A 57,671-nucleotide genomic window follows, 5' to 3' on the forward strand; every position below is an offset into this window, starting at 1 on the left:
ACCAGACGCACCGCATCTCGCTTAAACTCATCGCTGTACGTCGGCCGCTGTTGCTTCGCTTGTATGTCCATCTATCGGACCTCCTTCGAGAACCATTATTCCGGCTCCCGCCACTGTCCGAAAGTCCTGGGCTATCGCACCTGGAAGTCCATTCGCGCTCAAGATATTAATGCTGGCAGCGTCAGTATTTCTGATAGTAATATTTTTGGAAGCCAACTGACCCTTGGGAATTGTGACCTCTCCAATATCCACATATTCATCACGTGAAATTTTTCTAGTTAAAGAATATTGAATTGTTGTTTTTGAATCGCTTGGTTTGGATATACGGGCGGTGAAACAGCGAGCATTCTCGTTGCCAAAAACTCCAACAGTAGCCGTGTCCGAGTCTCCAATAAATACGATTGCCTCAGATTCTTGGCCAGAATTTCTTGTATTAGTCGTAGTTGGTTGTGACACATGAACCTTAAATTCGATTTCCTCACGCATTTCAACAACTTCATCATCAATGGCTCGAATTTCGATTCTTTTTGAAGATTGATTGGAGGGTATTGTAATACTAAAACTTTGACCAATTAGATTTTGCCCTGGCAAGAGGTAGTCCAAACCATGAGTCGCCGTACCTGACACGCGAATAGATATGTGAGTATCAGATATAGCCGGTGGATCAATCTTTATGTCTAAATAGCAGGGGCGTGAATTGCTCTCACTCCCATGTTGTACAGATATCGCCAAGCTTGGTTTTTGTGATTGTTGTGGCCTATCTCGGCTCAACCAAAGAATCCCAAAACCGGCAATTGCCAAGGTAAACGTCAACAAATACCAGCCCAGCACAAGATTACTTGCTGGGCGTTTCGATGAGCGATATTTGATCGAGGAAAACTCGGCATCGACTTTGATGTCGAGCGAACGTTTTTGGTCCGTTGATGAAACTAGAGGAGAAGGCTGACGCAGTTCCGGCTGTTTAGCAATGGGGACCGCCTTTGTCTTTACAGGCGCCGCATCCATTGTCGCGACTTGCTCGCTGGAGGTGGTTTGCGCGAGCAATCGAGCATCATAAGCGGCTTTTTTCTGCGCGTTGAGCAGGCATAGCTTGGCCTTCGCCAATTCCGCGAGCAGCGATTGTGATTCGCGGCTGTACCTCCCCACGGCAAAGGTCTTCACATGGGCCATTTGCCGGTCCGCGGCGGTCGCGATGACCTCCCGGTCGTCTTCAAAAAGTTTGAGCCCTAACAAGCAATAGTGATCCGGGGGCTGCAACTCCGGCGGAATGCTCAGCCATTTGTAATAGGGATCGAACTCAGTATCTGACGTTGCCATGCTCGTGATTATTTTCCCGGGCCTCTAGCCAATCCATGCCAACCATTCGGGCAAATATTCAACCAAGTTAGGGTTCATCCGGCAGACGATGAAGAGCCCTAACAAAATCCCCAGGATTGAGAACAGAATATGGCCGACCAGATTTGACCAAGGCTTTTGACGGCTGGAAACGTGCCGCGTGGCCGTTGGTAGGATGCGTTTTTCTTGAAGGTTGGATTTAAGCACCTCGGACGCCGCCAAAGGAGCCCCTTCGTTGATCACGGGGTCAAGCTTGTTATTCTTTGGAGCCTGAGTCTGGACGGCAAGGATCTCGTTTTCGAGTTCCTCTGGGGTATTGTCGATCAGAGCCGCATCGATAATTTGGGCGATCCCTTCGAACTGAGAGTAGCCACCATCCTGGCAAATCACTTTTTTCCATTGTTGCAGTCTCGCACTGGGGAGGGTGCGAACTCGTTGCAATTCCATTTTGGCTTCGCGCCCCACGCCGGGGATCTGCGCTTCAACCGAGAGCCTTCCACTGCGGTCAAAATTGTAAACGACTTCGACCTTGGTTCCTTTGACCAGCCCGACTGGGAGATTGTTAATGCGGGCCCGGCCTAGTTCTTGGCAATGATCGGGCTGTTTACTTTCACCCTCCAAAAGCCGCACCAACACATTGCGCTGGTTGTCTTCCTTGGTGACGAACTCGCGTTTCACCGTCGCGGGGAGTGGGCTGTTTTTGGGAATTAACGTGATATTTTCTTTGCGGAGCGTTCGCTCGTCGATTCCTTCAATACCCAAGCTGTGAGCGGCCACGTCGGTCACGCGCAGGCCGAACGTGTCGCTTGCCGGTGAAGCCTCTTTTTGCCTGAGAAAGGCGCTTACGGCGGCACCGCGGGCCACTGCTTCATCGGGATGGATGGCGTCGTCGGGCGTTTTACCCGAAACGTCTCTGAGCATGTGGTGGACCATCGGCATTCGCGTTGAACCTCCGACCAAGAGAATGCGGTCGATGTCGGACCATGTCAGGCCTGCATCGCGAATCGTTTGCCGCGAAGTGAAGGCTGTGCGCTCTAATAGGTCAGCGGTCAAATCTTCAAATAGTTCGCGCGTGATAGTGAGGTTCAATATCCTACCAAGGTGGCTGAGTCGCACTTCCACCGCGGGCGTATCTGACAATTGATGTTTCACCAACTCCATTTGACGGCGGAGAATAAAGTTGGCCTGCTCGTCGAAAGGAGGCAGATCGGGGTACGCTTCGATGAGCGCTTCCTTGGCATGCTCGACAAGACGGAGGTCCCAGTCATAGCCTCCGAGGCAAACATCGCCATCGGTGGCCAAGGTTTTGATCTCGCTCCCTTTGAGTTCGATGACCGTGACGTCGAATGTGCCGCCGCCCAAGTCGTAGACTAGAACGCGCATCCGCCGGCGAGCTTGGCCACTTGTATTGAGGTATCCGAGGCTTTGGCCGAACGAAAGGGCCGCGGCGGTGGGTTCGTTGACGATATCGATAACATTCAAACCGCTGATTTGGCCAGCATCGAACGTCGCTTGGCGTCGGCCTTCGTCAAAATACGCGGGGACTGTGATCACGACGTCACATTCATCAGTAAGCTTCGACGCAATATCGCGATGAAGCTTACGCAAGATAAAACCTTGGATGGCCTCGGGAGGGATCATTCGCCCGCCGATAGCGCGATGATAGTGTGCCGAACCCATGTCACGCTTGGCACACTCGGCGGTACGGTCGAGGAAATCAGCCCCGGCCTCACGGGCAGCTTTGCCTACGATCACTCGATCGTCGTTGAAGAGAGCCACACTGGGGGTAAGCGTCTCCCCTTCCGAGTTGGGTAGAACTTTGGTTTCTCCCTCGGGCGTGAGATAGGCGACCACGGAATTGGAGGTGCCCAGATCGATACCTACAGCGATATTGCGAGCCACGCAAGTGCTCCTGCGACGATTGGCGTTCTTGCCAACCCAAATAATTGTGCCCGGCAAATCTGTTCCTGAACGATTGAGTGTAATCCAACGGTCAGGGTGTTTCTAGGGTGAAAGAAAGGCGGGAATTGTGGAGCGCTAAGCCGCCAGCGGCTATTTTGTCGAGAACTTGAAAACGGTTTGGCTTTCGTAGTTTTCACCTGGGTTCAAAATCGTGTCGGGGAAACCGGGTTGGTTGGGGCTGTCGGGGTAGTGTTGGGTTTCAAGGCACAACCCGCCGCGGTGGACGTAAGTTTTGCCGCTTTTGCCTTTCAAGTTGCCGCTGAGGAAGTTGCCGCAATAAAACTGCACGCCGGGCTCGGTGGTGGTGATTTCCAAGAGCCGGCCCGATGTGGGTTCGTAAAGAGTCGCAGCGAGTTCAAGTTCGCCGCCGCGCTTCACGCGCTTGAGCGCCCAGTTGTGGTCGTAGCCGCCGCCGAATTCGAGTTGCTCGTTGTCTTGCTCGATGTCGCGGCCAATGGCTTTCGCTTCACGAAAATCAAACGGGGTCCCTTCGACCTCCGCAATCTCGCCGGTGGGGATCATTGTTGCATCGACGGGGGTGTACTTGTCGGCATTGATCATCAATTCGTGATCGAGGATCGTGCCCTCGCCTTCACCCTTGAGGTTGAAATACGCGTGCTGCGTGACGTTGACCGGCGTGGCTTTGTCGGTCGTGGCGGCGTAGTCGACGACGATTTCGTTGTCGTCGGTCAGAGTGTATTTCACGGTGACTTTGAGATTGCCGGGATAACCTTGCTCGCCATCTTTCGCCAGGTAAGAGAGTTTCACACCGTTGTCACCCACGACTTCCGCATCCCACACGACTTTGTCGAAGCCAATCGTGCCGCCATGTAGGCTGTTGGGGGGATTGTTGATCGGAAGCTCGTACTCTTCGTCGCCGATGGAAAATTTGCCTTTGGCAATGCGGTTGCCGTAGCGACCGACAACGGCGCCGAAATAAGGCTTGTCGACCGCGTTGATGTAATCGGCCACATTGTCGTAACCGAGTGTGACGTCGGCGAACTTGCCATCGCGGTCCGGAACCTTAATTGAGGTAATAATCGCACCAAAGTTTGTGACACCGACCTCCATTCCCGCAGAGTTCTTCAGAGTGAATAACTCGATTTTGTCAAAGTCCTCGACCGTGACTTCGGCTTGGGTGAAACCGGAGAGTGAAACCAACAGTGTCAAAGCGAAAAGGAAACGTACCACGGCAACTCCTAATAACTCAGCGAGCTTAGATCAGACATTGGAAGAGATCGAAAAAAGCGTGACTTGAATTTAACGGTCGGCCGCCGCGTTGGCAACAATCGTCAAAGTTTCATGAAAAGCGCATCGGTGGTGACTTCGGTTGCAGGGACCATTTTTTGCGCCGGATATTGGCTTCCGTTCGCTCGATTGTCATTAGATAATGAGAATTCGCGATTTTCGTGCCGCGCGTTAGTAGGAAATGATTGAAGGACTCGTTGAAGTTCTTTGTCAACTTGTCACGCAATTCGGATTATCAATTTTCAGAGGCCACGGATCAGCCATGAAACAATATGCCATCGGAGTCGACTACGGAACCAACAGCGTGCGGGCGCTGGTCGTTGACATTGCCACGGGCGAGGAAGTTGCTTCGGCGGTTTATGATTACCCCAGCGGCGAAGCAGGGATCTTGTTGGATCCAAGCGACCCGAACCTCGCGCGGCAAAATCCTGCCGACTATATCGAGGGCTTTTTTCAATCGGTGGGCCAAGCCGTAAAGGAGGCGGGTGCGAAGTCAGGGTTTAGTTCCAATCAGGTTGTGGGGATCGGCGTCGACACGACAGGCTCCACGCCGATTCCTGTTGATAAAAGTGGCAAGGCGCTGGCGATGCTCGACAAGTTCAAGAATGAGCTCGCCGCGCATGCTTGGCTGTGGAAAGATCATACCTCGCACGCCGAGGCGGATGAAATCACGCGCAAGGCGAGCGAAGGCAACTATCCCTACTTGGCCAAGTGTGGGGGCACCTATTCTTCGGAATGGTATTGGTCGAAAATTTTGCATTGCCTGCGAACCGCGCCGCACGTGGCGGAAGCGACTTATTCATGGGTCGAGCTAGCCGACTTTGTTCCAGCTTATGTGACCGGTAACACCGATCCCGACAAGCTCGAACGCGGAATCTGCGCGGCCGGGCATAAGGCGATGTACCACGAAGAGTGGGAAGGTTTGCCGAGTGCCAAGTTTTTGGATTCGCTCGAGCCAGGTCTGTCGCGTTTCCGTTACTCGACCAAAGCTGTTGCTTCGAATCACAAGGCGGGAAAACTGACTGCTGAAGTCGCTATGAAAGTTGGTCTGCCGACGGGGATTCCTGTTGCCGTGGGTGCGTTCGATGCCCACATGGGTGCGGTGGGGTCCGGTTGCGGCAAAGGAACGCTCGTGAAGATCATGGGCACCAGCACTTGCGATTGCATGCCCGCGCCGATGACCGAGAAACTTCCCGATGTACCCGGGCTGTGTGGCATCGTGCCCGAATCGATTATGCCGGGAATGTATGGCCTCGAAGCAGGACAATCAGCGGTCGGCGACATCTTCAATTGGTTTGTGAAGCGTCTCACGCCGGCCTCTTATGGCAGCGAGGCGGAAGCTCACGTGAAGCTGACCGAAGCAGCCGCGAAGTTAAAGCCGGGGGAATCCGGCTTGGTCGCGCTCGATTGGAACAACGGCAATCGGACGGTGTTGGTTGATCCGTTGCTCACGGGACTACTCATTGGACAAACTTTGCACACGACTGCGGCGGAAGTTTATCGCGCGCTGGTGGAGGCCACGGCGTTTGGCGCGCTGACGATCATCAATCGCTTTGAAGAATATGGCGTGACGGTCGAGCAGGTGATCAACTGCGGTGGCATTGCCGAGAAGAATCCGCTGGTGATGCAAATTTACGCCGACGTCTGTGCCCGGCCGATGAAGATCAGTCGCTCGGCACAAACGTGTGCCTTGGGGGCGGCGATCTTTGGGGCCGTGGCGGCGGGGGCGCATCCTTCCGTGGAAGCCGCACAAGCCGCCATGACGGGGGTGAAGGAAACGGTTTACGAACCAATTGCCGCGAACGTGGCCGTCTATTGCGAACTCTACAAAATCTACAAGACGCTGCACGATGCGTTTGGCACGAAGGAATTCACGGGCTCGCTCGCTGGCGTGATGAAAGATTTGATTCGTATCCGCGAGCGCGCACGCAAGGGAGCTGGTCATGCTTGAGGCACTCAAAGAACAAGTTTGTCAGGCGAATCTCGATCTCGTGGCCCAAGGTTTGGTGACGCTCACTTGGGGCAACGTCAGCGGGTTGAGCGAGGATCGTCAGTATGTCGTGATCAAAGCGAGCGGCGTGGCTTACAGCCAGATGCGGCCCGAGCACATGGTCGTCGTTGATTTGGACGGCAAAGTTGTGCAAGGGGAATTACGACCGTCCAGCGATACGCCCACACACGTGCTGCTTTACAAAGCTTTTCCGCGTGTGGGGGGAATCACGCATACGCATAGCCGTTATGCTACGATGTTCGCGCAAGCTCGATTGGAAATTCCTTGCTTGGGGACAACCCACGCCGATCATTTTTATGGTGCCGTGCCGGTGACGCGACCTCTGACCGAACAAGAAGTCGCTGACGCCTATGAAGCCAACACGGGGCATGTGATTGTCGAGCGGTTTGAGAAGCTCAATCCTAACGCGATGCCGGGTGTTCTGGTGGCGGGCCACGCGCCATTCGCTTGGGGAACGTCAGCAGCGAAATCGGTGGAGAATGCCGTCGCGCTCGAAGCGGTGGCCGAGATGGCATGGGGGACGCGCATGTTGGTGAATCCTCCGCCTGAACTCGAACCTTATGTTTTGGAAAAACATTATCAACGCAAACATGGGCCGGATGCTTATTACGGCCAGCGCAAGCGATAAGACTTTAGAAAGCAAATATGATTGATCTCAAGGAATATGAAGTTTGGTTTGTCACCGGCAGCCAGCACTTGTATGGCGTGGAAACACTCAAGCAAGTCGATCAGCACTCGCACACAATTGCCAAAGCACTTAATGAGTCGAGCGATATCCCGGTACGGGTGGTGTTCAAGCCTGTGCTGACAACGCCCGATGCGATTCTCGAAATTTGCCAGGAAGCCAACAGCGCGAACAAGTGCATCGGGCTGATTACGTGGATGCATACCTTCTCGCCGGCGAAGATGTGGATCGGCGGGCTGAGCGTGCTCAACAAACCGTTCGTGCATTTGCATACGCAGTTCAACAATGAAATTCCTTGGGCGACGATCGACATGGATTTCATGAATTTGAACCAATCGGCCCACGGCGGCCGTGAGTTTGGTTTTATGTGCAGTCGGATGCGTTTGCCGCGGAAAGTCGTGGTTGGGCATCGGCAAGAAGATCGCGTGCATCGCGAATTGGGAATTTGGACCCGCGCAGCGTCGGCTAGGGCTGATGCACGTACCGCGAAGATTGCCCGCATCGGCGACAACATGCGTGAAGTGGCGGTCACGGAAGGTGACAAAGTCGCCGCGCAATTGCAGTTCGGCTATGCGGTCAATGGTTATGGGCTGGGGGACCTCGTTGAGCATGTGAACGGCATGAGCGATGGCTCCGTCGATGCATTGTGCGATGAATATGACGCGACGTATCAAATGGCCCCTGCCCTGTTGGCCAAGGGGGAACGGCGGCAATCGCTGCGCGACGCGGCGCGCATTGAGTTGGGATTACGTTCGTTTCTCACCTCGGGCGGCTTCGTGGGATTTACCGACACGTTTGAAAATTTGCACGGCCTGAAACAACTTCCCGGCTTGCCGACGCAACGATTGATGGCCGACGGCTATGGCTTCGGCGCGGAAGGTGATTGGAAGGGCGCGGCGTTGGTGCGAAGCGCGAAAGTCATGGCGGCGGGGCTCAAAGGGGGCACGTCGTTTATGGAAGACTACACCTATCACTTAATCGGCGATGAATCTTTGTGCTTGGGCTCGCACATGCTCGAGATTTGCCCAACGATCGCCGACGGTAAACCAACGTGCGAGATTCATCCGCTGGGGATTGGTGGCAAGGAAGATCCCGTGCGGTTGGTATTCAACACGCCAACCGGACCCGCCGTGAATGCGGCGTTCGTCGACATGGGGAATCGCTTTCGCATGGTGCTGAGCGAAGTCGACGTTGTGGCCCCCGAAAAGCCTCTCGAAAAATTGCCCGTGGCACGAGCGGTATGGAAACCACGGCCAGATCTGAAGACCGCCGCGGCGGCGTGGATTCATGCCGGCGGCTCGCATCATCCCGTGTTTAGTCAGGCACTCACCACGGAACACTTCGAGGACTTTGCCGAAATGTGCGGCGTGGAGTTTTTGGTGATCGACGCCGACACGCGGATTCGAGAGTTCAAGAACGTCATTCGTTGGAACGATGCCAGCGGTGTTTATGATCGGAAGTTTTGAGGCTGACAACTGCGCATGATCGAAATCAATAATGAATTACGGGCTGCCGATCTGTTGCCACGACTAGAAGTTTTCTGGTCGGCATCGGCGAATTGTATTCGCTCGATTGAAAAGAGTTGCCCGCCTGGTTCGGCTTCACCTGTATTCACTGTCGCGGGCAAGTACACGGCCAAAGGTTGGACAGAGTGGACGCAAGGGTTTCAATATGGCTCGGCGGTTCTGCAATTCGATGCCACGGGCGATGAAGAGTTTTTGGAACTTGGTCGGCGGCGAACCGTGGAGGTGATGGCTCCCCATTTGACTCACGTCGGGGTACACGATCACGGTTTTAATAATGTTAGCACCTATGGAAATCTCTGGCGGCTGATGAATGAAGGCCGCTTGCCAGAGGATGCGTGGGAACGCGATTTTTATGAACTCGCGCTCAAGGTCACCGGAGCCGTGCAGGCTGCGCGGTGGTCGAACACGTCACCGGCGGCGGGGGGCATTGGCTATATCTATTCGTTCAACGGTCCGCAATCGTTGTTTGTCGATACGATTCGCTCGTGCCGGGCGCTGGCGGTCTCGCATCAGTTGGGTCACGCGTTGATGGGCGAACGTGACCAGAAGATCAGTTTACTGCAACGATTGGTGGAACACGCAGCGAATACAGCGAAGTACAACGTATGGTACGGCGAAGCTCGCGATGCGTATGACATTCGCGGCAGAACGGCGCACGAGTCGGTGTTCAACACTAATAACGGCGACTATCGTTGCCCTTCGACGCAGCAAGGCTACTCGGCGTTCAGCACTTGGACGCGCGGCTTGGCTTGGGCGATGGTTGGCTTTGCCGAAGAATTGGAATGGCTCGCAACCCGCACGGATGCTGAACTCGAATCCGTGGGAGGCCGCGCTGGTGTCGAAGCAATTTTCTTAAAAGCGGCGCGGGCGACGTGTGATTTTTATCTGGAGTACACGCCGATCTGCGGTGTCCCTTATTGGGACACCGGGGCACCGGGTCTTGCGCATATGGGGGGTTATCTCGCTCGACCGGCGGAGCCATTTAATGACTTTGAACCGGTGGATAGCTCGGCGGCGGCGATTGGCGCGCAGGGCTTGTTGCGGCTGGGCAACTATCTCATCGCTCGCGGCGAAAACGCTAGCGGGAATCAATACCGGCAGGCGGGGTTGACCGTTGCTAACACTCTGCTTTCTGATTTGTATCTTTCCAGTGAGGTGAAGCACGAAGGCTTGCTGTTGCACTCGGTTTATCATCGGCCCAATGGCTGGGATTACATTCCACCGGGACAGAAGATACCTTGCGGCGAGGCGTGCATGTGGGGCGACTATCATGCGCGCGAGCTGGCGCTGATGATTCAGCGTGAAGCCACGGGCCAACCGTATTACACGTTCTTTGGACCAACGAAGTAACATTTGCCATGGCTGTATCAACGAAAAAAGTGGCCCTCGTGACTGGTGGAACGCGGGGGATCGGTCTTGGTATCTCGCAACAACTCGCGCGTGATGGTTTTAGCTTGGCCGTAAATGGCCGCCGTGCAGAGGCTGATGTTGCGGAAGCGGTTGATGCACTTAAGAAACTAGGTGCTGAGGTGCTTTACTGCCTAGCCGATGTTGCTGATGCGGCGGAGCGAGAACACATGGTGACGGCGATTCGCAATAAATTCGGGCGACTCGACGTCCTGGTGAACAACGCCGGCGTGGCTCCCGACGTGCGGGCTGACTTGCTGGATGCCACGCAGGAGAGTTTTGATCGGTTGATCAGTATCAATCTCCGCGGGCCGTATTTCCTCACACAGCTTGTGGCGCAGTGGATGATCGAGCAGCATCAAGCCGACGGCAAGTTTGCTGGCGTGATTGTCAATGTGTCCTCGGTCAGCGCGACCGTGGCTTCGGTCAACCGCGGCGATTACTGCATCAGCAAAGCGGGGGTTGCCATGGCCACACAGTTGTGGGCCGCGCGGCTTGCGGAGTATGGGATTCAAGTTTACGAAGTCCGCCCCGGCGTGATTCGCACGGACATGACGAGTGGCGTCGTCGAGAAATACGACAAGCTGATTGCCGAGGGTCTGACGGTCGATCCTCGCTGGGGAACGCCGGAAGATGTCGGCCGCGCGGTGGGTGTGCTCGCACGCGGCGAGTTGGCCTACGCCACGGGGAACGTGATTATGGTCGACGGTGGTTTGACTTTGCCGCGGTTGTGAGATTTTACAGGAGAAAGCAGAGGGAGCAGAGGTAAATTACGTCATCCTGAGGGAGCCTAAGCGACTGAAGGACCTAGTTTGTAGTGTCAGCACGGTTGGAATTCTCGGAATGACAAAACAGTTGTTAAACATTTTCTTGAGCCTTCTCGTGCTAGGTGCACCATCCGTGTACGCCGCCGACGTTGAACTCTCAGCCGGTGACACAACTCACCCCGTCGGGACGATCTTCGAAATCCCCGCGCCGCCGGAAGTCGATGCGAAAATCAAGACAGTCACGCTCATCAACGAAGAGGGTGCGCGACTGATCGTGCAGCGTGATCCGTCGAATCCGTCGCGGATGCTGGGGATACTCGACAAGGTGCTGCCTGCACATGAAATACGCAAGTATCAGATAACAATCGACGCGACGCTCGAGGCGTCCACCCCCCAGGTGGAATGTTTGCCCAAAGGCAAAGATTACGAAATCACCGTGCACGGCAAGCCGGTACTGCTTTATAACGCTGCGCTGAAAGAGTGTCTTGTCGAAGGCTTCGCGGAGTGTCGACGAAGCGGGTTTATTCATCCTGTATATGCGCCGGATGGCACGATTGTGAGCGACGATTTCCCGCCCGAGCATCCGCATCAACATGGCATCATGCTCGCCTGGGTCGATAGCGTCTTTCGTGGTAAGCCAATCGATTTCTGGAACTCGATGAAGCAGCAAGGCGTCGTCGAGCATTTTGCCGTGGTGGATATGCTCAACGGCCCCGTCTTTGGGGAGCTCAATGTTGAACTTAAACATTCGCAAATTATTGCGGATGGCAAAAGCGATCCCATCCTCGACGAAGCGTGGCGAATTCGCGTGTTTAATTCGGTCGATCCGCACGTGATTGAAGTGCGATCGACCCTCAAATGTGCGACGGATGATCTGCTGCATCTCAATGAATATCACTACGGCGGGATGGCCTTCCGTGGCGCGCGGAGTTGGTCGTTCGGCAAGGCCGAGTTTCTCACGAGCGAAGGTAAGGACCGCGAAAGTGGCAACCACACGCGGCCGCTCTGGACGGCGATCACGGGCGATGTCGACGACAAGAGCTACACCGTGGCGGGGATGGAGTCGGCGAAGAATTTTCGCTTTCCCCAGCCCGTGCGGTTGCATCCTGACATGCCGTACTTTTGTTGGTCGCCGTCGGTATTGGGCGAGTTTGAGATTGTTCCCGAAAAGCCGTTTGTTTCTGAATATCGCTTCTTCGTGTTCAACGGTGGCGCGGATAAGGGACGGCTTGATGAATTGCAGCGCGAGATGGCGGCGCCGTTGGTCGGGACTTTGGTGGAGTAGTAGATCAACGCGTGTACGGCAGCGGGACGCTGCCGGCTAACGTTTGGTTTCAAGTTGTTGTCCGAGCCACGCGAACGCTTCGTCTTGCATTTCCACATTGAACACGTGCGGCACGTCCCAAAGTTTGGTTTCCAGTCTTTCGCTCGCGTTTTGTGATTCCCAGACGGCTCGCATTTTTTGAAATGCTGTTTCGACGGCGGGGACGGGGTAGATCGTGTCTTGGCGGCCGTTATAAAACAGCATCGGTTTGGGGCAGGCGATGCTCGCGACGTCGGGCGTGTCGAGCGAAAGCGACAACCCGGGATGCAGCATTGTGAATGACGATTGACCTTGTGTGATGTTGGTGCCGGGAACCATCAGCTCGGGCAAACTTGCCATCGAACAGAGGCAGAGACCCGCCGTAATGCGATCCGACATCGCGGCGAGATGCCATGCGCGATTCGATCCCATCGAGAAGCCAAGTGCTGCGATTCGTATAGGATCGACTTCGGGAAGTGAAGCCAGGAATTCAGCGGCTTGGAGATCTTCTTGCGATATTAGGCCTGCATAGCTGATCCCCATTTGCATGAGATTCGACGCGAGGGCTTGCTGGTTTTCATAGCCTCCTCCGCCGCGGCCGGACCAATTGAGTGCATCGGTCGCCAGACAAACATAGCCACGCCGGGCGAGTTCATCGCCAACAAAACGACCGCCGTAGCATTTGTCGGCCCATTCTTCCGCCAGCGAGACTTTTTCTTTAGGCACCTCCCACGGCCGTACCATTTTTTCCTTGCCAATTCGGAACTCAGCACCATGGTCGTGAAGCAATAGTACGGCCGGAAATGGCCCTTCTCCTGCCGGGACCAGCAAGTAAGCGAGCGCCCGGCTATCGCGCGAGATGTTAAAAGCAACTTTGTGCGACGTGTAGCCATCGCACTTTTTGCTGGCGAGGATTTGTGGATCAAAGTCTCGTACAGGCAATGTGGACAACCAACTTGAGCGGACCTTTTTTTGTGCTTCAAGGTGCCAGACGTCAAATGATTTGCCATGCTGTTGGGGCCAAGCCAACGGAAAATCAAGCCGATTGGTCATGGATTCGTAAAAAATGGGGAGCTTGTCAACGACACCCACGGTTTGGTAAGCGGACTGAGCCAATACTGGCATGGTCAGCAGTGATGACAGCAGTAGGACATGGAGATTCATTCGAAATATCTAGCTCTTGATGTGAATTCGGGCATTGAACGAGGTCAGTTATCTTGAATGTAAGTAACTTTCCGCCTGTGGCAATCATGGTAAACTGACTGTACGGATTCCTTTTCTTCGCTGTGCCAAACGTACTCTACGATATGAAGCACTTTGTTTGGCTCTTAATGCTATGTTTTGCGCTAGGTCTAGTCCGCCATGCTTCAGCTGAAGGTGTGGCATGGCCAAAGATCACACAAACGGCCAAGCCGTGGACGCGGTGGTGGTGGCATGGGTCGGCGGTGGATCGCGAAAATATTACGCTGTGCTTGGAGGAATACGCTGCCGCGGGGTTGGGGGGCGTGGAGATCACCTGCATCTATGGCGTGAAAGGGACCGACGGTCGGCAGCTTTCTTATCTTTCGCCTGAATGGCTGGACGCGGTGACCTTTGCTGTTGAAGAGGCTAAGCGGTTGGGGATGGGTGTGGATTTGCCGTCGGGTTCCGGGTGGCGGATGGGAGGCCCGGATGTAATGCTTGCTGAGAGTGATGCTGTGTGGGAGAGCACTAAGCCGCGAGCGGCTGGGAGATTGTTGGGTGAAAAAGTGAAACGGCCTGCGCCTGGGGGTGAGGGTTATACGATCAATCCGTTTTCGCGGGATTCGGTCGAGCACTATCTCAACGACTGGGGGAAGAAAACTGCATCACTTCCCAACGATTTGATTCGGGCGTCGTTTCAAGATTCGTTTGAATACGACGGCGATTGGAGTGATCAACTCCTCTCGAAATTCGCTCAAGCGCGCGGGTATCGATTGGAAGATCATTGGCAGGAACTTGCCGGCGAAGGCGATCCCGAGACGGTCGCGCGGGTGAAAGGCGATTACCGCGAGACGCTCAGCGATTTGGTGCTTGAGGAATTGATCGTGCCGTGGGTGGAGTGGTCGCATGGGCGGGGGCAGGTTGCGCGGAATCAGGCGCATGGTTCGCCGGGGAATTGGCTCGACTTATACGCGGAGAGCGATATTCCCGAGACGGAATCGTTTGGCCGGTTGGAGGATGACGACGCTGATCCATTGATTCAGAAGTTTGCAAGTTCCGCGGCGCATGTTGCGGGTAAGAATTTGGTGGCCGCGGAAACGGGGACTTGGCTCGACGAGCATTTCCATGTGACGTTGGCCGAGTTGAAAGAGCGAATCGATCAGCAGATGCTCGCGGGAGTGAATCACGTGATTTATCACGGCACGGCGTATTCCCCCGCCGAAGCTGTGTGGCCTGGTTGGTTGTTTTACGCGTCGACGCAACTGAATCCACAGAATCCGATCTGGCGGGATTTTCCAGCGCTCAACGCCTATGTTGCTCGCTGTCAGGCGATGCTACAAGCCGGCGAGCCATCAAACGATTTGCTGGTGTATTGGCCGATTCACGACGTGTGGCACGATGCGAAGGGCTTGCGGAAGGATTTTCGTGTTCACAATTCCAAGGATTGGTTTTTCAATCAGCCGATTGGTGAAGCGGCTGAGTACCTGGATAACATGAGAATCAGCTTTGATTACATCTCTGATCGTCAGCTTCAAAAGTGTGAAGCTGTTGGCGATCAGATCAAAACTCAAGGATCCAGTTATCAAGCGATTTTGATTCCCGATGCAAAGTACTTGCCAACGGCAACACTGATAAAACTTAAGGAGCTGGCAAAAGCAGGAGGCCGTGTTCTGTTTTGGAGAGAGTTGCCGGCGAGCCCACCGGGGCTGTTGAACGAGGAAAAGAAGCGTGAGTTCGCCGCGGCGATAGCAGATATGGGCGATTATGCTTTAGTAAACAGGGATCTATGGGGACTTATCAAGGCGGGTAATATCAATTCCGATACTGATGCCGACGGACAGGTATTGAAAACTATTCGACGTAGAATGCCGGATGGTTGGTGTTATTTTTTGAAAAATGTTTGGGAGCATAACTGTGACATTCGATTTGCAGCGCCGTTTGTGTGGGAAAGTGCGGTGTTGATGAACCCTATGACCGGCGAGATCGGCGAGCCAGCACTCAAAGATGGTTTTATTCGCGTGCAGCTTGCCCCGAAAGAAACCGTTTTTGTGCGGACGTTCGATCATGAGGTGAGCGCCGAGCCGTGGCAGTATCAGGAGATCGATGGCAAGCCCTTGGTGGTTGATGGTGAATGGGACGTGAGGTTTGTTGCTGATGGACCGGAGTTGCCGGAAGCGTTTCAAACCAGCCGGTTAGCAACGTGGACGCAACTGGCGGGGGAAGCAGGATCGAAGTTTGCTGGGACCGCCGCGTACACAATATCCTTGCCGCGTTTAAGGTCCGGAAGATATTTGCTCGATTTAGGTCGAGTGGCCGACAGTGCCCGGGTATTTCTAAGTGGGAAGGAATTGGGCGTGTTGTTTGCCCAGCCGTTTCAAATTCCCATTGAAATTACTGAAGCTAACAACACGTTAACGGTGGAAGTGACCAATGTCGCGGCGAATCGGATTCGCGATTTGGATCGCCGCGGTGTTGAGTGGCGAATCTTTGAGGATATCAACTTCGTGGGGATCGATTACAAGCCATTTGATGCGACGAACTGGCCCGTGCGCGAGGCGGGGCTGCTGGGGCCGGTGACGCTTAGCAAGCTGAAGGATTGATTTCTCGGCCTTTGACTGATAGAGGCTAGATTCTTCAGTCGCTAAGGCTTCTTCAGAATGACAGACGGATTATTTCGCCCAATCGGCAGAGTGTGGCGCAATTGTGCTGTGTATCGCGTGACAAATTCTAATCTCGCGCAAATGAAAACATACGCTGCGTTTTCGAGGGTATTTTTCTCGGCCGTGCGTCTGGAATTGCGCTAGTCGCCCTATTACAGTGGTGAATTACGAATCACCCGCCAAGTTAGCTGGCGGTGCTTGTCTTATTCTTCTCTGAATCGACGGAAAGGTCATTCATGGAATCGCTTGATTGGATCGTGATTGCTTGTTACTTCGCGCTGTTGTTGGGGGTTGCCTGGTGGGTGATCAGCAAGAGCAAGAATACATCTGCTGACTTTTTCCTGGCCGAGAAGAGCCTGGGCTGGTTCGTTGTGGGAGCATCGATCTTTGCCTCGAACATCGGCTCGGAGCATTTGGTCGGCTTGGCTGGCTCGGGTGCCACCGACGGCGTGGCCTTGGCTCATTACGAGTTGCACGCTTGGTGTTTGTTGGTCCTGGGTTGGGTCATGGTGCCGTTCTATGCCCGGTCTAAAGTCTTCACGATGCCGGAGTTTTTGGAACGACGTTTTTCACCTGCCTCGCGGTATGTGCTTTCGATCATTTCGCTCGTGGCTTATGTGGTCACGAAAATTGCCGTCGGAATTTTTGCCGGTGGTGTTGTGTTTGCGGTGTTGCTGCCGGAAATGCGACTGGGGCCACTGGATAGCTTTTGGCTGGGTTCGATTTTGGTGCTGGCTTTCACCGGTATTTACACCACGCTCGGTGGGTTTCGGGCCGTGGCTTATACCGAAGCGTTGCAAACGTTTATTCTGATTCTTGGCTCGGCGATGGTGACCTACTATGGCCTAGAAAAAGTTGGCGGGTGGGGTGAGCTACGCGAAACGGTTGGCAGCGAGATGTTCAATCTCTGGAAGCCGATTGTCCCCGAAGGTTTACCGGTCGAATGGTCGCCGGTTGAAACCCACAACGATCAAGGGGAGTTGACGAGCCAAGCGTGGTACTTCAACGGCAACTATCCGTGGCTGGGAATGTTGTTGTGCGCGCCGATTATCGGTTTGTGGTATTGGTGTACCGATCAATATATCGTGCAGCGAACTCTGGGAGCGCCCAACGAAACCGAGGCACGACGCGGCAGCATTTTTGCCGGCTACTTAAAGCTTTTGCCGGTATTTATCTTTATCGTGCCGGGGTTGATTTGCTGGGCACTGATTCTGAAATCAAGCACGGGCGAAGTTCAGGACATGAACTTCGCCGAAATGTTGGTGCCCGAGGAATCGATCAAGATCGCCGAAAGCGGTAAGGCGTTTCCGATGATGGTCAAGAACGTTTTGCCGGTGGGAATGCGCGGATTGGTCGTGGCCGGTTTATTGGCGGCACTCATGAGTTCGTTGGCCGGCGTGTTCAATGCTTGCTCGACGTTGTTCACGATGGACTTGTACAAAAAAAGGTATCCCCAAGCGTCCGAGCAACAGCTGGTGCGTGTCGGGCGTATAGCAACTGTCGTGATGGTGCTTGTCGGATTTGCTTGGATCCCGATTATCCAAGGCTCGAAAGGCCTGTACGACTACTTGCAATCCGTGCAGGGCTATCTGGCCCCGCCGATTTTTGTGGTGTTCTTTTTGGGTATCTTCTGGAAGCGGCTCAACGCCAAAGGTTGTTTGGCGGCGCTGGTCGTGGGGTTTGCGCTCGGCGTTTTTAGCTTGGCGGTGGATACGCCTCCCAAGATTTGGGCTGACTTCCAGTACACGGAAGGTTCGCTGCTGTGGATTGTTAACAAGATTTACTTTCAGTATTTCAGCTTGCTGATCTTTCTGGTGAGCGCTGCCGCGATGATCATCGTGAGCATGTTGACGCAAAAACCCGATTACGAACGCATCTCGGGTTTAACCTTTGGTACGCTCTCCGAAGCGGATCGAAACAAAACCCGCGAAAGCTGGTCGGGGCTCGACTTGGCAACTTCGGTGGGTTTGCTCGTCATTATCTTGGCAGCTTATGTGTATTTTACAGGGTGAGAATTGTTCATTGTCAGGAGGTCTTGATGGCTTGTCCTCGAGTATGGCTTTTTGGCTTGATCGTAATCGCACTCACAACGATATCTTCAAAAGCTCAACCTGAAGAGAAGCCGGCGCCAGGGCCAACGCTCACTTTCGAGCAGATCCCCTACGAGCCTTCAGCTGAAAATCTGGCCGCCCGGGAGGAATTCCGCGACGACGAGTTTGGCATCTTCATTCACTGGGGCGTCTACAGCGTGCTGGGGCGTGGCGAATGGGTGATGAACAACGAAAAAATTCCGGCGGCGGAGTATGAGAAGCTCGCCAAGGAATTCAATCCCACGAAGTTCAATGCGGCGGAGTGGGTTTCGCTCTTCAAGAATGCGGGGGCGAAGTACATCGTCATCACGTCGAAGCATCACGATGGCTTTGCGATGTTTGATGCCGAAACCGGGGATTGGGACATTGGCGATCGGACCGAATTTGGCCGCGATCCGTTGAAAGAACTTGCCGAGGAATGCGCCAAACAGGACATGAAGTTGTTCTTTTATCATTCGCATTTGGATTGGCGTCATCCCGAGTACTATCCCCGTGGCATGACGGGCCACGGATCGAAGAGGCCTGACGGCGGCGACTTTGAAAAGTACTTGGAATACATGGACGGTCAACTCGCCGAGTTGTTGGGCGGTCGGTATGGCGAGATCGGCGGCATCTGGTTCGATGGCTGGTGGGATCAGCAATCGAAAAGATTTGACGGCACGAAGGACGCCGACCCCAAGGCGACGCGGCTCGATTGGCAATTGCGGCGAACTTACGATTTGATTCACAAATTGCAGCCGGCCTGCCTCATTGGCAACAACCATCACGTCGCGCCGTTTGCGGGCGAAGATTTTCAGATGTTCGAGCGTGACTTGCCTGGCCAGAACAAAGGGGGCCACAGCCCCGATGCAGTGATTGGCAAGTTGCCGCTTGAAACCTGCGACACGATCAATGGAGCGTGGGGCTACAACGCCGACGATAAGAACTTCAAATCGCCGAAGGAATTGATTCACTATCTCGTGCGGGCGGCGGGAAATAATGCGAACTTCTTGCTGAACGTCGGCCCCAAGCCGGATGGCACGATTGATGAAGAATCGAGCCAGCGACTATTGGCGATTGGCGAGTGGATGAAGAAGAATGCCGCGTCTGTGCGACCCACGCGCGGCGGACCAGTGAAACCGCAAGCGTGGGGTGCCAGCACACGGCATGGCGACACGATCTATTTGCACATTCTTGAGACGAATGGTGCAGTGGATGGTTGGCTCAAACTAACGGGAACCGAGGGAATGGAGGTTGATGAACTTTCGCACTTCCCTGATGGCAGTGCAGTACAAATTCGTCGAAACAGCAGGGGAGAGCTAGAAGTGAAACTCCCCGTTCAACGAGATGATATAGACATCATTCTGACGGGTAAAAGTCCGGCCTAATCCCTGGTTTGTAAACAACCAGAGGTGATGCTTAGCGTTCAATGATTGGACGATCTCAGTCCAATCCATGGTCAGTCTACATTAGTAGTTTCGCAACTGGCTTTATTTGAACCAGCAATTGGCAGTCAGATGGTTGCACAAAATTCGAGCTTACACAGTACTTACGCATAGTTTTGTACGGTAATTGGACAGTTCAGCCAACTCGGTGCGAATTTCCATCTTTTTCCAATAATCGGCTCAGCATTTGCCAATCCAAACGGTGCGCGAGTGTCGTATCTCTCGTAGTGCGTTTGAGGGGCAAGTATCTTTCTGCGCTCAGCAATGGTCGCTTCTTGACCATTTAATCTTAAGAATTTCATCAGTGAGGGTGTCTACTGACATGAAGAGAACATTATTTACGCTACTTAGCGTAGGCTTGTTAAGCCTATCAACATCTGCGTACGCCGTGACGATTTACGGCGTGTCTGAAATTGGCGGCCAAACACTCGTGAGTTGGGATTCTGCTAACCCGACCGCTCTTCTTAATGGCTATAACATCAGCGGCTTGCAAAACAACGAGACAATCAAGGGAATCGATTTTCGTCCCTCGACCGGTGTCTTGTATGCTTTGGGAAGCACCAGTCGGCTTTATACTGTTGACGTGAACAGCGGTATGGCCACGGAAGTGCCACCCCCTGGCGTATTCACACCGACCTTGAATGGCTCGAATTTCGGCTTCGATTTCAATCCCGTGATTGATCGCATTCGCACGGTGTCGAACACGCGCAAGAATTATGTGCTGAATCCCAACGATGGCTCAGCAACCGGCGTCACGGATTTGTTCTACCCTGCCGGTGATCCTAATTTTGGTGTTTTCCCGAACGTCGAGTTCTCGGCCTATACAAACAGCTTCAATCCTGCTCCGATGACGACGCAGCTTTACGGTATCGACTCGAACCTCAACATCCTGGTTACCCAAGCCAATTCGGCGGGAACTTTGGGAACTGTTGGTCCACTGGGCGTCGACGTCACAGCCGTAGGTGGATTTGATCTTACGGGAGCAAATGTCGCTTACGCAGCACTGCTGCCCGCCGGTGCGTCTCAGTCACGGTTCTACAGTATCAATCTGCTGACTGGTGCCGCCACGGATTTGGGTGTTATCGATGGTGGTTTGATCATTGGCTCGATGGCGGTTGGCCCTGACGGGCTTGTCCCGTTCGTGCCCGAGCCAACCTCAGTTGTTTTGCTAGGTATCGCATTGGTCGCTTCCTGCGGACGCCGGCGTGCCTAAGTAACAAATTCTTAGGGCATTTTAAACGGGCTCGACATTGCGTCGGGCCCGTTTTGTTTTGATAATCTCAAAAAATGTTGAGCTTGGAGCATCCGTTGTGGTTTGAGGTTCGTAGTCCCACGGGGGTGTTCCGTAAGTTGCGTTAAGGGTTAATCTTTTTCGTTCGCAGGTCGTCACATCTATGTCAGATGCGAACACTACTACCCTTGATACCGAGAGCCGTGGCGGATTGTTCGTCGTGGCGGTGGTTTTCTTGAGCTTGGCGTTCTTGGTGACGCTGGGGATTCAATTCGCTTGGTCGCGATTTGGGCCTGTCCCCTCAGCCAGAAATCTGGCAGCGGTCAGTTCCGAACAAATCGTGCAGCCTAAGCCCGACTTGAGTCCCGACCAAGTCGTGGAGCTTCAGCTCAAGGGATTGGGTGAGTCCAACCCGGCACCGGGGATCATGCAATGCTTTGCGTTTGCCTCGCCGGAGAATAAGCAATCGACGGGGCCGCTCACGCGCTTTGCGATGATGATGGAACGTCCCCCGTACGACGTTTTCTTGCACCGTCATTTGTTGCTGGTTGGCAAACCGGCGATTACGGGTGAGGAAGCCACGGTGATGGTCACGTTGCTCGACGAGCATGATGAAATCCGAGTGTTTCATTTTCATCTCACCAAGCAACATGGCGAGGCGATCGAAGGCTGCTGGATGACGGATGCCGTGTATCCCTTGCAGCAAATCACGACGCCAGCCGTAGGACAAGAGCCCACTGTGTGGCGAGCCCCTCAACATGACGGAACGCGCTGCGGATGGTGGGCCCACTATGGATAAGCCCGATCCCACCTCGAAGGCCGGTGAGGTGCATCTCACGGGATCTTTGCCGACAGACGACAAGTGCCAGCAAGACATTGCCTGGATGTCGGCTCTGCGGCATGGGGACGAAGCCGCGTTCTTGGAACTCTATCATGCCTACGGCGACCGCGTGTTAGCCGTGTGCTTGCGCGTGTTGCACGATCGACAACTTGCCGAGGATGTGCTATCAGAAGTTTTTTGGGAAATTTGGCGGCATCCTGACCGCTATGAAGCATCGAGAAGCACTCCGCAGACGTATCTCTTAATGGTAGCGCGCAGTCGGTCGATCGACCGACTGAGGGAAATCGCGCGCAGGGCACGTGTGTTAAACGCGGCGACCGAATCGGCGCGGGACGGCGACGGAATATTCCCAGACATTCCGCCCGAAACTGGCTTAGTACGCCAAGAGCAAAATCACTTGGTGCGCACGGCGCTTGATCATCTCGAGGACAATCAGCGGCAGGTTTTGGAGTTAGCATTTTTTGGAGGCTTAAGTCATCAACAGATTGCCAAGCATTTGGACTCACCGTTGGGAACGGTCAAGAGTCGCATACGGCAAGGCTTGATTCATTTGCGCGCTAAACTTTCATCCACCTTTCCAGAGCGGTTTCGACCATGAATTGCCAAGACAGCAGGGAATTGCTGATTGAGTATTCGCTGGGTCAACTCGATCCGGCGCGAACGAGTGAGGTGCGTGCGCATCTCGCGAAAGGATGTCCTGTGTGTGCTGAACAATTAGCTGAGATTCAAAACTCGTGGGCGAGCTTGGCGGCCGGCTTGGAACCGGTGTCTCCTTCTCCCGGGGTCGAGAAGAAATTGTTGGCGATGATTCGCGGAGAAATCGCGCCACCGGTTGAGCTCACGAATCGGCAAGAGCATCGCGAACGATCGCGGTTGTTGGCTTATATGTTGGCGGCATCACTTGTCGGTATTGCCGCGGGGGTCGTGGTTTGGAATTTCACACCGTTGGGAACTCAGTTCGGGAGTCGTGAAGTCGCCGTTGCCCCAGCAGATGCTTGGGGAGTGCCAGACGGGAGTGCTGATAAACCAGGTTTTCAAACCGTGGCGCTCGAGCCCATAGCCGAGCAAAAGGGTGTTCAGGTGGCAATTGTCATGAACCAAGCCACCCGGCAATGGCATGTGATTGGCTCCGGACTTCCGGAAGTTGTCACGGGTGAGCATTATCAGCTTTGGTTGGAAACTAAGTCCAAGCAATTCTTGCCCGTCGAGCAACTCACGGTCGATCACAAGGGCCACGGCGGCGTGATCATTGATTTGCCGAAGGAGCACGCGAATCAGTTGGCGGGGGTGTGGCTGACAGTCGAGAAAGTCGAAGAACCAGCGCAACCCTCGCAGCAAGTGTTATTTCACGCCGCGATCAAATAAAGATGTGACTCGTCTGGTCGCCAGCCGGGGACTACACTTGGGGCATGCCTGAACCCAGTTACTGCCGCCCGCTTGCCTTTCATCGTTTTGTCTCTGCGCTGCCTCAGATCGACACGGCGGAGGGACTATTTCGCGCGGCCTTTGCAATCTCACTGCATGAGCGCCCCGAGGCCGAATTCGGGGAAGCGGAATCAATTGTCAACCAACTTAGCGAAGCAGTGCGGCAGCGGGTGCGATCCGCTAATCCCCAGGCGCTCTTAGCGCATTTGCATGACGTGCTCTTTGAAGTCTTCGGCTTGCGCGGCAACACGCGCGATTATTACAACCCCGCCAACAGTTATCTGGGAGACGTACTGAGAAGCCGGCAGGGCCTGCCTATCGTCTTGGTATTGATCTATAAGCGAGTGGCAGAGCCGCTAGGGCTCGTTGTGCATGGCATCAATTCGCCCGGGCATTTTCTCGCGGAAGTGTCGACCGAACGGCCCAATGAAAAATCGATGTTCGTCGATCCATTTTTTGGCGGTGGAATTTTGACCGCTGAAGAAGTTTTTGAGCGAATAAGTCAAGCCACCGGGCAAGCGGTGATTCCCTCCCCTGCCCTACTGTCTCGTGCGACCCCCGAACAATGGCTGGCGCGAATGCTGGCCAACCTGCAAGCGGCCTTTTCCGCGGCGGGACAGGAACGCAACGTGTATGCCATGCAGGAGCTTTTTGCGCTGATTGAGCAGTGATTCGCTCGAAATACGAATGCAGGGTAAAATGCAAAGACTCACCGCTGCCCCCTTCGACGGAACTTTTCTTTGACGGAACTTTTGATCGTGCCTTGTGTCCGCCGGCTTATCATTTGTGTCGTGCTCTTGCTGGCGGGATGGTTGAGCAGCGGAATTTCCATGGTTTTGGCCGACGTGGCGGTGCTGAGCAATCGCACGGGGCGAGAACTTGTGGTCGAGATTATGCCGGGCGTGGGCGCGGCGAAGCAAATGGCAATCGCCAGCGGCGAATCACGGCCTGTGTTCTTTCAAGGTTTCGCACGGGTGCGGTTTGGCGATCAGTTCACGTCGCAATCTTATGAACTGGCCCCCAAGGCCGCCTACTTTTTTGCCCCCGATGCCGACGGGCAAACTCTGCGTATGGAACGCATCGGTTTCGGGCCCAGCGATTCCGAACCGCTCAAGCCCGTGCCGTTTGATCCCAATCAAAAGTTGAGTGAAGGCTCGGTCACGGTGCCGATCAAAATCGCGGTTGATGACGACGAGCCCACGCATCGCACGGTCTGGGAGCCGCGACTGCGTGACCGTGTTGCCAAGGCTTCGCAAATTCTTGAACAGCATTGCGGTGTGAAACTTGAAATCGTGGATGTGGCAACGTGGGAGTCGAACAATCAGATTCGTGATTTCTCGCGCTCGATGCGAGAATTTGAACGCGCCGTGCCCGCCACACCGACTCAGTTGGTAATTGGTTTCAGCAGCCAATATGACTTTTCCGTGGGACCGATGCACTTGGGAGGCAGCCGCGGGCCATTGCATCCTTACATCTTGCTTAAAGAGCGTGCGCCCAATACCCAGGAGGCGGAAAAGCTTGAGCTCTTGGTTCATGAGCTGAGCCATTTTCTAGGGGCATCTCATAGCCCCGAGCCGAATAGCGTGATGCGGCCAATGCTCACCATCAGTCAATTGCGATCTACAGGGGCAAAGATTTATATCGATCCGGTAAATGTGCTGCTGATGTCGCTGATGGCCGACGAAATGCGACAGAATAAGGTCAAGACTTTCGCCGAAGTTTCGCAACCGACGAAGGACCGCATGCTGGAAATTTATCGCGTGTTGCAACAAGCATTGCCGAACGACCCGGCGGCGATTATTTATCAAAGGTTGCTTGGCACTTCGAATGCGCCACAACTGGCGATGGAAGTCCGCGAGATATTGAGTCAACTCACGCAGTTCGCGCGGCTCGAACAAGCGCGTGCCGAGAAAGCTGGAGTGAAAATTCCGGGCGACGATCTCACGGCGAGTTATGTGCGTGAGGCCGCGGTCATCGCTGCTGATCTGCAATCACCCACCGCGGCGAAATCGATGTTGCTCGCGTTGGGAGTTTTCTTCGATGGCGTGAGTACGCTGCGAGCGTTTCCCGGAACGAGCAGTTTGGTTTCGCAATTGGAAACCGACGAACAACGTCGCACGCGGATCGGTGTGCTGGGACATCCCACGATGCGCGATCGGCCAGATCTCGCCAAACATTTCTTTGTTTCCGCTCACCTAGCCGCAACGATGGGGGGCAGTGCCGCGCGGGGCATGGGCCTCATGAAAGAAACTCTTGATGCGCAAGGGGGCTCGGGATTCAGCTTCGCCGACATGGCCGCCAATCGCGCGGGGATCGTGTTTGCAGAGAAGCTGCTTGCGAATGAGCTGACATTGGACGAGCTGACCAATTCCTTTGTGGTTGGTAATTTCATCCCCGAAATTGGTGAACTTGTAGAAGGTTTGCAGGGTGGCGATTTACAATCGCATCTTAAAAAAGCGGAGACTAATCTCTCTGCGGAATTGGATCAAATCGAACAGCGCATCCTCGATCTTCCGATTTATCAAAAAACGATTCGGAATTCTCGACAGCCGTGAGTTCCTCCGGCTTGGGGCAATTGCTGCTTCGATCTGAGGCGGCTAGAATGCGGAATTCTGGCATTATTTTGCGCCCTAGGTAAGCTGCGAAGCCGACCAGGAAGCGGTAGGATTTGTGTTTTTGCCGAACCGGAATTCTCGAATATGACTCGTCCCCGAAATCTTATCGTGGCCCAAAGTGGCGGACCCAGTTGCGTTATCAACAGCACGTTGCGCGGCATCGTCGAAGCAGCGCGTGATTCAGCCAGCGTCGGCACGATTTACGGTGGGCATCACGGCATTGAAGGAGTCTTGAAGGAAGAGTTGATCGACCTGACGGCCCAATCGCCTGAAGAAATCGCCCTGCTCCGCTATACACCCGCCGCGGGCTCGATTGGCACCTGTCGTTATAAGCTTAAGGATTGGCAGAACGAAGATTTCGACCGAATGATGGAAATCTTCAAGGCCCACGACATCGGTTACTTCGTTTACATCGGCGGCAACGATTCGATGGACACCGCCAACAAGGTGGCCAAGCTCGCCAACGAACGCGGATTGGATATGGTGGGGATCGGTGCCCCCAAGACGATCGACAACGACGTCGGCGACAGCGAATTCAAGTTGATCGATCACACCCCCGGTTATGGTTCGTGTGCTAAATACTGGATGCACATGGTGCAGAACGCGAACGAAGAGAACGCCGGTTCTTCGCCGGCTGATCCCGTGCTGGTGTTGCAAGCGATGGGTCGCAAGATTGGTTACATCCCCGCCGCCGCGCGGTTGGCCGATCCGAAACGAGAAATGCCCCTGCAAATCTATCTCGCCGAGCGGAAGTTCACGCTTGAGCAGATCGCCGATAACGTGAACGAACAACTCAAACGGGACGGACGCGTGATGCTCGTGGTGAGCGAAGGCTTGGACGTGGGCGACATTGGGGCGGTGAAAGATTCGTTTGGACATACGTCGTTCAGTGCGAGCCAGATCAGCGTCGCGCAGATCATAACCAACTATCTCAACTCGAAGGGTTTGGCTGCCAAGGGTGCCGCACGTTGCAATGTTTCGGGCACCGACCAACGCAACTCGATTGGCTATGCGTCGGAAGTCGATCTCGACGAAGCCTACGAAGTGGGGGTGAAAGCTCTGGAACTTGCTGACAAGGGCCAGAGCGGCTTCATGTCGACGATCCTACGGAAGCCGGGGCCGAAGTATGGTGTGACGTATGACAAGGTGCCGCTTCCCGAAGTGGCCAACAGCGAACGGACCTTCCCCGACAAATGGATCCTGCCGAGCGGCATTGATGTGAGCGACGAGTTCTTGGCTTACTGCCAACCGCTCGTTGGCGACACGATGGCGCAACTTCCGATGGAAGATGGTCGGCAGAGGCTCGCGCGGATCAAGCCGATCTTCGCCGAGCAAAAGCTGGCGAAGTATGTTCCCCAGGCGGACCGCATGAAGGCCCCAGGCAAATAAAGATAAGAATACTTACCACGAAGAGCACAAAGGGCACAAAGTTAATAATTTCAGAAGACGAGATTGGTGATTGTCTTGCTACTTTGTGTGCTTCGTGGCTTTGTGGTTATTAATTGGATTGGTTAGGCATGAAAGATTATAAACCCCAAAAAGAGTTCTTGGTGGCCATCGATTCCGATGGCTGTGTGTTCGATACGATGGAGATTAAGCATAAAGAGTGCTTTATTCCCGCGTTTATCAATCACTACGAACTGCAAGGCGCGAGCAAATATGCTCGTGAAGCCGCTGAGTTCGTGAATTTGTATTCCAAAAGCCGTGGAATCAATCGCTTCCCTGCTTTGGTCGAACAGCTCGAATGGCTCGCGCGTCGGCCCGAAGTGAAGGCCCGGGGGATCAAGGTTCCATCGCCGAAAGGCGTGATCGACTGGATCGCCGAGGAATCGAAACTGGGTAATCCGGCACTGGAAAAAGCCGTGGCCGAGTCGGGCGATCCCGATTTGAAAGTGGCTCTCGCCTGGTCGAAAGCCGTGAATGATGCCGTCGCCGACATGGTGCGTGGAGTACCTCCCTTTCCCAATGTGAAAGCCTGTTTGGACCGCTTTGCCGAGAAGGCCGACATGATCGTGGCCTCGGCGACGCCGAATGCTGCGCTCAAGGCCGAATGGGAAGAACACGGCATCGCGGGGCACGTACGCGAGATTTGCGGCCAGGAAGCAGGCACAAAAAAAGAAATCCTGGCGGTTGCGGCCCAATACGGCAAAGATAAGTGCTTAATGATTGGGGACGCCCCGGGTGATCATAAGGCTGCGGTGGCGAACAATTGTTTGTATTATCCGATTAACCCAGGGGCCGAAGAAGCAAGTTGGAAGCGGCTGCTCGACGAAGGCATCGACCGATTTTTCAACGGAACCTTTGCCGGCGAGTACCAAGAAAAGCTTGTTGACGAGTTCAACACCTACTTGCCCGCCACGCCCCCCTGGCCCGTGCATTAACAATATGAACCGTGGCCGAAGCGTCACGGACAACATCGTTAGCAATAAAGAAGCAAAACAATGGCTGAATTGTGTGATTTCGGTTTGATTGGCCTCGCCGTGATGGGTGAGAACTTGGCCCTTAACGTGGAAAGCCGCGGCTATCGCGTGGCGGTATTCAATCGCACGACCGAGAAGGTCGACGATTTGATGGCCGGTCGGGCGAAGGGGAAAAACTTCGTCGGCTGCCATTCGCTCGAAGAGTTGGTCAAGTCGCTCAAGACGCCGCGGAAAGTGATGATGATGGTCAAGGCGGGGCCTGCCGTCGACGATCTGATGGAGCAACTGATTCCACTGCTCTCACCTGGCGATATTTTGATCGACGGCGGCAACACGTTTTATGCCGACACCGAGCGTCGCACCAAATATGTCGAAAGCAAAGGCTTGCTCTTCTGTGGTACGGGCGTGTCGGGTGGCGAAGAAGGGGCGCTACTTGGTCCCAGCATGATGCCGGGAGGCAGCGAAGCCGCGTGGCCCGAGGTGAAGCCGATCTTTCAGGCGATCGCCGCGAAGGTTGGCCCCAACAACGACATTCCTTGCTGCGAATGGGTCGGACCGCGTGGTGCTGGGCACTATGTGAAGATGGTGCACAACGGCATCGAATACGGCGACATGCAGTTGATCTGCGAGGCCTATTACTTGCTCAAAGAAGCGCTGGGCCTCACCAACGACGAACTCTACGACGTCTTCCAATCTTGGTACGATGGCGAGCTCAACAGTTATCTGATCGAAATCACACGCGATATTTTCAGCGTTAAAGACGATCAAGGGGGCGATGGCTACCTGGTCGACAAGATCATGGACAAAGCCGGCGCCAAGGGAACTGGCAAATGGATGAGCCAACTCGCGCTCGATCTGGGTGTGCCGAGCACGCTGGTGACCGAGGCCGTGTATGCTCGCTGTTTGTCGGCGATGAAAGATGCTCGCGTGCGAGCGAGCAAAGTTTTGAAGGGACCCTCGCCCAAGTACACGGGTGATCGCGCAAAGTTTATCGATCAGATTCGCCACGCCTTGTACGCCTCGAAGATTTGCAGCTATGCCCAAGGCTTTGTGCAAATGCAAGCCGCAGCGATCGAGCACGATTGGCCGTTGAATTTCGGCGAATGTGCGATGCTGTGGCGGGGCGGTTGCATTATTCGCGCGGTGTTCTTGGATCGTATTAAAGAAGCGTTCGACGCCGATCCCAAGTTGGAAAATTTGCTGCTGGCTCCGTATTTTCAAGAAACCGTGCAAAACGCGCAAGATGGCTGGCGGCATGTCGTGTCGACTTCGGCATTGTTGGGGATTCCCACTCCCGCCTTCTCGGCGGCACTCGCCTATTACGACGGCTATCGTCGCGACCGGCTGCCGGCGAATTTGCTGCAAGCACAGCGCGATTACTTCGGCGCTCACACCTTCGAGCGCGTCGACAAGCCGGGTGTGTTCCATGCCGAATGGATCAAGTTGCGTAAACAACCGGCCGACTGATTTTCTTTCTCTTCCCGCACAAACACCACACCGTTTTCGAGAGTTGCATGGCTGCTGAGTTTCTTCAAAATCAGTTTGGTTTCGATGGCAAAGTGTGTGTTGTGATCGGAGGGACGGGTGTGCTGGGTGGGGCCTTGTGCGAGGGCTTGGCTCAGGCAGGGGCACACGTGGTTGTTGCGGGCCGCAATGAAGAGCGTGGCCACCAGCGCGTGTCCGCCATCGAAAAGCTCGGTGGCAAAGCCTCGTTTGGCGCCGTGGACGCTACGTCGCGCGAGTCCGTGCAGGAATTGCTCGATACGGTCGTGAGTCAGCATGGCCCCGTCTACGGCTTGGTGAACGGCACGGGCGTGAATTCGCCGACGCCGTACTTGGAGATTTCTGACGAGGAGCTCAAGAAGATCTTTGATGCCAACTTTTTGGGAACGCATTACGCCTGCCAGGCTTTTATTCCGCACATGATCCAAAACGGCGGCGGTTCGATTCTCAACATCGGCAGCGTGACTTGCTTCTTACCGTTATCGAAGGTTTACACCTACTCGGCCACGAAGGCGGCGATTTTAAGCCTCACGCAAAATACGGCCCGTGAGTTCGCACCGCAAAAGGTGCGGATCAATTGCCTGTGCCCCGGTTTTTTTCCCGCGGAGCAAAATCGCAAGATTCTCAGCCCCGAACGAACGGAAGCCATCATGCGGCACACCCCCATGAATCGCTTTGGCAATCCCGAAGAATTGATCGGCGCATCGTTGTTGTTGCTGTCGCCCACCGCGGGGAGTTTCATCACGGGGACGACGATTTACGTCGACGGCGGATTCACGGCGATGACGATCTGAGTACGCTGTCGGCTTTACAGAGTTCGCCAGTCGGGCTATCTTGCTGGCGCGTTGCGAATCGAACGAGAAACCTCGGTAGAGTCCTGCATGTCCGCCACGATTGTAATCTTTGGTGCTTCTGGTGATCTGACCAGCCGCAAATTGATCCCCGCCTTGTATCAGGTGTTTCGCAAGGGACGCTTGAAGACGCCGCTGAACATCGTGGGCGTCTCGCGGACGGAATTTAGCAATGAGCAATGGCGGGCCGCCTTGGCTGAGACAACCGCCAAGTTCGCCGGTGACAGCTTTGACAAAGAAAAATGGGCACAGTTCGCCGAGCGGATTTACTATCTGCCGGGTGATATCGGCAACTTGGAAGACTTTCAGAAGCTCGCCAAGTTTCTCGATGAGATGGAATTCGGCGAAGCGGGGACGCGTGTTTACTATCTGTCGACAGCGCCACGATTCTATATGCAGGCAGTCGAGCACCTGGGCAAAGCTGGAATGGCTTGCGAGGGAGACTGCCCGCGGCGGGTCGTGATCGAAAAGCCGTTCGGTACGGACCTCGCCAGCGCCAAGGAACTTAATCACGCTGTCCACGAAGTCTTTGACGAGCGGCAGGTCTATCGCATTGATCACTATCTCGGCAAAGAGACGGTGCAGAATCTGTTGGTGCTGCGATTCGGCAATACCATCTTCGAGCCAATCTGGAACCGCAACTATATCGATCACGTGCAGATCACCGTGGCCGAGGAAGTCGAAATCGGCAGCCGCGCGGGATACTACGATACCGCCGGCATCATCCGCGACATGTTCCAGAACCATCTGCTGCAACTCCTGATGGTGACGGCCATGGAAGCTCCCGTGCGGTACGAGGCCGACGCGGTCCGCAATGAAAAAGTGAAGGTGTTGCATGCGATCCGCACGATGACCCCCGAGAAAGTGCAACACGACACATTTCGCGGGCAATATCGTGGCTATACTGCTTCCCCGGGCGTGAAACCAACAAGCCGCACGCCGACGTTCGCTGCGATGAAATTGTGGATCGATAACTGGCGGTGGCAGGACGTGCCGTTTTATTTGCGTAGCGGCAAGGCGATGTCGTGCCGCACGACGCAGATCGTGATTCAATTTCATACCCCACCACAAAAGCTCTTTGCCGGTGCGTCGTCGAACCTGTGCGAAGCGAATCGGCTGGTGATTCAAGTTCAGCCGGCGGAAGGCATTCAGATGCACTTCCAAACGAAGGTGCCCGACGCGGGGATGCGCACGCGGCAAACTGATTTGAGCTTTAACTATCAAAAAGAATTTCGCGACGTGATGCCCGAAGCGTATGAGCGGTTGCTCTTGGATGCGCTCGAAGGGGATGCGAGCTTGTTTGCTCGTGCGGATGAAGTCGAAGCCGCTTGGAAAGTTTGCGACCCCATCATTCAGGAATGGAACGAACGGGATAAGCCGACGCTGTTTATGTACGACCCTGGATTCTGGGGTCCGGAAGAGTGCCAGGAATGGATGACCAACCAAGGCCGCGACTGGTTTGATACGTGCCCGGTGTTGGGGTAGGCGCTCAGACGACGTGACAACGACGAATATGCACAACGCCCAGGGATTGCAATCCCTGGGCGTTGATAGTTGTTATGCAAGCCTGCGTAGAACTTCTCGATCAGCGACCATCACTGCTTTAGCGACTTCCAATTGCCCGGCAAGCTCTGCATCACACGCCGTCAATTCTACGCCGTTGGCGGTTTCGGTGATTTGAATACTATCACCGTCTTCAATTTGTAGCCGCCCGAGCATGGATTTGGGGACCACGAAATTGATCGAGTCGCCGATATCTGTCACTTTGATGGTATTCATGGTCTTGACCGGAGTTAATCGCCGAGTCGTTTGCTAAACAAGGAAACTTTCCCAATTATACCACGCTGCGGCGGCCAATGAAGCTTGTTTCTCGGCCGTGGGCGTGTACGCTAAAGTGTTTCACTAACGGCCAAGAATCACAGTAAGGCAATGTCCGAATCGAATTTTCCCACCCTTCCCGACAACATTCGCAGCGTGCAGCCCGGTGGCGGCAAATGCTACGCGATTGAGCTCGCCTGGGGACGCTGGCGGCGTTGGTATCTCAAGACATTTCGCCCCGGCTACGTGCGCGAGATGGCCGCACGCCAACTTGGGGATGCGAGCGGTGCGCCACACGAGATTCTCGATCCGCGTGATCTCAAGTATTGCTGCAATCTGTGTACAGCTTATTGGAAACCTGAGGACGATCCCTTCTTGTGGCGGGAGTACTTGCCGTTCGCGCGGTGGGGCTTGGCGGAACTGCAACTGATGGGTTGGCCGCTGCTGGCGGCCACGATCTTGTTTGCTTGGTGGGGGCATTGGTGGTGGCTGCTCGCGGTGCCGCTCGCGGTGGTCTTCGGTTTGATCGTCTATTTCTTTCGCGATCCCCATCGCATTATTCCGCAAGGCATCAACGATATTGTCTCGCCCGCGGATGGCACGATTGCCGAAGTGACGGAAGTCGAGCACTACGATTTCCTTGATGGCCCCGCGGTGAGGATCGGGATTTTTCTTTCGATCTTTAACGTCCACGTCAATCGTTCGCCACGTGCGGCGCGCGTGGTCGATATGTGTTACAAGCCGGGCGAGTTTCTCAACGCGATGAACCCCGAGAGCGCGATCCGCAATGAATTTATGTGGATTGGCCTTGAGGAGCTCGACAACCCTCAGCGGCGGTTGGCCGTGCGGGCGATTTCGGGCCTGATTGCCCGGCGAATCGTCTGCATTCTGAAGCCCGGGCAGGAGGTCCAGCGGGGCGAGAAATTTGGTATGATTAAGCTTGGTTCGCGGACGGAGCTGATACTTCCCCGCGATGCGGTCGAGGTGGCGGTCGTGGTCGGCGATAAGATCAAAGCCGGCAGCACGATCTTGGCCCGTTACCGCGATTAAGTTTCTACCTATCTGCATTTGAAATAGCCCATGCGACCGATTCGCCCGATTGCCGTTTTGCCGACGTTATTCACGTTGGGCAATCTCGTGTGCGGTTTCTTTGCGATCGTCGTGGCCAGTCGGATCGCCAGCCCGGATTTGATCGATTTCGTGCCGGCACCCAAGATTGATTCCGCACGGCAGCTGCTCGACAGCACCGATCCCACGCACAACTTGATGCTGGCGGGACTTTTGATATTTCTAGCGATGCTGTTTGACACGTTCGACGGTCAGGTCGCTCGTATGACACGCACGGCGAGCGATTTCGGCGGGCAACTCGATAGCTTGAGCGATACGGTTTCGTTTGGCGTGGCCCCCGCGATTTTGCTCGTTAAGATGTGCCCTGATTTCAGCAACTTGCACAAAGAAGCCGTCTGGACGATTGCCGCGCTGTTTGCCTGCTGCGCCGCACTGCGGCTGGCTCGGTTCAACGTGGAAACCGATGAAAAAGACGACCACGGCTCTTTTTCCGGATTGCCCTCGCCTGCCGCCGCGGCGGTGATCGCCAGCCTCGCCGTGTTCTCGTACACGTTGCGGAACGAATTCAACTTTGAAAATTACGCTGGGTTCGACTGGTGGCTGCAAAGATTGTTGCCGCCGTTCGCGGTGGCGGTGGCGGTGTTGATGGTATCGCGTATCCCCTATCCTCACATCGTGACTCAGCTCGTGCGCGGGCGCAAGAGCTTCACCCACATCGTTGGACTGGTGTTTGCGATCATGGCGATCTTGCTCGTGCGTTGGTTTGCCGTGCCGATCCTCTGTTTCGTTTATGTGACGGTGCCCGCCTTGCGATTCGGTTGGCAGTCGTTGAAGACGAAGCCACAAATGACGAAGCCGACCCAGCGTGGGGCCGTGTAGCCGATGTTCACGGGTCTTGTGCAAAGCTTGGCGGAAGTGAAATCGCTCGTCCCAGTGGGGCCGGGCGTGCGACTGGCGATCAGCGACGGCGAGATTGCCCAGCGTTCAGCGATTGGAGATTCGATCGCGATCAACGGGTGCTGTCTGACGGTCGTGGCGATTGAGGGCGAATCGTTCTCCTTTGAAGCGGGCGAAGAAACCTTGAGCCGCACAACTCTCGGCAAAGTTCAAGCGGGGGATCGTGTGAATCTCGAGACTTCGCTGAAGATGGGCGATGAGTTGGGCGGTCATCTCGTGGCGGGACACGTCGATGGCGTCGGCACGGTCGATGAACGAACCGACGACGCGGAGTGGTCGAAATTCTGGTTTCGGGTGCCGGCGGAACTGACCCGGCAAATGGCAAGCAAAGGATCGGTCGCCGTCGATGGCGTGAGTTTGACGTTGGTCGACGTCGAACACGAGCGATTCAGCGTGGCGCTGATTCCGCACACGCTCAAAATGACGACGCTCGGCTTTCGGCAAGTTGGCGACCGCGTGAATATCGAAACCGACGTGCTGGCCAAATATGTGCAGCGCCAATTGGCTTGGCAAAGCGAACAATAATTCTACCGGCGATTCGTTGAATCGCGGCTTATGGGCATTATGAACAGACAAACAAAATCCTTTTTGATCTCACGCTTTCGCGAAATGGGGATTACCCCCGCCACGCGGCATGGGCAAAATTTTCTCATCGATTTGAATCTGCATCGCCTGCTGATCGACTCGGCCGAACTCACCAAAGATGACGTCGTCTTGGAAGTCGGCACGGGGACGGGCGCGCTCACGACCGAAATGGCCCGCCGCGCGGGGGGCGTCGTGACGGTCGAGATCGATAGCCATTTATACGAACTGGCTAGCGAGGAGCTTTTCGAATACCGTCACGTGACGATGCTCAACTTCGATGCCTTGCATAACAAAAATGCCTTCGATCAACGGGTGATCGACGCGGTGGGTGAAAAACTGGCCGAAGCGCCGGGGCGAAAATTTAAGCTCGTTGCGAACTTGCCATACAACATCGCCACGCCGGTGCTGTCGAACCTGCTGCTCTGCCCACACACGCCGGTGATGATGGTGGCGACGATCCAAAAGGAGCTGGGCGACCGCATCGTGGCCCAGCCGTGGAGCAAAGACTATGGCGCGCTGAGCGTGTGGATGCAGAGCCAGGCCGCGACCGAAATCGTACGAATCATGCCCCCCAGCGTGTTTTGGCCGCAGCCAAAAGTCGATTCGGCGATCGTGAAGATCGTCACCGATTTCGAGAAGCGCGCGGCGATTCCCGACCTCAAATACTTCCATCAGTTCGTGAAGACAATTTTCATCCACCGCCGGAAATACCTGCGGGCGAACATCGTGGCCGCGATGAAGGAACATCTCTCGAAGCCCCAGATCGATGAGATCTTGAGCGAGATGCAGCTCGGCGAAAATGCACGGACCGAAGAACTCGACGTGGCAACGCTGCTGCGGCTCACAGAGTTGGTGCGAACGAAAGCGCCGGAGTGGAAGTTGTAAGGCAACTCATTCATGGCGAGCCGTATGCGCGGGCACCGCCGCGTAGCGTTGGTCGGCCCGGAGCAGAAACCCCGAATCAAACGAATTGCACGAATTTCGTAAGACGCGGTGCCTGACAATACGACCGCAACGGTTGTAACGGCCGCGCCGGGTTATTGTTTCTTCCCTTGTTCGCTGGCGTTTCTGAACCCGTCGTGTGCTACCAGGGTCCGTGATAGGATGGAGTAGGACATTTTGCACGGTATCGGGACGATACCGGCTAACATCGGAAATCTGAATATGGCACGCACGCACCGCATCGAGCGGAAAACCAACGAAACGCACATTTGGCTTGAACTGAACCTCGACGGCGAGGGGAAGTCCGAGATCAAGACCGGCGTGGGCTTCTTCGACCACATGCTTGAGCTATTTGCCAAGCACGGGGCGTTCGACCTTCAGGTGCGTGCCGAGGGGGATCTCCACGTCGATCAACACCACACCGTGGAAGACACCGGCATTTGCCTGGGGCTCGCCCTCCGCGAGGCACTGGGCAACAAAGCCGGGATTCGCCGCTACGGGCATTTCACGCTGCCGATGGAAGAAACCCTGGTGACCGTGGCGGTCGATTTCTGCGGCCGGAATATCTTGGCCTACAATGCCCCCGTGCCGGCGGCGAAGATTGGCGATTTCGACAGCGAATTGCTTGAAGACTTTTGGCAATCGGTGTCGGCCAATGCACTGTGCAATCTCCACGTGTTGCTGCACTATGGCCGTAACAGCCATCACATTGCCGAGGCAGTCTTTAAGGCCACGGCACGTGCGATGCGGATGGCGGTGGAAAGCGATCCACGGATGCCCGGCGTGCCCAGCACCAAAGGGACGCTGGAATAGCCGCGATCAAACTTGATCGCAGGGTTCCCAGCGATTCGTTGAATCGCGGCTATTGTTTAATAGCAGCCATCATTCGCCGAAGTGTTCGATGTAATCGGCGAGCGCGGCTCTGATCACCTTCTGGGCATGGTCCGCGCCGTAGGGCTCGCCAACCATCGTGGGGGGATCGTCGGGGGTGAGCATCTTGTACGTGCGGAAGTAATGCCGCAGGCGATTCACGAGAATGTGGGGCAGATCGCTGACGTCCTGCACTTGTTCCCACATGCCGTCGTTGGCCATGACCGCGATGATTTTGTCGTCGGCCTCGTGGTTGTCGAGCATGGGCAGGCCGCCCACGACACGAGCCTTGAGGATCACTTCGCCGACGTTAATCGGCCGCTCGCTGATGACGCAGATATCGAGCGGATCGCCATCGCCCGAAACGCATTCGGGCATCATCGACTGCACGCGGTCGCCACAAAACGTTTTGGGGATGAACCCGTAGAGCGTTGGGCAAAACGACGACGTGCGGTTGGGGCGATCGACGCGCAAATAGCCGGTCTTCTTGTCCAATTCGTACTTCACCCGGTCGAATGGAGTCAGCTCGATGTAGGCTTCCACCACACGCGGCACATCAGGGCCAGGATCCAATCCATGCCAAGGATGGGGACGCCACTTATAAAACGGAGCGGGGAAGCTCATGAGGTTTCCAATTCGTGAGGCGATTAACGAGCGACTTGCCCGTCATCAACGTAGGTTTCAAGGAAGCGGGTGAGTCGTTGGAAGTCGCTGTCGCGTTCAATATAGCGTACAACCGTGACCAGGGTTTCGGGATCGACCAATTCGTCGAACGGCACGTATTCGAGCTGCAACTGGCCGGAAACGGAAACCATCACGCCGTTGAGCCGCTTTTCGATGAGGGCCCGGTAAGCCCCCACGCCGAGCTGGCTGCCGAGCATCACATCAAAGGCATGGGGCTTGGCACAGCGGGCTTCGTAGCCCAGCTGCATCGGGTTGATCTTGCGTTTCTTGCCGGTTTGGCGAGTGTATTCCTTGCTCACCAGATCGGAGAAAATGTCGTGCAGGTTGATCGCAGAAATGTTGATGTGGCCGTGGTCGTCGCGGCCGATCCCTTCGAGATACTTGCTGGGAAGCAGTTCGGCCAAGCCTTCGGCGATGACGATCACGCCGTATTCTTTGCCTTCCTTTTCGCGAGCGGTCATCGTGGCGACGATCCGAGGAATGACTTCCTCCATGTTCATCACGGCACGAGCCTTTTTTTCACCGGTTTTGGGATCGGTCGTTTCCTCGGTCGCGCGATACTTGCCATCGATGTCTTCGACGCTGATCACGAGGCTCGCTTCACCGGCAATCGCAACGCCGTAGGCCAACCACCCCGCGCTGCGTCCCATCGATTCGCACAAGAAGTAGCTGCGATTCGCTTCCGCGTCGGCAAGCAAATTGCGAACTTCACCGGCGAGAAAATCAACGGCCGTGAAATAGCCGAATGTAAAGTCGATGCCGCGGTAGTCATTGTCGATCGTCTTGGGGAGATGCACCACGGGAATGCGGTGGGCATCGAGCGGCAAACGTTCTTGGAACAACTTGAATTTGTTGGCTGTCTTGAGCGTGTCGTCGCCACCGATGGAAACCAGCAAGTCGACGCCTATCGAGCGCAACGCTTCATAGGTGGTCTTGAGCGGGGCGCTCTTTTCGGGGTCGGTCAGATGCGAAGGATGCGACACCATCTTGCCAGGGTTGGTGCGGGCCGTGCCGATCATAATTCCTTGCGAGTTGCGCGTGCGGCCCAGCATCTTGTGATTGACCATCACGTAATCGCGGCCTTCGACCAATGGATTGGACGGCGTGTAGTTCACCAACGACGAATAGCCGTGCTTGATGCCGACGACTTCGATTTCGTTGCGCAAGAAGGCGGTCGCCGCAGCGGAGATCACGGCATTGGCCGCGGGGGCGGGTCCACCGGCGAAGAGAATCGCAGCCCGGCGGAAATTGTGGAGCATTTTGGGAGGACGCGAGAGAGTGTTCTCAGCCATGGGATTCAATCCAATCTGATTCAAGAAACTTTGCCTGGTTCGATTTTTTTGAGCGTTTATTCTAACTGCCGCGAGGATTCGCGTGAATGGATGGGGGCGGGGTTGCGGTTTACGTTAAGCGAACGTGAATTCGCGTTCGATGAACGTGGTATCGATGCGGCCTTCGGCAAACGCGCTGTGGCTCAGAATTTCCTGATGCAATCCGGCCGTCGTTTTGATGCCATCGACACGCAATTCCGCCAGGGCTCGCAGCATCGTGCGGATCGCTTCGGCCCGGGTGGGCTGGTGGACGATGAGCTTGCCGATCATCGAATCGTAATAGGGTGGTACAACGTAGCCGCTGTATACGTGGGAATCGAACCGCACGCCGAAGCCGCCGGGTACAATCAGCTGTTCGATTTTGCCGGGCGAGGGGCGGAAATTGGCCTTGGGATCTTCGGCATTGATACGGCATTCAATGGCGGCCCCGCGTTGGGGGATATCTTCCTGTTTCATCGAGAGAGGCTCGCCCGAGGCAATCAGAATCTGCTGCTTAATCAGATCGATGCCGGTGATCATCTCGGTCACGGGATGCTCGACCTGAATGCGGGCATTCACTTCGATGAAATAGTAATTGCCGTCCTTATCGACGATGAATTCCACCGTGGCGGCGTTGGTGTAGTTGGCTTCCCGAATCAACCGGCGAGCGGCGTTGCACATCGCTTCGCGGGTTTCTGAGGTGATGCTCAGGCTGGGGCTTTCTTCAATCAGCTTCTGATGCCGCCGCTGCACCGAGCAATCGCGCTCCCACAGATGCAGCACATTGCCGTGATGATCGGCAAGCACTTGGACTTCGACGTGGTGGGGTTGCTCGATGTATTTTTCGAGATAAACATCGCCGTTGCCAAAGGCCGCTTCGGCTTCGGTGCGAGCCTGCTGGAACGCGGTTTGGAGCGACAAATCGTTCTGAGCCACCCGCATGCCACGCCCCCCACCACCGGCCACGGCTTTGATCAACACGGGAAAGCCAACCTCGTGAGCGAAACGCAAAGCGTCATCGACGTTTTCGATGATGCCGTCGCTGCCCGGAACCACTGGCACCGAGGCTTTCATCGCCATCATCCGCGCGGAGTTTTTGTCGCCGAGTTGGGCCATGGCTTCGGGGCTGGGGCCGATGAAATCGATGTTGCAGCTGCGGCAGATTTCGTTGAAGTGGGCGTTTTCCGAGAGAAAGCCATAACCCGGATGAATCGCTTGAACGTTCCCCACTTCAGCGGCGCTGATGACGTTCGCAATGCGGAGATAGCTATCGGCAGCCTTAGCCGGGCCCACGCAATAGGCCTCGTCGGCGAGTTCCAGATAGCGGGCTCCACGATCCCCTTCGCTGTAAATGGCGACGGTTTCGATTCCGAGCTCGCGACACGCCCGGATCACTCGCAGGGCAATCTCTCCGCGATTGGCAACGAGAATTCTTTGATACATGGCTGGAGTCGCTTAAGGAGCGTGAATGCGGATGGGCGGGATCAGGACTTTTGGATTTTGAACAGCTTCTGACCGTATTCGATGGCATCGCCGTTTTCAGCAAGGCGTGCCAGAATTTTGCCTGAGCACTCGGCGGGGATTTCGTTGAAGACCTTCATTGCCTCGAGGATGCAGACCACCGTGTTGGGGCCTACCGAATCGCCAACGTTGACAAACGCTGGTGCCTCGGGGCTGGCGGCCATGTAGAACGTGCCGACCATCGGGCTGGTGACGTAGGTGACGTTGGCCTCATCGACAGGAGCAGCGACTGGGGCCGCACTGGGGGCCGATGGAGTAGCCACGGGAGCAGCAGGCGCTAGTGCGGCGGCTGGAGCCCCCATTTGCACGACGGGCTCATGCCCACGGCGAAGGCGGATGCGTTGATCCCCCTGCTTGAGGTCGACCTCGGCCAGTTCATGCTCTTTCATCAATTCGACGAGGCGTCGAACTTTGCGCACATCGAACACGTCGTTTGGGGCGGATCCTCCGTCTTTCATCTCGCATCTCCCACAGTTCTGTTGGGGAGGCACGCGATCATTCGCCCCCTCCCATCAATGCCATGTTGTGTTGCTAAGCTTCTGCTGCCAATTGGGGAGCATGCCTTCATGCCGCTCTAGCCAACTACGCATTCGTCGATTTCTTTGGGCACCGAGGTCAACACCTCATGACCGTCGCGGGTGACGAGCACGTCGTCTTCGATCCGCACCCCGCCCCAACCTGGAAAATAGATGCCTGGCTCGACGGTCACGATCATTCCCGGTGCCAACACCGTCGATTGGTTTTGGGCCAATCGGGGCGCTTCATGGATCTCCAGCCCCGTTCCATGTCCGAGTCCGTGACCAAACTGTTTGCCGAAGCCCGCCTTGGCGATCACACCACGTGCGGCTTGGTCGACGGCTTCGCAGGTGACACCCGGCCGAATCGCAGCGATTCCAGCCAACTGCGCCTTTAACACAACTCCATATATCTTACGGAGTTTGGGCGAAATTTTACCGGTCACAACTATGCGAGTCAAGTCGCTCATGTAGAGCCCTTCGTTCACCCCCCAGTCGATGAGAGTGAAGTCGGCGGCCCCCAATTTCTGCTGCGTGGGACGGGCGTGGGGGAGCGCCGCACGGGCCCCCGTGGCGACGATCGCCTCAAAGCTCAGCCCTTTGGCCCCGAAGCGGCGAGCCTGGTATTCCAGGTCCGCAGCGACCTGGGATTCGGTCATGTCGGTGGTCAGACCCGCCGTGACGACCTCGAACGCCCGCCGGGCCTGTTCGCAGGCATTCTTGGTACGGGCCACCTCGTCGCGGTCCTTGATCATCCGAAGTTCTTCGATCCAGCCGGTGCTCGGCACGAGCTCACAATCCGGAGACGCTTTTTCCAGACCCGCGTGGAGGCCCAAAGTCATGGAACTCGCCTCGACGGAAAGCTTTTTAAGTTTAGCCTTCTTGAGCACCTCGGCGACCGTCGGCAGCATCTGCTTGCCGGGACCGCGAATCTCAAGTTCCAGGCCTGGGCACTCTTCTTCGAGCTGCGTGGTGTAACGCTCGTCGCTGATCACGACGTCGTTTTTCGTCGTGACCAACAGATAACTATCGTCGCCCGTGAAACCGGTGAGATAAGTGACGTTTGTGAAGTTGGTCACCAGCAGCGCGTCGGTCCCTTCCTTGCGAAGGAGACTCCGAAGCTTGCTGCGGCGTTGTGCGAAATTGGTCATGATGGTGCCCCATAATCTGCGATCGGAATCGGCCCAATATCGGCGAGTTGCGGAAGAATGGCAAGATCGTTAGCCGGCATCGTCCCGATGCCGTTCCTTTGTCCCACACGGCATCGGGACGATGCCGGCTAACACGGACTGCCGGTTTTTGATAACCTAAAGTGCTCCATCACGCACCGCTGAGGCCCGCCCATGTTCCGAGTTACCCGCGAGATTGATTTTTGCTACGGCCACCGTCTGCTCAACTACGATGGCAAATGCCGCTATCTGCATGGGCACAATGGCCGGGCGGTGATCACAATCGAGGGCGAAAAGCTTGATTCGCGGGGGATGGTGCTCGATTTCAGCGACATTAAGAAAACCGTCAGCACCTGGATCGACGACAATCTCGATCATCGCATGATTTTGTGCCGTGAAGACCCGGTCGTACCGATTCTCGAAAAAATGGGCGAGCCTATGTATCTGCTCGACGAGAATCCCACGGCCGAGAACATTGCCAAGCTAATTTTCGTGGAATCGCAATCGCACGGCTTCCCGATTGTCGAAGTGAAGCTGTGGGAGACACCGCGATGTTTCGCGACTTACTTGCCGTGAGTGAATGCTAAGTTCCGCACACTTAAGTTCCGCGGACTGGGCCGAACCATTCGATCTGCTTGCGAGGACAAAACGTCCAGCCGCGTTCCTGGCAGAGTGGTTCCAGCCACGCCGTGCGTTGGGCCAGTTCTTCCTGCGTCGTTCCTTGGGGCATCAAGAGTACGCGGTCGGTGCGGATTTCAGGGAAGTGCAGTAGAAATTGTTCGACTTCCACCATGTCCGCTTTGTTATCGATAACAAATTTCATTTGATAGTCGTAAGAGCTGGTCAGCTCGCGAATCACGTCCGGTTGGAAACGCTGACGTTCGTGGCGGCGGCTCCAATGGGGATGCTGCTTGGCATCGGGACCGCTGCCGGTCAGCTTGGGGCTGATCGACATCAGATCGCATTGCACCGGCAGTAACAGCGTGCCGGCCGTTTCGATGGTGATGTGCCGACCTTGGGCTCGTAGGGTTTCGCACAGAGGTATCAATTCTGAGAACAACATCGGTTCGCCGCCGGTGAGCACCACGTGGCGACAGTCCCATTCCTCGACCTCGGCAACGATTTCGTCCACTGCATAGTCGATCCCCTCGGGTTGCCATGAGGCGAACGGCGTATCACAGAACCAGCAACGCAAATTGCAGCCACTCGCGCGGACAAACACGCTGGGCGTGCCCGTGAGCAGCCCTTCGCCTTGCACCGATTTGTAGATTTCCGCGATTTTCATGTTGTTAATTCATATGCGAGCCGTAAGCGTGAGCGCCCGGAGACTCCGGGCGCTCACGCTTACGGCTCGCCTAGCTTTGATAGTCAATCGGATCAACCAATCCAGCGTCAGCGAAGCCCTTTTTTCGCAAGTGGCAAGCATCGCAAATGCCACAAGAGATGCCTGCTTCGTTGGGTGCATAACAGGTGTGGGTGAGTCCATAGTCGACGCCCAACTCTGTGCCGCGCTGAATAATTTGGGCCTTGGTCAATTGAATCAAGGGCGTGTGCACGCGGAAGCGGGCTGTTCCTTCGACCCCCGCCTTGGTGGCGAGGTTCGCAACCTTCTCAAACGCGGCAATGAACTCGGGGCGACAGTCGGGGTAGCCACTGTAATCAACCGCATTCACGCCGACAAAGATATCCGCGACCCCCAAAACTTCCGCGTAACCCAAAGCCAGCGAGAGCATCACGGTATTCCGCGCGGGGACGTAAGTCACCGGGATGCCGGTGGAGATCTCGTCCAAGTTCCGGCCCTGCGGCACGGCGATATCGGCGGTGAGCGCGCTGCCACCCAGCGCGGCCAAATCGATTTTCACCAACTTGTGTTCAGCGACACCCATGGCCGTGGCGACACGACGGGCGGATTCCAATTCAAACCGATGGCGCTGGCCGTAGTCGACACTCAAGGCGTGAAGCGTAAAGCCCTCGGCCTTGGCGATTGCAGCAACGGTGGCCGAGTCGAGCCCGCCCGAGAGCAAGATGACGGCCTTTTTCTGTGATTCTGACATAGAACGTGTGAACGATGGCGAAAAAACGGGCGCTACTGTGCGCCCCCCGTCTATCATGGCACAATCGAAGGTCCCTCGAAAGGCAGAACGGCTCAAAAGGAGAACGAGATGAGCGACTTCCGTAGCAAATTGGAAGCATTTGACAACAAGTTTCCGCAGCGTGACTATACGATCGAAATTGTGTGCCCCGAGTTCACGTCGGTTTGTCCCAAAACGGGCCAGCCCGATTTCGGCACGGTCACGATCAACTATATTCCCAACCGCCATTGCATCGAGCTCAAGAGCTTGAAGCTCTATATGCAGAGCTTCCGCAACGAGGGGATCTTTTACGAGAACGTCACGAATGTGATTCTCGAAGATTTGGAGGCCGTGCTGTCGCCCCGTTGGTTGAAGGTTGTGGCGGCATTCAGTGCGCGGGGCGGAATCACCGAAACCGTCACCGTCGAACACGAGTCGGTAATGTAACAATCCGCAACGCCCAGGGATTGAAATCCCTGGGCGTTGCTTTTCATTTTTACCTCAGAGCGATTTTATGACCCAAGCACCGCGTGTGATCCTTTCGGCCTTTGGCGACGAAGGAGCCATCCACAAGACGGCGTATGAACAATACGCTACGCTGGCCGCGCTTGGCTTGGAATTTTACAGCCTGCGTTTCATCGACATTGGCAGCGGCGTTAAGAACGTGATGAAGCTCACCAAGAGCGAGGTCACCAAGCTCCGCCATTTGGAAGGTGAGTTCGGACTCAATGTCGCGTCGATTGGCTCGCCGATCGGTAAGGTGAAATTACTCGACATGGAAGACGGCACGGAGAATCGGTTCGTGCCGTTCAAGAAGTATTTGGAAACCGAAGTCGCGAAGGCGTGCGAGATGGCCCATGCCTTCGAGACAAAGCTTATCCGTGGCTTTTCGTTTTATCATCCCAAGGGAAGCGATCCCTGGGAGCACTTGCCTCAGGCAGCCGAGCAAATTGCCGAAATCGCCGAGATGTGTCATCGCAGCGATCTCACATTCGGGTTAGAGATCGAAGCCAACCTCGTGGGCCAGACGGGCCAATTGATGGCCGAGTTGCACCGGCGGATCAATCATCCGGCCGTGGTGACGATCTTCGACGGCGGCAACATCGTGTGCCAAGGTTTCAACACGGCAGAAACCTTCGAGCAATATCAGGCGATGAAGCCAAGCATCGGTTGGATGCACATCAAGGATTATCACGATCCCCATCCTAAGCAGCGGCAAGCGCACGTCGAGGAAGACACTCTCAAGAATTTTGTTCCTGCCGACATGGGAGACACCGGCCACGATCAAATCTTCAAGGATTTTGCCGCGGAGATTCCCGCGCTTGAAAAGCGCCTGACGCGCCGCGGGATACCTGGAGTGTTTCTCGATCTCGAACCGCATCTCAAAGGGGGCGGCCAATTCGGCGGTTTTAGCGGGCCCGACGGTTTGGCCGTGGCGCTTAAAGCCGTCACGAAGATTCTCGATTACGTAGGGATCGATTACCACCTGCGCGACTTCGCCGACGTCCGCGCCGACCGAGGATTTTAAGGAATGCCCTCCCAGCACTTCCTTGTGATCGTCAATCCCGCGAGTGGCCATCGGCGGGGACGGGAAGTGTTAGAGCAGGCGAAGCCTTTGTTTCACGCCGCGGGTGCTGACCTCGACGTCCGCCTGTGCGAGCGGCCACAGCACGCCCTGGAGATCGCCAGCGCGGTGGATCTCAAACTGTATGATGGTTGCTGCATCATCGGCGGCGACGGCACAGTGCATGAGGTGGTCAATGGGTTGCTCAGCCGTGGCGAGAAGATCGATTTGCCGTTGGGGCTGATTCCCGCTGGCAGCGGCAACACACTGCACCTGCATCAAGGGGGCCATGATGTGCCCGTATCAGTTCGTCGAATCTTGGCGGGTCAAACATCCGCGCTCGACGTAGCACGAGTAACGGCAGGTGGCGATGTCATCTACTGCATCAACATCGTTGGTTGGGCTGCGGTGGTCGACATCAATTGTTTGGCGGAGAAGATGCGTTTTCTGGGGCCCATGCGCTACGCCGTCGCGACGATGAGATTTCTGTTGAACCCCAAGCCGCGCCCGGCCCGGCTGATTATAGACGACGAGGTGATCGACGACGAATTCCTACTCGTCGTGGGCTGCATCACCAAGTATACCGGCAACGGCATGTTGCTCGCGCCACAGGCTTCAATCGACGACGGCAAGATCGACGTGGTTGTCGTGCGTCAGGCATCGCGGCGAGAGCTTTTGCAACTCTTTCGCAAGGTGTTCGATGGCTCGCACGTGAATTTGCCATTCGTCGAGTGCCATCAGGTTCGCCGCTTTGCCGTCGATCATGATGACCAGCGGCCTTTAAATCTTGATGGCGAATCCGTGGGGCAGGCACCCTTCACAGTCGAGATGGTGCAGGGAGCTTTGCGGATTTTCGCTTAGTGCGCTGCCGACGCGGCGTGATCGGACGTGCCGTCGATTGGCAACGCATCGTCGAGGCTTTGCAGTTCAGCCGGAGTGAACTCGTTGTTGATTCCATCGCGGACCATCTCCAAAAAGACACCCAGCAACTTGAACCCCCACAGGGCGCTGACCACCGCCACGGCGCAGCCCGCTAGGAAATAGGGGCTCGTGAAACTATCGGCGGTGAACAGCATATAGGCGGCGGTGAAGCCGGCGATCACGCTTACCAAAAGTTTGCCCAGTGCCCCTTCCATGTGGCGGCGTTTGCGGTGCTTGGCGATGGCCTGCCGTGCCGAATTGTTGGCCAGTTCACGCATTGCGGAAAGGCTCGTGGGCAGTGGCGGTTTCTGCGAGGTTTCCTTCAGCGTTTCCATGTCGATCAAAGTATCTTCAGCGGTCGGCTCGGCTTGCATGCACTGTGACGAGGAAACACGCTGAGTGAGCATCGCCATCCGCGTGACCGGATTGCTAAAGGCAGCACGGCTTTCGTTGTCCGAGGTTTTGGCGAGCGGTGGAGTAACGGATTCCGAAGACGTTTCACCCCGCACGCGCCGCATCATGTTGGCCATATAGGCTTCAAGAGCCGAATCGTCGTGCATGTCGAGATGGGAAAGATCTTCGGAAGTGGTTGTGGCAACCGGCGCGGGTTGGGGTATGGGTAAAGTCGCGGTGCCATCGGTTTCTTCATCGAACAGATGGCTGTAACGGTCGATAAATGAAGTGCTTTCCACCGTCGGCTTAGCTTCGGCGGTTGCTTCGAGCGCTGGCTCACTGGCCACACTCGCCAAGGCACGCACGATCCGTGGTTCGTCATCGTCACGGGGATCTTCGCTCGGCAAGAATGGGTCAGGTGGCAAGTCGCTTGTTTCAGCGATACGCGATTCCGCGGGAGCGACCGCAGCAACGCTCCCCTGCAATGCCGCCAAATCGATCTGCGCTTGCTGATACAACTCGTGCAGGCGTTCCCCTTGGGCGGCACAGTCGGTGAGTTGATCTTGCGTTTGTTTGAGCTCTCGCGCCAATTCGGCGATGTGCAATTCACGTTCGTTCAACGTGGCCGAGAATTTTTCCTCGGCCTCTTTCAGCTTGGCCAACAATTCAGCCGCCTGCACATCAATCGAGCTATTGCTGCCCTGAACAACTTGTTGCTGAAACTGGGCCAGTTCTTCAGTAAGTCGAGCGTATTGGGAATCGCGATTCGCGAGTTCGCTGGCTGCTTGATCATGAGCACTGCGGAGTTCCAAGATTTCTGCATCGCGAACTTGGCAATCATGTTGAGCCGTGCTGAGCTGAGCGGCGATCTCATTGATTCGCGCTTGCTGGGCATCAATCTCAGCGAGTGCTTTTTCTTGGATTTGAGTTAACTCGCTCGTTAGCTCAGCAATCTGAGCATCATGCTCGAGGCTTGTCGTTGTTGTTTTGCTTTGGGCTTCTGTCAATTCCGAAGTGAGTTGAGCGAGCCGTTCGTCGCGTTCACGCAAGTTTTCAGCGGCTTGTACACGGACTTGCTCGATTTCCTTGACCAGATCCTTGATCCGCGCCTCGCGGCTTTCCAATTCACGCGCCGCTTGCTGCTCGGCCGTCTGATTCTTGTGGGTCAGTTCGGCTGACTGTTCGTCACGGACAGTCAATTCCGCAGCGAGCTGGGTCCGCTCTTTCTCAGAACGGGTAAACTGGGCTTGTAGATCGGTGAGTTGCCGGTGGGCGTCGGCGAGTTCTTGCTGGCGTTTGTCCAACTCCAGATGCACCGCCGACAACTGCACCGCGAATTGATCGCGCTCGGCGGTCGTTTCGGTGAGAGCTTGTTCCTGAGCTGCGAGATGCTCGCGAGCTTCCGCGAGTCGGGCCGAAATCTGATCGCACTCGGCTGACCATTCGACCGCTGCGGCACATTCCAGATCAGCCATCTTGGCTGTCAAATCCGCCACATGAGCTTCAGCGGCGGTGCGGGCTTCTACCAAGCGGGTCGCGTTGCTTTGAGCCTGTTGCCATTCGCCAGTGATACTGCGAACGTCGATCTCCAACAACTCAACTCGCTTCTGGGCCTCGCTTAATTGTTCGGAAAGCCGATGATTTTCCGTGGCAAAATTTTGCCTTTCTTCGCGCAACGTCGACAACTCAGATTCGAGTTCCGCCACCAGAGGGTTCGGCGCTTCAAGCCGGGCGATTGCATCGCGGGCCACTTCTTCGGTTTGATGAAGTTGGTGATGCAACTCGGCGATTTGCCGCTCGTGTTCGACCGCGGCCGAGTCGAGCTGGCTTTGGTGTGATTGCGCTTGCTTCTCCAATTCGGCCAGCGCCGCGGCGTGGGCTTGCTCGAATTCATGATGAAATTCAGCGACTTGACGTTCGCGCTCGGCGGTTACTTCGGCAATCTGCTGTTGCAACTCGTGATTATGTGATTGCAATTCCTGTTGCGTGGCAGCCAAAGCCTGTTGAACGTGGGCCAGTTCTTCGCGAAGCTGGGCAATTTCTGTATCGCGCTCATCAAGCAGTTGCTTGAATTGATCGGATTGGATGGCGTTAGCCTCTTGCGCTTCACGAAGCTGTTTGCAATCCGTGGTCAGCGATTCAAATTGCGATTGCAGCAGTTGGAAGCTCTCTTGCGCGGAATGCAAACCCTGCTCGGCGATGTTGGCCCGTTCGTAGGAGGCCGACAGTTCCGCGATCGTGCGGTCGAGTTCTTCGCCAAATTGCGATTCGCGCTGAGCGGAGTCTGCGTGGGATTGATGCAGTTCCTCGGTGAGATGTTCTTGCAACTTTTGCGCGGCTTGCAATTGCTCAGACAGCACGCGAACATGCTGATCGAGGCCCCGGGTTTCGTCGCGTAATTCGCGTAGTGTGCCGATGAGTTGGCGCGAGCGTTGACGTGATTGCTGTGTGGCCGACTGCAGTCTGGCAATTTCTGCGGCGTTGTTGGGCTGTGGCTCTGCCTGCAGAGCCACGGTATCGACTTTTGCAGTGACTTGTGGAGTTAGCGTGACGGCCTGAACCGGTGGGCTGACTTCCGCGGCAACTTGTGCTTCCATGCGATCGAGCAAAGCCACGGGGCATGGATGCGTTTCTGCTTCGGTGTCTGCTTCTGCTTGGGTAACTAATTCGAGCTGCACATCTCCGATGGTCAGGCAGTCGCCTGTTCGAATCGAAGCGGTGGTAAATTCAGCCCCATTGAGCAGAACGCCGGTTCCCCAGCGTGTGACCGTAAATTGATCGTCGTTGCGAATGATCAAGCACTGCAACGGCTTGAGTTGGCCGGTGGTGACCCGGATTTGGCAACTTGGGCTTGAACCAATCGTGCATTTCCCGACCGGCAAGGCGGTTTGCTGGATCACGTGGCCGGCTTGGGTGACTTTGAGTTCCACCACGCCGGTTGGTCGGGTCGGTGGAGCCTGGCTCTCAGCGGGGTTGTTTAGCAGCGTAGGCATGATCAAAGCGAATTGGGTTGCTAGCGGGGAAAAATAATCGGTAGGCGCACACAGAGGCCTTGTTTAGGCACTCTGGGCCGTATGCAACCCTAGGTCACGGAAAATGACGCGAAATCGAGGTGCAATCGGAACTTAGGGCCCCAAAGTGCGTGAAAACGCATATCTTGGCACCGATGTTGGCCTTTTGGCGGCCGAGAAAGTTAAAACTTGCGGATTATTCCAAGAAAGAGGTGCAGCCGCCTCCGAGAATGGCCGATCATCGAAAGTGAATAAATCCCCGATGCAGTTCGGGAGGTAGTGATGGTCATTGCCCAACCGCGGTTTACCACTTGGCCGGGGTTGTCCAACGATCAAATGCGGTTTTTGTGCACTTGGGATCACGCAGGCTAATGATCGCAAGTTGTTTGTTAATAACGGTTTGCGTTCACGGTTAGAGAGAGTGGGTGCAAACCACTAGCAAAATTAGCAACAAACGATCTAAAAAGATTGCAACACGTACTATAGTTACGGTGCACTCGCATGATTTTCCCCAGTAGAGGGGGGCGGGAGTAAAAGGCACTGAACAACCAATACTAACGGCCATTCTTCGGAACAGATTTGCCGTTGGGCTGGAACAGAGAAATGTGACCGCTGACGCAATCAGCAAACTAACAACCAACACGACGCCAGGCGTCACGGTTCACAAGTAAGGCAAACATTATGGCTCGTAAAGATTCAATCCTCAATTTGCGTGCACTCCTCGTTCAGCGTCGCGACGCCTTGCGTAGAGCCTTGGCTGGCGACTTGAGCTTGCTCAAGAGCATGGCCGAGCAGTCGGGTGGCGACGTGGTCGACGCCGCTTTGGACGCCGCCCAAGACGAAATTAGCTCACAGCTGGCCGAAGTCGAAAGCCGTGAACTTGCGCAAATCGAAAATGCCCTGGAACGCATGCGTCAGGGAAGTTACGGCCAATGCGAAGTTTGCGAGACCAAAATTCCTTTGGCTCGACTAACGGCCCTGCCCTATGCGATGACCTGCATCGATTGCCAGCGTGCTGCCGAAGCGGGTGGCCAAGTTGGCAACAGCTGGGCGACTTTCATCGACAGCGATATGTCGTATAGTGACCTGGAAGGCTAAACCGTTTTCCATTCCGATTCGCCGGGCGGGGCGCCGCGTTCCTTTGGAGATGCAACTATGCGGCAAGGGACAAAGTGGTTCGCTAAGAAGATCGTTCCTGCAGCTTCGTGGCTATTATTGGCGACGGTCTGCATTTCGGCGGCCGCTCAGGTTGTCGACGTTGCTCCCGCGGTGAATGATCGCGAGCAAGCCTTTGTCGAACTTTCTCGCGACGTGGAAGCGCTTGAACCCCAGCTCGGTATTTTCAAGCGGGTCGTGCAGTTGGTTTCGCCGTCGGTGGTCCACATCGAAGCGACCCCCCTGCCCCAATATCGTTTGCGGCGTGACGCCGAAGAAGCCGGCTCTGCCGTTTTGGTCCGCTATCGTGGTGCCGACTATGCCCTCACCAATCGGCATGTGATCAAAAATTCGTCCGAGAATCTGATTTCTCTGGAACTCGCCGACGGTCGGCAACTGCATCCTAAGGAGATCTGGAGCGACCGCGAAACCGACGTCGCCGTGATGCTCGTCGAGGCCGAGAATTTGGTCCCCGCCCGGATTGGCAACAGCGACGGCATGGAAATCGGCGACATGGTGCTCGCCTTTGGCAGCCCCTTCAATTTGCAGCGCAGCGTCACCCGGGGCATCATTAGCGCCAAGGGCCGTTCGAATTTGGACCTCGGCGAAGGAGAAGTCCTTTACCAGAATTTCTTGCAGACCGACGCCGCGATCAATCCGGGTAACAGCGGTGGACCGCTGGTGAACCTGCGTGGCGAAGTGATCGGCATGAACACGGCCATCGCCAGTAACTCCGGCGGCAACGAGGGGATCGGTTTCTCGATTCCGATCAATATTGCGGTCCGCATCATGCGGCAATTGATCGACGCCGGCCAAGTCGAACGCGGCTTTTTGGGCGTCGCCCTCGATCGCAGCTTCGATGCCGCCACGGCCCAGCGCGTGGGACTCACACGATTGACGGGGGCTCGCGTCACCAACATCACGGCCGGTTCTCCTGCGAGCTTTGCCGACATCAAGATCGACGACATCATCTTGCGGTTCGACGGAATGCTCATCGACAACGACGAGCATCTGATCAATCTCGTGAAGCGGTCCGAAGTGGGCCGGCGTGTTCCGATCGAACTCTTCCGCGAGGGTCAATTCTTAACCACGCACGTCGACATCGTGCGCTGGACCGACCCCAACGCGCCCCGGCCTGAATAATCGCGGCACTCAGCGCGAAAAACAACGGCGAGCCGTAAGCGTCAGCGACCGGAGAATAGAACCGCTGATGAACGCAAATTCACGCTGATGAATTGCGACGTTGCGGCACTCGGGTAGCACCGACACTTTGTCCGCAAAATGCTTTCCATACGTGACAACTATGCCGGACAAGTGTCGGTGTGCGCAGCACAAGAAGTTTTTCAAAGCACATCACATATTGCCGCAAGCGGCACTGACACTTGTCCTGTTAAAGTTTACAAGATATCAGCACGCACTCAGGACTAAGTGTCAGTGCTACCCAGCTATTCCTTAGTCCTGAATAGTGAAAGTGCAGGAATCACAAGCTGCGCGATCTGTTCGTTTATGATTACGATAAGGCGTTTCTGGAGGAACTTCTTCGGCCTCCACACGGAATTTGCCGGACTCCAAATTCCCAAGAGGAATTAAAGCGAAGTGGGCCGTCGCTTCAAGTGTCCGATGGGTCACGACTTGATACTTAACCGTTACTGCCGACTCAGAACGATGTACAGACTTCAGGTGGACGTATCCAGGCGCAGGATATGAGTAAAACACTAACGAAACTTTTTCGTCTGGCGGCATAGACTCCGGAAAAGCTGCCCCATCCACAAGCACTTTGGCTGCATTCACTAAAGCGTCTTTTCCTTCACCTTTGACAAGGAAACATGGGCCAGCCTTTGCCTGGCCGCCGTTGCTCCGTAGAAAAAATTTCCTAGCGATTTGTGAAGCCACCGTATTTCTATGGTCCATATCCTTGCGCGGTTCCAAATCACGCACACGTGATCGCACGGCGAAAATCTAAACCACTAACCGTTTTGCAACCCACGCAGAATACAATCCACCGTGGCGGCGGCCTTGATGTCGGTCACGACGTCCATGTTCGGTCGATGAGGCGTGACGCGGCGGCGGTCGATGACGGTGGCTCCGCGGGTGAGCTCGCCGCTGAGTTCCACGTCGCAATGTTTGCGCTCGGTGGTCACCAACTCGGGATGTAAGAGCGCGGCAATCGCCACGGCTTCGGGGACGACCAAGCCTTCGACCCCCAAGCGTTGATGCGAAGCCAGAAAGGCTCCCGGCAAGATCGCGCGCAGAACTTTGCCCAAGCGAGTCGACGACTTGGGGAGTTGATCGAGCACGTCGTAACGCAGCACGACCTTCGACGAGATATCGAGCGGCAGCAGCGTCATCGTCACGGGGGCGAGAAACACGGCCCGCGCGGCGTCGGCATCGCAGTAGATATTGAACTCGGCGGCGGGGGTGACAGTCCCCGGGCCATCGAGCGTGCCACCGACGATGATCAAGTGCCCAATCATCGACGTAAGGTCGGGTTCGCGTTGGATCGCGGTGGCGATATTGCTTAGGGGTCCACAGGCAACCACCGTGATTTCACCGGGGGCGGCCTTCAATTCGTCGGAAATGAGCTTTACGGCCGAGTGGCGGTGGTGGAGTTCGGCGACGTGGAATTCGGCTCCGCACAGGCCATCCTCGCCCCACAGCTCGCGGCTGTCGGTGATCAGCAGTTGCTCGGGATCGGCGGCACCAATTCGCGGCCAACGGCGGGGGTCAAGCTGCTCGATGAGCGCTTGCACGTTGCGGGTGGCTTGCTCCGGGGCGACATTGCCGCCAGTCGCGGTCGCGGCCACGACTTCCAGCTTGGGATCAAACAGCGACATGCACAACGCAATCGCGTCGGCGACGCCAGGATCCACGTCGAGGATGACTTTTCTAGCCATGGGGCATCTTGCCGATCTGTTTGTAAGCCGAACCCTTTTCCGGCTGTGCAGCTCACTTTCGACAAAGTCCTCGGAGACCAAGCCCTAGGACAAGTCCCGTTCACCTGCCAAAATTGACGCTGGCGTACACTCTGGATGAGTACCAAAATCGCCTAAGCATTGTAGAATTCCCCGCTTAAAGAAACAACCACACCTTCATCGGCACAGCATGGCAGAAAATTTCAATTCGTTGTTAGGTTTGGTAGCCGGTGGAGAAAACCTCAGCGCCGAGCAAATGAAAGTGGCCATTGGTCAGATCATGACCGGCCTGTGCAGCCACGAGCAAATGGCGTTGTTCCTGACGGCGTTGAGTGCCAAGGGGGAAACCGTCGCGGAACTGGCAGGCGCGGCCGCGGCCATGCGGGCGAACATGACCCCCATCATCAGCCGCCACAAAAAATTGCTCGACACCTGTGGCACGGGGGGCGGCGGCAGCACAACGTTCAACATCAGCACCACCGCGGCACTGGTGATCGCCGCAACGGGGATGCCGGTCGCCAAGCATGGCAATCGCAGCGTCACGAGCCGCAGCGGTTCGGCCGACGTGCTTGCAGGTTTGGGGGTGAACATCGAAGCCAACGTCGCGCAAGTGGAGCGCTGCCTCAACGAGTTGGGGATCTGTTTTTGCTTCGCGCCGCTTATGCACCCCGCCATGAAAAATGTTTCCGCCGTGCGTAAGCAGTTAGGAATCCGCACGATCTTTAATTTGTTGGGGCCACTCGCCAATCCCGCTGCGGCACAGTATCAACTGCTCGGCGTGGGCCGTCCTGAAACGCGGCCGCTGATTGCCTCGGCCTTGCGGATGTTGGGCACCGAGCGATCATTTGTCGTAAGCGGCTCCGATGGCTTGGGTGAAGTGACACTCGCCGGAACCACCGTGGGGACGGAGGTGACTTCGCAGAACGAAACCGAGTTTGCCTGGGAGCCGGAGGATTTTGGCATCCCGCGGGCACCTTTGGATTCGATCAACATTTCGGGACCCGAAGAAAGCGTGGCACTGGTTCGCGAGGTGCTCTCCGGCGAATTCGGACCGGCCCGTGATATTGTGGTTCTCAACGCAGCCGCGGGGCTGTTGGTCGCCGAACGCGCGGCTGATCCGCGATCAGCAGCAAACTTGGCCACTGAATCAATCGACAGTGGCGCGGCGGCGGATTTGCTTGAAAAGTTGGTGCGTCTGTCACACGAACATGCCGCCTAGCATAGAATGACGCAGTGCGTCGTCTTGAGAAAAGGAACGGAGTGTTGTCTCGATTTCCAAACAGCCGCGATATTAGCGGGCAGCTTTTGTTTCTCGGAACCGGCACGTCGGTTGGCGTGCCGGCGATTGGCTGCGACTGCGCGGTTTGCAGGAGCAACGATCCACACAACAATCGCACACGCTGTGGTTTGGTGTTGGGGCTTCCGCAGGGAAATTTGCTGATCGACACGCCGCCCGAACTGCGGATGCAACTGCTGCGCGAGAAGATCGGCATCATCCACTCAGTGCTGTACACTCACGAACATGCCGACCACATCTTCGGCCTCGATGACCTGCGGCTCATGCAGTTCTATCTCGGCGGGCCGGTCCCGTTGTATTGCGAAAAGCACGTCGAAGACCGCATCCGTAAGTCGTTCGACTATGCGTTTCGCGATGCGTCGTCGCTGCATCGTGGGGCTGTGCCGCAACTGTTGATGAAGCCAATCGATCTCGAGCCGTTTTCAGTTCTTGGCGCGGAAGTCATCCCGCTGCGGCTTTCTCACGGTCCCCACTGCCAGGTGCTGGGCTTCCGTTTCGGCAATGTGGCCTACTGCACCGACACCAACGCGATTCCCACCGAGAGCATGGAGAAGCTCCAAGGTCTCGACGTGCTGATCCTCGATTGCCTCCGCCGCGAGCCGCATTCCACGCATTTCAGCTTGGACGAAGCGCTCGCCGTGGCGGCAGAGCTCGCGCCACGAAAGACCTTGTTCACACACATTTCGCACGACTTGGATCACGAAGCCACGAACGCGATGCTTCCACCGGGAGTGGAACTCGCGTACGACGGCATGATGATTCCGCTGAGCTAACAAAGCCTGAGCTAACAAAAAAAGCCGCGGAGCAAAAACTCCGCGGCTTTGTCGTTTCAATTTCTAAACAGGATTACCGAGTGGCGGCAACACTGTCGTCATCCAACAGATCAAGATAATCCAACGAGATCGAAATGATTTCCTCGTTGTAAGGGGTCGCAGGAAACACAGGGCGGTCATTGTCCTGCAGATCCTCGAACATTTCTTCCTGATCCTTGTCGGAGTTGACGGCCTCGCGCTCGGCCAGGAATTTTTCCTTGTTGAGCGTTACGGTTGGTTCCTGCTGACGCTTGATGAGTTCCTTGATCTTCTCCTGCTCTTTGATGAAGAAGTCGGTCTCGGCAATACGCTTCGTCGCCTTATCCCGCAGGCGATCAACGATGGGCTTGGCCGCTTGACGATAGTTGTCATGCGGTTGTGGCGCGACCTGATCGAACTTCAACGCATAGTCGAGGTCCGATTCGCCGATGCCTTCCCAGAAACTCGTGCGATAAGGCAGTTCGATATCCGACACGACGCCACGATTTTGCGTGCTGTCGCCGCTGGGGCGATAGAACTGCTGAATCGTCATTTTCAACGCACCCAGGTTCGGGCCGTCTCCCATGGGGAACAATTGCTGACCTAAGTCAAACAACTGTTGAACGGTTCCCTTGCCGTGCGTCGACTTGTCGCCGATGACGATACCACGACCGTAGTCCTGAATAGCACCGGCAAAGATTTCGCTAGCACTCGCGCTGAAGCGGTTAATCACCACCACGAGCGGGCCGGACCATACTTCGCCGGCTTCTTCGTCGGGATACGGCGAAACGCGGCCATCTGGACCCTTCACTTGCACGACGGGACCCTTGTCGATGAACAAGCCGGTCACTTCCACCGATTCGGGCAGCGAACCACCGCCGTTGAAGCGGAGATCCATCACGACCAAATCGACGTTCTTTTGCTTAAATTCTTCGAGCAGTTTACGGACGTCGCGGGTCGTGCTTTTGTAATCGGCCTTACCGGCACGACGGCCATCCATATCCATGTAGAAACTCGGCAGGCTGATGATCCCGATCCGACGAGTCGGACCATCGGGGCCTTCCTTTTGCTCCACGATTTTGCCGGTGGGCTCTTCGACCGACTCTGCGGAATCTTTATTCGGCTCGGTCAGTTCGGCCGTATCGGCAGCTTTTTTATCTGTGGTAATTGGAGTTTTCTTGAGCGGACGTTCCAGCACGGCGCTGCGTGCTTCGCTATCCTTCAATTCGATTCGGGCACGCGTGATGTCATAAACCTTGCGGCCCGTCTTATCCTCGGGATCGACCTGCAGGCGAACAATAGTGCCGGGTTTGCCGCGAATCATCTGCACAACGTCATTGATTTTCATATCGACGATGTCGACGAAATCCCCCTCGGGACCTTCCGCCACGCCCACGATCACGTCTTTCTCTTTAAGGCGACCATCTTTGTCGGCGGCACCGCCGGGGACGATTTGGCGAACAATTGTTTCGCCGTACTTCGACTCGAGCGAAGCTCCAATACCGTCAAGCTCCAGCCGCATTTGGATCGTGAAATTGTCCAGCGTGCTGGGTGACATGTAGCTGCTGTGAGGGTCAAAGCTCATGGTGAGCGCGGTGAGGAAATCTTCCAGCAATTCGTCGTTGCTGTA

At 55.7% G+C, this 57,671-nt stretch carries 49 protein-coding genes (1 of these 49 running past the window's edge); 33 read left to right on the forward strand and 16 right to left on the reverse strand.

Annotated elements, in window-relative coordinates; genetic code table 11:
* Positions 1–27: 27 nt before the first annotated feature.
* The 3 genes from AC6T8Q_RS13945 to AC6T8Q_RS13955 form a co-directional block, all read right to left on the reverse strand.
* The gene (locus AC6T8Q_RS13945) at positions 28–1,317 is read right to left on the reverse strand and encodes a hypothetical protein (protein ID WP_500679656.1); all 1,290 of its coding nucleotides are present in this window, start codon (positions 1,315–1,317) and stop codon (positions 28–30) included.
* Between the two features lie 24 nt (positions 1,318–1,341).
* Positions 1,342–3,237 carry an Hsp70 family protein gene (locus tag AC6T8Q_RS13950; protein WP_500679657.1) on the reverse strand — a complete coding sequence of 632 codons (1,896 nt, stop codon included), beginning with the start codon at positions 3,235–3,237 and terminating at the stop codon, positions 1,342–1,344.
* 150 nt (positions 3,238–3,387) lie between these two features.
* Positions 3,388–4,488 carry an aldose epimerase family protein gene (locus AC6T8Q_RS13955; protein WP_500679658.1) on the reverse strand — a complete coding sequence of 367 codons (1,101 nt, stop codon included), beginning with the start codon at positions 4,486–4,488 and terminating at the stop codon, positions 3,388–3,390.
* Positions 4,489–4,807: 319 nt separating this feature from the next.
* Between AC6T8Q_RS13955 and AC6T8Q_RS13960 the strand changes: the two genes are divergently transcribed.
* The 6 genes from AC6T8Q_RS13960 to AC6T8Q_RS13985 all read left to right on the forward strand — a co-directional run bounded on the left by AC6T8Q_RS13960 (position 4,808) and on the right by AC6T8Q_RS13985 (position 12,226).
* Positions 4,808–6,496 carry a ribulokinase gene (locus tag AC6T8Q_RS13960; protein ID WP_500679659.1) on the forward strand — a complete coding sequence of 563 codons (1,689 nt, stop codon included), beginning with the start codon at positions 4,808–4,810 and terminating at the stop codon, positions 6,494–6,496.
* Positions 6,489–7,184 carry an L-ribulose-5-phosphate 4-epimerase gene (locus AC6T8Q_RS13965; RefSeq protein ID WP_500679660.1) on the forward strand — a complete coding sequence of 232 codons (696 nt, stop codon included), beginning with the start codon at positions 6,489–6,491 and terminating at the stop codon, positions 7,182–7,184. Before AC6T8Q_RS13960 ends, AC6T8Q_RS13965 begins: the two co-directional genes overlap by 8 nt.
* A gap of 17 nt (positions 7,185–7,201) precedes the next feature.
* Positions 7,202–8,707, forward strand: a complete 1,506-nt coding sequence (gene araA / locus AC6T8Q_RS13970; protein ID WP_500679661.1) for an L-arabinose isomerase — start codon at positions 7,202–7,204, stop codon at positions 8,705–8,707.
* A 15-nt stretch (positions 8,708–8,722) separates the two neighbouring features.
* Entirely contained in the window at positions 8,723–10,117 is a 1,395-nt protein-coding gene (locus tag AC6T8Q_RS13975) for a glycosyl hydrolase (protein WP_500679662.1), read from the forward strand.
* Between the two features lie 8 nt (positions 10,118–10,125).
* Complete coding sequence (locus AC6T8Q_RS13980; RefSeq protein WP_500679663.1) at positions 10,126–10,908, forward strand: 3-ketoacyl-ACP reductase; 783 nt, start codon at positions 10,126–10,128, stop codon at positions 10,906–10,908.
* Positions 10,909–11,017: 109 nt separating this feature from the next.
* Positions 11,018–12,226, forward strand: a complete 1,209-nt coding sequence (locus AC6T8Q_RS13985) for a DUF6807 domain-containing protein (RefSeq protein ID WP_500679664.1) — start codon at positions 11,018–11,020, stop codon at positions 12,224–12,226.
* Positions 12,227–12,262: 36 nt separating this feature from the next.
* On the opposite strand, the gene AC6T8Q_RS13990 is transcribed toward AC6T8Q_RS13985, so the two are convergent.
* Positions 12,263–13,408 carry a dienelactone hydrolase family protein gene (locus AC6T8Q_RS13990; RefSeq protein WP_500679665.1) on the reverse strand — a complete coding sequence of 382 codons (1,146 nt, stop codon included), beginning with the start codon at positions 13,406–13,408 and terminating at the stop codon, positions 12,263–12,265.
* Between the two features lie 143 nt (positions 13,409–13,551).
* Here AC6T8Q_RS13990 and AC6T8Q_RS13995 point away from each other — a divergent pair, with 143 nt between their 5' ends.
* The 14 genes from AC6T8Q_RS13995 (at position 13,552) to zwf (ending at position 31,971) form a co-directional block, all read left to right on the forward strand.
* Positions 13,552–16,026, forward strand: coding sequence for a glycosyl hydrolase (locus AC6T8Q_RS13995; RefSeq protein ID WP_500679666.1), 2,475 nt, complete (start codon positions 13,552–13,554; stop codon positions 16,024–16,026).
* A 296-nt stretch (positions 16,027–16,322) separates the two neighbouring features.
* Positions 16,323–18,098 carry a sodium:solute symporter gene (locus AC6T8Q_RS14000; RefSeq protein ID WP_500679667.1) on the forward strand — a complete coding sequence of 592 codons (1,776 nt, stop codon included), beginning with the start codon at positions 16,323–16,325 and terminating at the stop codon, positions 18,096–18,098.
* A gap of 26 nt (positions 18,099–18,124) precedes the next feature.
* A complete protein-coding gene (locus AC6T8Q_RS14005; RefSeq protein ID WP_500679668.1) occupies positions 18,125–19,543 on the forward strand; it encodes an alpha-L-fucosidase in 1,419 nt (472 codons plus the stop codon).
* 379 nt (positions 19,544–19,922) lie between these two features.
* Positions 19,923–20,813 carry a DUF4394 domain-containing protein gene (locus tag AC6T8Q_RS14010; protein ID WP_500679669.1) on the forward strand — a complete coding sequence of 297 codons (891 nt, stop codon included), beginning with the start codon at positions 19,923–19,925 and terminating at the stop codon, positions 20,811–20,813.
* Between the two features lie 181 nt (positions 20,814–20,994).
* Positions 20,995–21,630, forward strand: a complete 636-nt coding sequence (locus tag AC6T8Q_RS14015) for a hypothetical protein (protein ID WP_500679670.1) — start codon at positions 20,995–20,997, stop codon at positions 21,628–21,630.
* Positions 21,590–22,270, forward strand: a complete 681-nt coding sequence (locus tag AC6T8Q_RS14020; protein WP_500679671.1) for an RNA polymerase sigma factor — start codon at positions 21,590–21,592, stop codon at positions 22,268–22,270. The genes AC6T8Q_RS14015 and AC6T8Q_RS14020 overlap by 41 nt, the downstream gene beginning before the upstream one ends.
* On the forward strand, positions 22,267–23,037 hold the full coding sequence (locus AC6T8Q_RS14025; protein WP_500679672.1) for a hypothetical protein: 771 nt from the start codon (positions 22,267–22,269) through the stop codon (positions 23,035–23,037). Before AC6T8Q_RS14020 ends, AC6T8Q_RS14025 begins: the two co-directional genes overlap by 4 nt.
* Positions 23,038–23,081: 44 nt before the next feature.
* On the forward strand, positions 23,082–23,768 hold the full coding sequence (locus AC6T8Q_RS14030) for a transglutaminase family protein (protein ID WP_500679673.1): 687 nt from the start codon (positions 23,082–23,084) through the stop codon (positions 23,766–23,768).
* 69 nt (positions 23,769–23,837) lie between these two features.
* On the forward strand, positions 23,838–25,652 hold the full coding sequence (locus AC6T8Q_RS14035) for a hypothetical protein (RefSeq protein WP_500679674.1): 1,815 nt from the start codon (positions 23,838–23,840) through the stop codon (positions 25,650–25,652).
* Between the two features lie 144 nt (positions 25,653–25,796).
* A complete protein-coding gene (locus AC6T8Q_RS14040) occupies positions 25,797–27,101 on the forward strand; it encodes a diphosphate--fructose-6-phosphate 1-phosphotransferase (protein ID WP_500679675.1) in 1,305 nt (434 codons plus the stop codon).
* 128 nt (positions 27,102–27,229) lie between these two features.
* A complete protein-coding gene (locus tag AC6T8Q_RS14045) occupies positions 27,230–28,093 on the forward strand; it encodes an HAD family hydrolase (protein ID WP_500679676.1) in 864 nt (287 codons plus the stop codon).
* Positions 28,094–28,153: 60 nt separating this feature from the next.
* Positions 28,154–29,599, forward strand: a complete 1,446-nt coding sequence (gene gnd / locus AC6T8Q_RS14050) for a decarboxylating NADP(+)-dependent phosphogluconate dehydrogenase (protein ID WP_500679677.1) — start codon at positions 28,154–28,156, stop codon at positions 29,597–29,599.
* Between the two features lie 47 nt (positions 29,600–29,646).
* Positions 29,647–30,429 carry an SDR family NAD(P)-dependent oxidoreductase gene (locus tag AC6T8Q_RS14055; RefSeq protein WP_500679678.1) on the forward strand — a complete coding sequence of 261 codons (783 nt, stop codon included), beginning with the start codon at positions 29,647–29,649 and terminating at the stop codon, positions 30,427–30,429.
* An 87-nt stretch (positions 30,430–30,516) separates the two neighbouring features.
* Positions 30,517–31,971: a glucose-6-phosphate dehydrogenase gene (gene zwf / locus AC6T8Q_RS14060; protein ID WP_500679679.1), complete on the forward strand. Its 1,455-nt coding sequence runs from the start codon at positions 30,517–30,519 to the stop codon at positions 31,969–31,971.
* A gap of 72 nt (positions 31,972–32,043) precedes the next feature.
* Here the strand turns inward: zwf and AC6T8Q_RS14065 are convergent, their stop codons facing one another.
* Complete coding sequence (locus AC6T8Q_RS14065) at positions 32,044–32,265, reverse strand: AbrB/MazE/SpoVT family DNA-binding domain-containing protein (protein WP_500679680.1); 222 nt, start codon at positions 32,263–32,265, stop codon at positions 32,044–32,046.
* Positions 32,266–32,415: 150 nt separating this feature from the next.
* Between AC6T8Q_RS14065 and AC6T8Q_RS14070 the strand changes: the two genes are divergently transcribed.
* The 5 genes from AC6T8Q_RS14070 (at position 32,416) to hisB (ending at position 36,669) form a co-directional block, all read left to right on the forward strand.
* On the forward strand, positions 32,416–33,354 hold the full coding sequence (locus AC6T8Q_RS14070; protein ID WP_500679681.1) for a phosphatidylserine decarboxylase family protein: 939 nt from the start codon (positions 32,416–32,418) through the stop codon (positions 33,352–33,354).
* 30 nt (positions 33,355–33,384) lie between these two features.
* Positions 33,385–34,251: a CDP-diacylglycerol--serine O-phosphatidyltransferase gene (gene pssA / locus AC6T8Q_RS14075; protein WP_500679682.1), complete on the forward strand. Its 867-nt coding sequence runs from the start codon at positions 33,385–33,387 to the stop codon at positions 34,249–34,251.
* A 3-nt stretch (positions 34,252–34,254) separates the two neighbouring features.
* Positions 34,255–34,854: a riboflavin synthase gene (locus AC6T8Q_RS14080; protein ID WP_500679683.1), complete on the forward strand. Its 600-nt coding sequence runs from the start codon at positions 34,255–34,257 to the stop codon at positions 34,852–34,854.
* 39 nt (positions 34,855–34,893) lie between these two features.
* The gene (rsmA, locus tag AC6T8Q_RS14085; protein ID WP_496922563.1) at positions 34,894–35,799 is read left to right on the forward strand and encodes a 16S rRNA (adenine(1518)-N(6)/adenine(1519)-N(6))-dimethyltransferase RsmA; all 906 of its coding nucleotides are present in this window, start codon (positions 34,894–34,896) and stop codon (positions 35,797–35,799) included.
* Positions 35,800–36,078: 279 nt separating this feature from the next.
* Entirely contained in the window at positions 36,079–36,669 is a 591-nt protein-coding gene (gene hisB / locus AC6T8Q_RS14090) for an imidazoleglycerol-phosphate dehydratase HisB (protein WP_500679684.1), read from the forward strand.
* Between the two features lie 69 nt (positions 36,670–36,738).
* Here hisB and AC6T8Q_RS14095 read toward each other — a convergent pair whose 3' ends face one another.
* The 5 genes from AC6T8Q_RS14095 to AC6T8Q_RS14115 all read right to left on the reverse strand — a co-directional run bounded on the left by AC6T8Q_RS14095 (position 36,739) and on the right by AC6T8Q_RS14115 (position 41,907).
* A complete protein-coding gene (locus tag AC6T8Q_RS14095) occupies positions 36,739–37,350 on the reverse strand; it encodes an inorganic pyrophosphatase (RefSeq protein WP_496922566.1) in 612 nt (203 codons plus the stop codon).
* A gap of 23 nt (positions 37,351–37,373) precedes the next feature.
* On the reverse strand, positions 37,374–38,702 hold the full coding sequence (locus AC6T8Q_RS14100) for a 6-phosphofructokinase (protein WP_500679685.1): 1,329 nt from the start codon (positions 38,700–38,702) through the stop codon (positions 37,374–37,376).
* 114 nt (positions 38,703–38,816) lie between these two features.
* Positions 38,817–40,163 carry an acetyl-CoA carboxylase biotin carboxylase subunit gene (gene accC / locus AC6T8Q_RS14105; protein WP_500679686.1) on the reverse strand — a complete coding sequence of 449 codons (1,347 nt, stop codon included), beginning with the start codon at positions 40,161–40,163 and terminating at the stop codon, positions 38,817–38,819.
* A 41-nt stretch (positions 40,164–40,204) separates the two neighbouring features.
* A complete protein-coding gene (accB, locus tag AC6T8Q_RS14110) occupies positions 40,205–40,699 on the reverse strand; it encodes an acetyl-CoA carboxylase biotin carboxyl carrier protein (protein ID WP_500679687.1) in 495 nt (164 codons plus the stop codon).
* A gap of 116 nt (positions 40,700–40,815) precedes the next feature.
* Positions 40,816–41,907, reverse strand: a complete 1,092-nt coding sequence (locus AC6T8Q_RS14115; RefSeq protein WP_500679688.1) for a M24 family metallopeptidase — start codon at positions 41,905–41,907, stop codon at positions 40,816–40,818.
* Between the two features lie 192 nt (positions 41,908–42,099).
* Between AC6T8Q_RS14115 and AC6T8Q_RS14120 the strand changes: the two genes are divergently transcribed.
* Positions 42,100–42,501, forward strand: a complete 402-nt coding sequence (locus AC6T8Q_RS14120) for a 6-pyruvoyl trahydropterin synthase family protein (RefSeq protein ID WP_500679689.1) — start codon at positions 42,100–42,102, stop codon at positions 42,499–42,501.
* Positions 42,502–42,523: 22 nt separating this feature from the next.
* Here the strand turns inward: AC6T8Q_RS14120 and AC6T8Q_RS14125 are convergent, their stop codons facing one another.
* Both AC6T8Q_RS14125 and queC read right to left on the reverse strand, forming a co-directional pair.
* Positions 42,524–43,210, reverse strand: coding sequence for a 7-carboxy-7-deazaguanine synthase QueE (locus AC6T8Q_RS14125; RefSeq protein WP_500679690.1), 687 nt, complete (start codon positions 43,208–43,210; stop codon positions 42,524–42,526).
* A 70-nt stretch (positions 43,211–43,280) separates the two neighbouring features.
* Positions 43,281–44,036, reverse strand: coding sequence for a 7-cyano-7-deazaguanine synthase QueC (gene queC, locus AC6T8Q_RS14130; protein ID WP_500679691.1), 756 nt, complete (start codon positions 44,034–44,036; stop codon positions 43,281–43,283).
* Between the two features lie 51 nt (positions 44,037–44,087).
* Between queC and queF the strand changes: the two genes are divergently transcribed.
* From queF to AC6T8Q_RS14145, 3 genes are all read left to right on the forward strand, one after another.
* Entirely contained in the window at positions 44,088–44,444 is a 357-nt protein-coding gene (gene queF, locus AC6T8Q_RS14135; RefSeq protein WP_496922574.1) for a preQ(1) synthase, read from the forward strand.
* Positions 44,445–44,511: 67 nt separating this feature from the next.
* Complete coding sequence (locus AC6T8Q_RS14140; RefSeq protein ID WP_500679692.1) at positions 44,512–45,525, forward strand: sugar phosphate isomerase/epimerase family protein; 1,014 nt, start codon at positions 44,512–44,514, stop codon at positions 45,523–45,525.
* A gap of 3 nt (positions 45,526–45,528) precedes the next feature.
* Positions 45,529–46,422, forward strand: coding sequence for a diacylglycerol/lipid kinase family protein (locus AC6T8Q_RS14145; protein WP_500679693.1), 894 nt, complete (start codon positions 45,529–45,531; stop codon positions 46,420–46,422).
* Here the strand turns inward: AC6T8Q_RS14145 and AC6T8Q_RS14150 are convergent.
* Positions 46,419–49,868 (reverse strand): FHA domain-containing protein, encoded by a 3,450-nt coding sequence (locus AC6T8Q_RS14150; RefSeq protein WP_500679694.1) that lies wholly within the window; start codon positions 49,866–49,868, stop codon positions 46,419–46,421. The genes AC6T8Q_RS14145 and AC6T8Q_RS14150 overlap by 4 nt on opposite strands.
* Before the next feature lie 699 nt (positions 49,869–50,567).
* On the opposite strand from AC6T8Q_RS14150, the gene AC6T8Q_RS14155 reads away from it, so the two are divergent.
* Together AC6T8Q_RS14155 and AC6T8Q_RS14160 are read left to right on the forward strand one after the other, a co-directional pair.
* Complete coding sequence (locus AC6T8Q_RS14155) at positions 50,568–50,984, forward strand: TraR/DksA family transcriptional regulator (RefSeq protein ID WP_496922580.1); 417 nt, start codon at positions 50,568–50,570, stop codon at positions 50,982–50,984.
* 57 nt (positions 50,985–51,041) lie between these two features.
* Positions 51,042–52,184 (forward strand): S1C family serine protease, encoded by a 1,143-nt coding sequence (locus AC6T8Q_RS14160; protein WP_496922581.1) that lies wholly within the window; start codon positions 51,042–51,044, stop codon positions 52,182–52,184.
* Positions 52,185–52,493: 309 nt separating this feature from the next.
* On the opposite strand, the gene AC6T8Q_RS14165 is transcribed toward AC6T8Q_RS14160, so the two are convergent.
* A complete protein-coding gene (locus tag AC6T8Q_RS14165; protein ID WP_500679695.1) occupies positions 52,494–52,991 on the reverse strand; it encodes a hypothetical protein in 498 nt (165 codons plus the stop codon).
* A gap of 17 nt (positions 52,992–53,008) precedes the next feature.
* Positions 53,009–53,935 (reverse strand): nucleoside hydrolase, encoded by a 927-nt coding sequence (locus AC6T8Q_RS14170; RefSeq protein WP_500679696.1) that lies wholly within the window; start codon positions 53,933–53,935, stop codon positions 53,009–53,011.
* A 208-nt stretch (positions 53,936–54,143) separates the two neighbouring features.
* Here AC6T8Q_RS14170 and trpD point away from each other — a divergent pair, with 208 nt between their 5' ends.
* Entirely contained in the window at positions 54,144–55,172 is a 1,029-nt protein-coding gene (gene trpD, locus AC6T8Q_RS14175; protein WP_500679697.1) for an anthranilate phosphoribosyltransferase, read from the forward strand.
* A gap of 44 nt (positions 55,173–55,216) precedes the next feature.
* Positions 55,217–56,023, forward strand: coding sequence for an MBL fold metallo-hydrolase (locus tag AC6T8Q_RS14180; RefSeq protein WP_500679698.1), 807 nt, complete (start codon positions 55,217–55,219; stop codon positions 56,021–56,023).
* A gap of 73 nt (positions 56,024–56,096) precedes the next feature.
* On the opposite strand, the gene AC6T8Q_RS14185 is transcribed toward AC6T8Q_RS14180, so the two are convergent.
* Positions 56,097–57,671, reverse strand: partial view of a carboxy terminal-processing peptidase gene (locus AC6T8Q_RS14185; RefSeq protein WP_500679699.1) — the 3' portion only. The gene runs 633 nt beyond the window's last position; only the last 1,575 of its 2,208 coding nucleotides appear in the window; its start codon lies off the right edge, out of view; the stop codon is at positions 56,097–56,099.

It is taken from the genome of Bythopirellula sp. (genome assembly GCF_041737835.1).
Classification (GTDB): domain Bacteria; phylum Planctomycetota; class Planctomycetia; order Pirellulales; family Lacipirellulaceae; genus Bythopirellula.

Excerpts from the sequence above, each read along its gene's own strand:
- AC6T8Q_RS13945 (WP_500679656.1), bottom strand. The coding sequence starts at position 1,317 with ATGGCAACGTCAGATACTGAGTTCGATCCCTATTACAAATGGCTGAGC.
- AC6T8Q_RS13960 (WP_500679659.1), top strand. The coding sequence starts at position 4,808 with ATGAAACAATATGCCATCGGAGTCGACTACGGAACCAACAGCGTGCGG.
- AC6T8Q_RS13965 (WP_500679660.1), top strand. The coding sequence starts at position 6,489 with ATGCTTGAGGCACTCAAAGAACAAGTTTGTCAGGCGAATCTCGATCTC.
- araA (WP_500679661.1), top strand. The coding sequence starts at position 7,202 with ATGATTGATCTCAAGGAATATGAAGTTTGGTTTGTCACCGGCAGCCAG.
- AC6T8Q_RS13975 (WP_500679662.1), top strand. The coding sequence starts at position 8,723 with ATGATCGAAATCAATAATGAATTACGGGCTGCCGATCTGTTGCCACGA.
- AC6T8Q_RS13980 (WP_500679663.1), top strand. The coding sequence starts at position 10,126 with ATGGCTGTATCAACGAAAAAAGTGGCCCTCGTGACTGGTGGAACGCGG.
- AC6T8Q_RS13985 (WP_500679664.1), top strand. The coding sequence starts at position 11,018 with ATGACAAAACAGTTGTTAAACATTTTCTTGAGCCTTCTCGTGCTAGGT.
- AC6T8Q_RS13990 (WP_500679665.1), bottom strand. The coding sequence starts at position 13,408 with ATGAATCTCCATGTCCTACTGCTGTCATCACTGCTGACCATGCCAGTA.
- AC6T8Q_RS13995 (WP_500679666.1), top strand. The coding sequence starts at position 13,552 with ATGAAGCACTTTGTTTGGCTCTTAATGCTATGTTTTGCGCTAGGTCTA.
- AC6T8Q_RS14000 (WP_500679667.1), top strand. The coding sequence starts at position 16,323 with ATGGAATCGCTTGATTGGATCGTGATTGCTTGTTACTTCGCGCTGTTG.
- AC6T8Q_RS14005 (WP_500679668.1), top strand. The coding sequence starts at position 18,125 with ATGGCTTGTCCTCGAGTATGGCTTTTTGGCTTGATCGTAATCGCACTC.
- AC6T8Q_RS14010 (WP_500679669.1), top strand. The coding sequence starts at position 19,923 with ATGAAGAGAACATTATTTACGCTACTTAGCGTAGGCTTGTTAAGCCTA.
- AC6T8Q_RS14015 (WP_500679670.1), top strand. The coding sequence starts at position 20,995 with ATGTCAGATGCGAACACTACTACCCTTGATACCGAGAGCCGTGGCGGA.
- AC6T8Q_RS14020 (WP_500679671.1), top strand. The coding sequence starts at position 21,590 with ATGACGGAACGCGCTGCGGATGGTGGGCCCACTATGGATAAGCCCGAT.
- AC6T8Q_RS14025 (WP_500679672.1), top strand. The coding sequence starts at position 22,267 with ATGAATTGCCAAGACAGCAGGGAATTGCTGATTGAGTATTCGCTGGGT.
- AC6T8Q_RS14030 (WP_500679673.1), top strand. The coding sequence starts at position 23,082 with ATGCCTGAACCCAGTTACTGCCGCCCGCTTGCCTTTCATCGTTTTGTC.
- AC6T8Q_RS14040 (WP_500679675.1), top strand. The coding sequence starts at position 25,797 with ATGACTCGTCCCCGAAATCTTATCGTGGCCCAAAGTGGCGGACCCAGT.
- AC6T8Q_RS14045 (WP_500679676.1), top strand. The coding sequence starts at position 27,230 with ATGAAAGATTATAAACCCCAAAAAGAGTTCTTGGTGGCCATCGATTCC.
- gnd (WP_500679677.1), top strand. The coding sequence starts at position 28,154 with ATGGCTGAATTGTGTGATTTCGGTTTGATTGGCCTCGCCGTGATGGGT.
- AC6T8Q_RS14055 (WP_500679678.1), top strand. The coding sequence starts at position 29,647 with ATGGCTGCTGAGTTTCTTCAAAATCAGTTTGGTTTCGATGGCAAAGTG.
- zwf (WP_500679679.1), top strand. The coding sequence starts at position 30,517 with ATGTCCGCCACGATTGTAATCTTTGGTGCTTCTGGTGATCTGACCAGC.
- AC6T8Q_RS14065 (WP_500679680.1), bottom strand. The coding sequence starts at position 32,265 with ATGAATACCATCAAAGTGACAGATATCGGCGACTCGATCAATTTCGTG.
- AC6T8Q_RS14070 (WP_500679681.1), top strand. The coding sequence starts at position 32,416 with ATGTCCGAATCGAATTTTCCCACCCTTCCCGACAACATTCGCAGCGTG.
- pssA (WP_500679682.1), top strand. The coding sequence starts at position 33,385 with ATGCGACCGATTCGCCCGATTGCCGTTTTGCCGACGTTATTCACGTTG.
- AC6T8Q_RS14080 (WP_500679683.1), top strand. The coding sequence starts at position 34,255 with ATGTTCACGGGTCTTGTGCAAAGCTTGGCGGAAGTGAAATCGCTCGTC.
- rsmA (WP_496922563.1), top strand. The coding sequence starts at position 34,894 with ATGAACAGACAAACAAAATCCTTTTTGATCTCACGCTTTCGCGAAATG.
- hisB (WP_500679684.1), top strand. The coding sequence starts at position 36,079 with ATGGCACGCACGCACCGCATCGAGCGGAAAACCAACGAAACGCACATT.
- AC6T8Q_RS14095 (WP_496922566.1), bottom strand. The coding sequence starts at position 37,350 with ATGAGCTTCCCCGCTCCGTTTTATAAGTGGCGTCCCCATCCTTGGCAT.
- AC6T8Q_RS14100 (WP_500679685.1), bottom strand. The coding sequence starts at position 38,702 with ATGGCTGAGAACACTCTCTCGCGTCCTCCCAAAATGCTCCACAATTTC.
- accC (WP_500679686.1), bottom strand. The coding sequence starts at position 40,163 with ATGTATCAAAGAATTCTCGTTGCCAATCGCGGAGAGATTGCCCTGCGA.
- accB (WP_500679687.1), bottom strand. The coding sequence starts at position 40,699 with ATGAAAGACGGAGGATCCGCCCCAAACGACGTGTTCGATGTGCGCAAA.
- AC6T8Q_RS14115 (WP_500679688.1), bottom strand. The coding sequence starts at position 41,907 with ATGACCAATTTCGCACAACGCCGCAGCAAGCTTCGGAGTCTCCTTCGC.
- AC6T8Q_RS14120 (WP_500679689.1), top strand. The coding sequence starts at position 42,100 with ATGTTCCGAGTTACCCGCGAGATTGATTTTTGCTACGGCCACCGTCTG.
- AC6T8Q_RS14125 (WP_500679690.1), bottom strand. The coding sequence starts at position 43,210 with ATGAAAATCGCGGAAATCTACAAATCGGTGCAAGGCGAAGGGCTGCTC.
- queC (WP_500679691.1), bottom strand. The coding sequence starts at position 44,036 with ATGATAGACGGGGGGCGCACAGTAGCGCCCGTTTTTTCGCCATCGTTC.
- queF (WP_496922574.1), top strand. The coding sequence starts at position 44,088 with ATGAGCGACTTCCGTAGCAAATTGGAAGCATTTGACAACAAGTTTCCG.
- AC6T8Q_RS14140 (WP_500679692.1), top strand. The coding sequence starts at position 44,512 with ATGACCCAAGCACCGCGTGTGATCCTTTCGGCCTTTGGCGACGAAGGA.
- AC6T8Q_RS14145 (WP_500679693.1), top strand. The coding sequence starts at position 45,529 with ATGCCCTCCCAGCACTTCCTTGTGATCGTCAATCCCGCGAGTGGCCAT.
- AC6T8Q_RS14150 (WP_500679694.1), bottom strand. The coding sequence starts at position 49,868 with ATGCCTACGCTGCTAAACAACCCCGCTGAGAGCCAGGCTCCACCGACC.
- AC6T8Q_RS14155 (WP_496922580.1), top strand. The coding sequence starts at position 50,568 with ATGGCTCGTAAAGATTCAATCCTCAATTTGCGTGCACTCCTCGTTCAG.
- AC6T8Q_RS14160 (WP_496922581.1), top strand. The coding sequence starts at position 51,042 with ATGCGGCAAGGGACAAAGTGGTTCGCTAAGAAGATCGTTCCTGCAGCT.
- AC6T8Q_RS14170 (WP_500679696.1), bottom strand. The coding sequence starts at position 53,935 with ATGGCTAGAAAAGTCATCCTCGACGTGGATCCTGGCGTCGCCGACGCG.
- trpD (WP_500679697.1), top strand. The coding sequence starts at position 54,144 with ATGGCAGAAAATTTCAATTCGTTGTTAGGTTTGGTAGCCGGTGGAGAA.